Here is a 57,280-nt window from a genome sequence, read left to right as displayed (position 1 = left end):
AAGCTGCCAGCGCCTACCTGATAAGCGCTGGCAGCTTTTTGCTGAAACCTTTGCAGCCTTTACAGAGACTGCCCCAGCTTGCGCAAGAAGTGTTCGCAATGCTCCAGCTGCGCGATGTCCACATATTCATTGGCCTTGTGGGCCTCGGAAATCGCCCCCGGCCCGCAAACCACCGTAGGCACCCCAGCTTGCTGAAACAGACCTGCCTCGGTGGCATACGCCACTTTGCGCTGCGCACGGTCACCCGTCAGCGCACGCACCAGTTCGCTGATGGCTTCGCCTTCCGCAGCATCAAACGATGGCGCACCGGCCAGCGATTCAAATTCAATCCGTGCATCGGCAAATTCCTGGCGCATGCGAGGCAGCAACTCTTGCTGCACATACGCCTCGACCTGCTGCTGAATGCCCTCGGGCGCAATGCCCGGCAGGTTGCGAAACTCATACGCAAACTCGCACAGCTCGGGCAGCGTATTCACTGCAATGCCGCCTCGGATCTGGTTGGTCGTCATGGTGGTGTAGGGCACGTCGAAAAAGCGGTCATACGGCCCATTTGCCTTGAATGCATCTGCCAGATCGCGGATGCGGCAAATCAGGCGGGCCGCATATTCAATGGCATTGCTGCCACGCGGTGTCAGCGAGGAATGTGCCGCCTTGCCATGCACCCTGCAACGCCACACGTTAATGCCTTTGTGGGCCACCACGGGCTGCATGCTGGTGGGCTCGCCCACAATGCAGCCATCCAGGTGCTGGCCTTGCAGCTTGAGCTGCGCCAGCATGATGGGGGCGCCGACACAGCCCACCTCTTCGTCATACGACAGCGCAAAGTGCAAGGGCTTGCTGCGGGGCATGGCCAGGAACTCTGGCACCAGGGCGAGTCCTGCAGCAATAAAGCCTTTCATGTCGCAGGTGCCACGGCCATACAACTTGCCATCGCGCTCGGTCAAGGCAAACGGGTTCGTGTCCCACTGCTGCCCATCCACGGGCACCACATCCGTGTGGCCGGACAAGACAATGCCGCCTTGGGTGCTGCCGTCGTGGGCTGGCAACGTGGCAAACAGGTTAGATTTGGCTCCATCCGGTGATTTGAACAACTGCACCTGCACGCCCTGCGCCATCAACGCATCGCGCACGTGTTCAATCAAATTCAAGTTGGAGTTGCGACTGGTAGTGTCAAAGGCCACCAGAGTTTGCAGCCAGCTGCGGGTATTGGGTGTAGACATGAACGATGCTTTGCAATGCGCTTGGCGGCACAGTGCCAAGCTGTTCAATGAGTGTACGTGCCCGTCACCAGCCCTCGCCGCGACAGCGGCTTTGCAAGCGCAGACCGCTTCTGCCGCCGGGCAAAACCTCCACTTCCCGGGAATATCCCTACTGCTCTGGATTACTTTCCACCTGCCACGGCTTCCACACTTGTTTACAGCCTGATAAGCTGGCGTCCGTTTTCTGCCCATGGAGTGATGGCAGAAAACCTTCTGGAATGGCTCCTTGCACTGAGGCAGCACTTCCAAGCAGCATCGCTCCGATTCTTTTACAGGCCCAACATAACAAGCCAGCAGTCCGCGCACGTGGGCTCGGTTTGGAAAGTCCTTCATGACAAACATTCACATGCTGAACTGCGTGGATGGGCCGCTGCTTCGGCTGCGCACCTAAGCCTGCAGGTCAGCGATTTCTTTCGCTCACCCCTCTGAACCACTCACTTTTTCTACATCTGCTGATGCATCGCTGCGGCGGTACATTGCGTCGTACCTGCTTGCGCGTTGTCGCTGCTGGCAACGGGTGTATCCAATTACCACTGAACCCAAGGAGGGTCGCGTATGCGCGTCCTCACACCGTCTGATTTTCATCCCGCTGAAAAAGCTTTTACCTGCCAGCAAGCGTATGTTTTGCGCACCCGCCACTGGACAGGCAATAACCTGTGGAGCCCCCACCCCGTGCTGGAGGCCCAGTTGCTCGACATGGACGACAGCCAGTGGCCGCAGCTGGAAGAAATGCTGCACGCACTGCTTCAAGCCGTCGCCTTGCCTGATCGCGTCTGCCAGTGCCTGCCGCTCATTAACGGCCGTGGCACAGTGGTGCTGGAGGCCAGCGAAGCGCCCTTAGGCCGCTGCGTACTGCAACAGGCACTGGAATTGCTGGCACTGACATCGATTGAGCGTGCCCAGCAATGGACGGGGGCCTTGGGCCGTATTCGCCACGTGGTCGATGAGGAGTGCCTGGGCCCCAGCACGGCCTGCATTGCCAATGCCGCCATACAGCGCAACCTGCCCGCATATCGCATGTTTCCCAAAGGCAATCTGGTGCATCTGGGCATGGGAGCCGCACAACAGCGCATCTGGACTGCGGAGAGCGATTTGACCGGTGCCATCGCGCAAGACATCGCTGCAGACAAGGCCCTCACCAAACGCCTGCTGTCCAATGCGGGCATTCCTACCCCGCAAGGTGACATTGCCAGCTCGCCTGCACAGGCCTGGCATCTGGCACAACGCCTGGGGGTGCCCGTGGTGGTCAAGCCGCTGGACGGCAACCGTGCGCGCGGCGTGAGCCTTGATCTGATGGACCAGGCTTCCGTCGAAACCGCCTGGCAGCTGGCCAAACGCGAAGGCACTCAGGTGCTGGTGGAACGCTGCATCCGTGGCCATGAGCACCGTGTGCTGGTCGTTGGCGAGCAGGTGGTTGCAGCCACACGCGGCCAAACCCTGGCTGTAGAGGGCGATGGCCTGTCCACCATCATCGAACTGGTCGAAGTGCAGATCAATCAGCACCCACGCTGCCTGATCGATATGACGCTGGAACGCATTGAGCTGTCCAGCAACGCCAAAATTCAGGTCGAACTGCAACGCCAGCAGCTGCATGACCAATCCATTCCTGCTGCAGGCCAGGAAGTGGTCTTGCTGCGCACCGGCAACCTCACCGTGGATTGCACCGACGAAGTGCACCCTGATATTGCGCACCACGCCATCATGGCGGCCCGCACCATCGGGCTGGACATTGCAGGCATTGACATGGTGGTGCAAGACATTCGCCAGCCCCTGCTGGCGCAAGGTGGCGCTATTGTGGAAGTGAATGCAGGCCCAAGCCTGCTCATGCATCTGTACCCCGTGCACGGCAAAGCCCGGGCTGTGGGTGAAGCCATTTGCAGCCACCTGTTCCCGCAGCCAGAAGATGGCCGCATTCCCCTGACCGGCATCCTGGCCAGCAATGCGGCGGGCCTGCGCATCGGCCAGACACTGGCCGCCTGGCAGCAGGCTCAGGGCCACCATGTCGGCATGGCCAGCGGCGACACCATGTATCTGCAAGGCCAGCGCCTGCTGCAGCCTTCCAGCCAGTCACCCTCTGCGGGCGAGCGTGTGCTGATGCACCGCGCCGTCACTGCGGCGGTGGTTGCACAAGACATGCTCACCGCCATGCAAGCTGGCTGGGCCTACGCCCAGTGCGATATGGCCATCATCTGTCCTGAGGAATCGCCTCTGGAAGCCAGCATGCAGCAACGCATTTTGGCCACACAGCTGCGTACAGTGCGCCCCGGAGGCATCGCCGTCTTAAGCACCGGCAGTGCACAGCTGGAAAGCTTGGCGCTGACATGTCCGGGCAAGATCATCTGGGTTAATGCAGATGAGCAGCACCCGCTGCTGCAGTCACACCGCCGCGTGAATGGCTGCGTGGCTTTCCTGCGCAATGGCCGGGTGGTGTGTGCACAGGGCACAGAGGAAGCCTATATGCCTATGCCACAAAGCATTGGTGACTGGAGCTTGCCTGAATGGCTGGCCGTCGCGGCAGCTGGCTGGGCCATGCACTGGCCATTGGCCGTGCTGGAAGTGATTGCCCAGCAAGCCAGCGACTCCAAACATTGAAGCTGCAAAACGCTTTTCAGTTCTTGATCGCTACCAGCACAGCCTCCGCCTGCCTCAAAGTCGTTATGGCTTGAAGGTGGGCGCTGGCTTGCAAAGTTCTTTTCAGGCCTGCGCCTTCAAGCTTTCCATATCGATCACAAAGCGATATTTCACATCGCTCTTGAGCATGCGCTCATAGGCTTCGTTGATGTCCTGCATGGCAATCATCTCGACATCGGCGGTAATGCCATGTTTGCCACAAAAATTCAGCATCTCCTGTGTCTCGGCAATCCCGCCAATCACAGAGCCAGCAATGGCTTTGCGCCCCAGTACCAGAGTGACCGTGTTGATGGCCGGTTCTTGCTGACCCAGAAAACCTACCAGCACCAGCGTACCGCCGGTGGCCAGCGTGGCAGTGTAGGCGTTCAAGTCATGGGCATACGGCACCGTGTCAATGATCAGATCAAATTGCCCGCTCACTGCCTTCATTTGCGACCTGTCGGTGCTGATCACCACACGGTCTGCGCCCAGACGCTTGGCGTCCTCTTCTTTTCCAGCAGAGCGGCTGAACAAGGTCACATGCGCCCCGAGCGCCTTGGCCAGTTTCAAGGCCATATGCCCCAGGCCACCCAGGCCCACCACCGCAACGCTGCTGCCCGCGCCCACATTCCAGTGGCGCAGAGGTGACCAGGTCGTGATACCCGCACACAGCAAAGGCGCTGCTCCCTTTAAATCCATGTTCTGAGGCAGCTTCAGCACAAACTCCTGACGCACCACGATGCGCTCGGAATACCCACCTTGGGTGGCGCTGCCGTCGATACGGTCTGTGCTGTTGTAGGTGCCAGTCATGCCGTTTTCACAGTATTGCTCCCACCCCTTGGCGCATGCCCCGCAACTGTGGCAGCTGTCTACCATGCACCCGACGCCCACAGCATCACCCACTTTGAACTGGGTGACTGCACTGCCTACAGCAACCACACGCCCGACAATTTCATGGCCCGGCACGGTGGGGTAGACCGTGCCACCCCAATCATTGCGCGCGGTGTGCAAATCAGAGTGGCACACGCCGCTGTAGAGGATGTCGATCACCACATCGTTGGCACGCGGATCACGGCGCACAAAGTGGAACAAACCCAGGGCACTGGTGGGAGAGTGTGCGGCGTAACCGCGCGTGGCTTGAGACATGGTGGGACAGCTTTCAAACAAAAATTGTGAGATGTGACCTACAAGTATTCGCTGCTCTGTGTGATTGGTACGCTACACATTCTCTTTAGCATTGGGCATCAATGGTTTAACACGAATGCCCATCCGATATTTATGCAGCAACGCCTTCCTACACGCCACGCCCTTGGTCTAGTTTTTCTGTCACTCGGAGTGCTGTGGCTGACCGCATGCGCGAGCAAGCCCGTAACCGAAAATGTCCCCCCGCCACGCATTGACCAGCTGATGCAGCAGCCCGTAGGTGATGCCCCCCAGAACATGCTGGACTGGAGTGGCACCTACCAGGCCGTCCTGCCTTGCAACGCTTGCCCCGGAATTGCCATGAGTGTGCAATTGCGCGAAGACCACACCGCCGTGGTGCGCGAGCGTAAGCTGGGCAGCGACATTGAAAAAGCCCCCGACCAAACCTACAAAGGTGCCTTTTACTTTGACACCCCCCATGGCAGCCTCATCACCCTGAGCACCTCTGCACAAGAGGCACCTGCTTACAAATTCTGGGTTTCCGAAGGCTGGATTGAGCTGCGAGAGCGCAGCACCGGCAATGCCCTGCCCCAAAGCAGCATGTACCGCCTGCGCAAAACCAGCCAGCCGTCCAATTAGCGGCGGCGACAAGGTAGCAGTAAATACTCAGCTGCTACCGGATTTCAATTGGTAACAATTGCTACACTTCGAATTCTCTGCGTGCCAAGGCGCGCTCCACCGGGTTGACAACCAGCGCAGGCCTACAGGCCACCGCGCTTGCCGAGAGAAGAAGTTCATGCGATTTGCACCATTGACGGCCATGGCCGCTACCCTTGTTTTGGCCGGCTGTTTTGAGGAAGCGTCACTGCCCGAAACCCTCATGTTCCCGCCAGGGCTGGATATCACTTACCGAGGCAAACCCGCCAAGCTGTATGGCACCTCGCAATGTGCACAAGGTCAGCTGACTGGCAATTCCTGTCTGATTTTTCCACCGCACCAACCTTCTGCCACCGGCGTCATCCTCAGCGACCAGCGTGTTTACCAGGTACAGCTCACCGCCCGCCAGGACCCCAAGAACCCCGTGCTGTTTATTGTGGAAGACGAGCAGGCACGCCGCATTTTGAGCACGACAGGCCGCCACGATGAATACGGCAACATCGACATCCGGCCCGACATTTAAGCGCCACCAGCGCTAATTGCATCCAGCACTGGCAGTCAATGCATTCGTGCTCAGATCTCCGCGTACTGGTGTGGCCGGGAAATACTTTTCCATGGCATGTGCTGCGCATTACCCATGCACTGCAATGTCACCCTGGCGTGTCACGCTCGGTGAAAGAGCTAACACTTGCGGCGGTCAATGAGCAAGACTGAGCATCCTTGCATGCGCATGAGCGGCCACCCTGTCAGCTGGCCACAAAAAAGGCCGCATCAGCGGCCTTTTTTGGTGTCAAGTCGATCACCCTAAATTGGGTGCCAAGAAGCGGCGCAGCGCCTCGATGTCCATGCCACGGCGCTCGGCCATATCGGCCAGTTGGTCTTCACCAATCTGACCCACATTGAAATAGCTCGCTTCAGGGTTGCCAATGTAAAAGCCGCTCACACTGGATGCCGGGTTCATGGCCAGACTCTCGGTCAGCGTCATGCCAATTTCTTCGGCTTGCAGCACTTTGAACAGATCAATCTTGGCCGTATGGTCTGGGCATGCCGGGTAACCGGGCGCAGGGCGAATGCCCTTGTACTGTTCTTTGATCAGTTCCTCATTGCTCAGTGCTTCATCCGCAGCGTAACCCCACAGGTCTTTACGCACACGGGCATGCAGGCATTCGGCAAAGGCTTCGGCCAAGCGGTCGGCCAGGGCCTTGAACATGATGCCGCTGTAGTCGTCCAGAGCGGCTTCAAATTCTTTGTCTTTCTTGTCTGCACCAATACCTGCGGTCACAGCAAACAAGCCTGCGTAGTCCGCAATACCGCTGTCTTTGCTGGCCACAAAATCAGACAGACAGCGACTGGGTCGCATCACACCGTCTACCGCCTGTTTTTCGGTTTGCTGGCGCATGCCGTACCAGGTCATCAGCACCTCGGTGCGTGATTCATCGGTATAGAACTCGATGTCGTCACCCACGCGATTCGCAGGGAAGATGCCCATCACGCCATTGGCTTGCAGCCAGCGGCCTTCAATGATTTTCTTGAGCATGCGCTTGGCATCGGCTTGCACGCTGCGCGCCTGCTCACCCACGATCTCATCGTCAAGTATTGCCGGGTAGGGGCCCGCCAAATCCCAAGTCTGAAAGAAGGGGCCCCAGTCGATGTATTCAGCCAGCTCGGCCAGGTCAAAGTTCTTGAACACACGGCGGCCCAGCACACGGGGGGTGACAGGTGTGTGTTTGACCACCGCTGCGTTGGCACGCACTTTGTCCAGCGGCCACAGCGGTGTCTTCTTTTTATTGGCGTGCTGGGTGCGTACTTTGTCGTAGTCAGCATTGAGCTCGCTGAGGTAGCTGTCTTTGCCCTCGCCCAGCAGGCTTTGCGCAACGCTCACACTGCGCGAGGCATCAGGCACGTAGACCACGGGGCCTTCGTAGTTGGGCGCAATCTTGACAGCCGTATGCACCCGCGAGCATGTCGCGCCACCAATCAGCAACGGAATCTTCTTGATGCGGAAGTAGTCATCCTTGTGCATTTCACCGGCAACGTACTGCATCTCTTCCAGGCTGGGCGTGATCAGGCCTGACAGGCCAATGATGTCAGCGCCCTCCGCCTTGGCACGTGCCAAGATTTCGTGACAAGGCACCATGACGCCCATATTGATGACATCAAAGTTATTGCACTGCAAGACCACGGTGACAATGTTCTTGCCAATGTCGTGCACATCGCCCTTGACGGTGGCAATGACGATCTTGCCCTTGCTGGTCACGTCAAGACCGGCTGCTTCCTGCTGGCGCTTTTCTTCTTCAATGTAGGGCACCAGGTGCGCCACCGCCTGCTTCATCACGCGGGCGGATTTGACTACCTGGGGCAAGAACATCTTGCCCGCACCAAACAGATCACCCACTACGTTCATCCCGTCCATGAGTGGGCCTTCAATCACGTGCAGCGGGCGGCCACCGCCCTGCACCACCAAGGCCTGATAGGCCTCTTCGGTGTCCTGGGTGATGAAGTCGGTAATGCCATGTACCAGCGCGTGCGACAGGCGCTCGCCAAAGGTCTTGGGATGCTCGGGCGTGCCGCGCCACTCCAGCTTTTTGCTTTCGTCCTTGGCACCGCTCTTGGCGCTGTCGGCAATCTCGAGCAGGCGCTCGGCAGCATCTGGGCGGCGGTTGAGCACCACGTCTTCCACGCGCTCACGCAGGTTCGCTTCCAGGTCGTCGTACACGCCCACCATGCCGGCGTTGACAATGCCCATGTCCATGCCCGCCTGAATGGCGTGGTACAGAAACACGGTATGGATCGCTTCGCGCACGGGGTCATTGCCCCGAAACGAAAATGACACGTTGGACACGCCGCCCGAGACCTTGGCTCCGGGCAGATTCTGTTTGATCCAGCGCACGGCTTCGATGAAATCGACGCCGTAGTTGCTGTGCTCTTCAATGCCCGTGGCCACGGCAAAGATGTTGGGGTCAAAAATGATGTCTTCAGGCGCAAACCCGACTTCATCCACAAGGATGCGGTAGGCACGCTCGCAGATTTCGATCTTGCGCTCGTAAGTGTCGGCCTGCCCTTTTTCGTCAAACGCCATCACCACGGCAGCAGCGCCGTAGCGCTTGACTAATTTTGCGTGTTTCTTGAACTCGTCAACGCCCTCTTTCATCGAGATCGAATTGACAATGCCCTTGCCCTGAATGCAGCGCAGACCGGCCTCAATCACCTCCCATTTAGAGCTGTCCACCATGATGGGCACGCGCGCAATATCGGGTTCCGAGGCAATCAGATTCAGGAAGCGCACCATGGCGGCCTTGCTGTCCAGCATGGCCTCGTCCATGTTCACGTCAATAATCTGCGCGCCGTTTTCCACCTGCTGGCGGGCCACGGCCAGCGCTTCTTCGTACTGTTCGTTCAGAATCAGACGGGCAAAGGCTTTGGAGCCTGTGACGTTGGTGCGTTCACCCACGTTGACAAACAGGGTGTCCTCACCAATGAAGACGGGCTCCAGGCCCGACAGGCGCATGGGGGGAATCGTATGGGGGGCAGCGGCAGCAGTCATCGCACTCACCTGTGTGAACAATCAAAACCAAACGGAAGACAGGTGAACGCAGTTGCATGCGAGCGGCTGCGCGTACGGCAGCCGTCGGCCCAAGCCTGACAGCGGTACCAAAGTGGCACACGCGCTGCTGCAGCGCTCCTTGGGGCGAAACCACTGATTTTACGGCGTACAGCCGTGCTGGTGCACCCGGCAAGCGCTATGCCAGTGCACGGCAGCGGAGCTGGCTTGAAAGTCCAGGCCAAATAGACGTTTAGCGCTTACCTAATAAGCACCAGCAGCTATCAAAAATGAATTACGCGTGCTGCGGCAACAACTGCGCCGAGGCGGGCAGACCAAAGATACGGTCAAAACTCCAGTTGAAAACAAAGGTGTAGAGCATGAAGAAAACCAGCAGACCGGCTTCCATGACCGTGGCTTCCCACAACGAAATGCTGAACCACCAGGCCATCAACGGAATCAGCATGGCGGCAATACCACCTTCAAAACCCACGGCATGCGCAATGCGGCGCAGCAGTGAACGCCCCTTCTTGGTTTGGCGCAGCTCCCATTTCTCAAACAGCCAGTTGAACGTGATGTTCCAGGCAATGGCGATGGTGGATGCAGCCACCGCCATGCCGCCAGAAGCGCTGGCGTCCTGACCAATCGCCATGAACAGCAGGCTGGCACAAAGAATGGCAATGAGCTCGTAAAGACCAACAAAAACAACGCGGCGCTTGGCGCCCTGCAGGCCTGTAGCCTTGGGTGTATGAACTGACATAAGCCCGCCAGTTTATGTATAGAAAATGGATGATAAAAGTTAGGTTCTTTCAGTTTTTCTGATAAGTTGCGCGCCATGTCCTTTCCACCCGAGCAAGTCCCGCTGTTTCTGGCCGTACTCGATACGGGCTCGTTCTCTGCCGCTGCGCGCAAGCTGGGCCGCGTGCCTTCAGCGATAAGCATGGCCATGGGCCATCTGGAAGCCGAACTGGGCCTGCAACTGTTTGACCGCACCGGGCGCGAGCCACAACCCACTGCCGCTGCGCGGGCCCTGGAGCCGCAAGCCCGCCTGCTGGCCCAGCAACTGCAGCAGCTCAACCAGCAAGCACTAGCCTTGCATGCCGGGCTGGAAAAACGATTGACGCTGGCAATTGCCCCCGAGTTGCTGGCCACCGCGTGGGCCGAGCATTTGCAGCCTGTGGTGGAGCAGTTCCCGGCGCTGGTGGTCGAGGTGCTGGTCGCCCCGCAGGCCGACGCGCTGGAATTGCTGCATGCAGGCCGTGCGCAGCTCGCGCTGGTATTTGAGCGCCCCTCTTTCGATGCACGCGAAGACTTTCAGGAACAAGGCGCCGAAACCTTGGTAGCAGTGATGTCTACCCGCCACCCTCTGTGGACACAGTTGCAGGCACAAGGCGGTGCGCACATCGACATGGCGCAACTGGCCGCCAGCCGGCAAATTCTGGTGGCCAGCCGCGACCCCTCCCTAACTGATACACGCTTTGTGTTCTCGCACCACCTGTGGCGTGCCGACAGCCACGGCGCAGCACGCTCCCTGATTGCCGCAGGCCTGTGCTGGGGCTGGCTGCCGCACAGTTTTGTAGAGCCCCACATTCACAGCTGCGAGCTGGTGCAGATTCCGCTGTCCAACCTGAGCAACGGCACACGACTGTTTGTCGATTGGGTATGGTCCAAAGAGCGCCCTCTGGGGCTGGCGGCTGCGTTGTTTGTGCAGCAGCTGCAATTGCCACCTGCCAAGACTTGAGGCAGTTGCAAACCGAAATGACTTCTAGCGCCGGTACAGCAAGCGCTAGAAGCTATCAAAAGCACTGCCCCCACACTTGGGCCTGCGCACGGTTTTGCACTACAGTCAGCGCGTGACTTCCGCCATCCCCCCAACGTCTGCCCTGCCCATCCCGCCAGCAGCGCCCAGCCACACAGAAGGCGCGACTGGCAACGCCAGTGCAGGCGGGCCCAACTTTGCGGCCAGCGCCCAGGCAGCCACACAGGGGAATGCGTCTGCGCCGCCCAGCAACACCAGTACTGCCAGCAGCGGGCAGGCCAGCACACCAGCGCCCAGTTCAACACCAGCAGCCAATGCAGCAGCACCCGCTGCGCCCACCGCCCCAGTAGCACCTGCCAGCGGCATAGCCAGCGCGGCGCAGGTGGCACAGATTGTGGCGGCCACGCAGGCGGCACTGTCCAGCAGTGTGAACCTGTCGCCCCAGGCGCAGCAGGCCGTCAAAATGGACGCTTTCAACCAGCTTGTGGCCAACTTGGTTAACCACATCCAGTCAGGCAGTGCCACCTTGCCGGCCAACTGGCCAGCTGCTGGTGTCAGCCCACAGCTACAGGCTTTTGTGACGACCTTGCTCCAGCAAGCCACTGCCAGCCAGCCACTGCCGCAGCAATTGGTCAGCCTGCAGGCATGGCCTACGGCACTGACCAACGCTGTGCTGCAACTGGCCGGGCAAGCCGCCACTGCGGGTAACTTGTCCCCTGCCCTGGCTGCCACAACAGCCCAAGCCGCGCAGGCAGCTGCCACGGACAAAACGGACATTCGCCTGCCCCAGCTGCAGAACTGGCTGGTGCAGCAAGGCTCTGTGCAAGCGGCCGATGGCGAACGCAGCTTTACCCTGACCTTGCGCGTACCAGTGGCCTGGGCACAGGCACAAGCAGCACTGGGCACCGCCCTGCCCGCTGGTGCCAGCCCGGCAGCAGCAGGCTTGTCCACCATCCCCGGCCTGCTGTCCGGCACACCCGGTGGTTTCAGCTTGGGTGGCCTGCTGGCACTGCCTTTTGCGGGCAGCGTGCAGCAGTTGAGCAGCGGCAGCATGGGGCTGGTGATGCAGCCGCAGCTCTTGCCCGGCTCTGCGGCGGCTGTTGCGGCGCAAGCCATGCGTACCAGTGCCATTTTGCAGCTGGAATTTCAACCGCTGGCGCAGGCCGCACAGAGCGCGCAGATGGCTTCGGTTTACATGCCCGCTCACATGCTGCCGCAGGATCTGCAAGCCATGATTCAAGGGCGCAGCACTGATCCGTGGCTGCTCATGGCGCAGGCCGAGGCCGAAGGCCACAACAAAAAACAGCCCCGCAACGCCAATGAACAGGCCAACTTCTGCAACCGCGCTGGCTGTCAGTACCAAGGCCGGGCCATTTGCGCGCAGCCTTTTTGTGCAGAGATGAACTACCTGTGGTCAATCGACCGGGCGCAGCGGCGCACGCTCTAAGGCCTCTTACGCATCACTGCTGGCGTGGTATTGCTGCACGGCGTGCATCAGGTCTTGCACATGGCTGGCCACACTGCTGCCTTCGCGCAGCAGCATGTAACGCGGGCGCACGGCCCAGTTGTCTCTTAACGCAATCTGTCGCAAATGCGGCCGGGTACTGCTACGCAGAGCGGCACTTTCAGGCACCACAGCAATGCCCACGCCAGCAGCCACCATGCGGCACATCGCATCAAAACTGGCCAATTGAATGCGCAGCTTGAGGGTGTGACCCAGCTGCTGGCCCATCGTGCCCAGAAAAGTTTGCAAGGTACTGCTGCGATGCATGCCCACAAAGTGCTCATGCAGCACATCCGCAAAGCCCAGCGCCTCGACCCCTTGCCAGCGGGCCTCATCGGGCGTCACCAGCACCAGCCGATCGGTGCTGAAGTGCACGCTGGTCAGGCCATGCATGTCCACCTCGCCCGCAATGATGCCCAGATCCGCCCGGCCTTCGCGGATGTCTGCAGCAATGTCGGCATTCGGGCGCTCCTGCAAGTCCACACTGATGTGGGGGTGCGCCATCAGGTAGGCCGCCAGAATGTCGGGCAAAAAATCAGTCACTGCCGTTGTGTTGGCAAACACACGCACGTGGCCGCGCAGGCCTGCCCCGTACTCCTGCAAGTCAGCCTCAAGCTGCTGCGCCTGCTGCAGCATGGCACGGGCGTGGAAGAGAAAAGCCTCCCCCGGCGGCGTCAGTCGCACACCCCGAGCCTCTCGAATCAGCAAAGGCATACCCGCTTCTTCCTCCATGGCCTTGATGCGCGCACTGGTCGCTGCCAGTGACAAGAAACACTGCGCGGCCGCCTTAGTCAAACTGCCTGTTTTGGCCACTTGCACAAACAGCACACAGTCTTTTAATTCGAGTTTCATAGGGTGTCCGGGTTAGTACGGATAACGCCAAGCCTTTTGAAAAACTGAAGGCTTGCTTGCAAAAACTGTGATTGTAGAAAGCATTGGCCACGCCCAAGATGCATTGCAACAGCGTGTCAGCAATGGCTGGCGCCACCCTCACAAAGCACCACATTGACCATGAGCAAGACGACCCCATCTCCTCTGATTGATGCCACCCAGCTGGCACACCTGCAAACTTGGCAAGGCCGCAGCGACATATCAAGCGACCTGATCACCCCTGCGCCTTTGCGCGCTTTGTCGGCCACGCTTGACCGTGATGATGCGCCCGTGGTGCCCGGCAGCACCGTGCCACCGCTGTGGCACTGGCTGTACTTTCTGCCCCATGCCCGCCAAAGCGAGCTGGGGGCTGATGGCCACCCCCAACGCGGCGGTTTTCTGCCGCCGGTGCCTCTGCCCCGTCGCATGTGGGCTGGGGGGCGTATGCGCTGGGAGCCGGGCAACCCGCTCCAAGTGGGCCAAGACGCTGAGCGCGTTTCCACCATCCAGTCTGTGCAGCACAAAACAGGTCGCTCGGGGGAGTTGCTGTTCGTGCAGGTTGAACACCGCTTTGGCAATGCCGATGGCCTGTCGCTGGTGGAAGAACACGACATCGTCTACCGCCCAATGGCTTTGCCCGGAGAGCCAGCCCCTGCGCCGCAAACACCGCCTCTGGCTGGCCAGCAGCAATGGTCTCGCGTGATCACGCCCGATGACGTGCTGCTGTTTCGCTACTCCGCACTCACCTTCAATGGTCACCGTATTCACTATGACCGCAAATATGTGACCGAAGTCGAAGGCTACCCCGGCTTGATCGTGCATGGCCCCTTGATTGCCACGCTGCTGGTAGATCTGCTGCGCCGCAGCGACCCCAGCGCTCAACTGCAAAGTTTTGCTTTCAAGGCCGTGCGACCAACGTTTGACCTGCACAGCTTCAGCGTGCACGGCAAGCCTTCGGCAGATGGCAAGAGCGTGGAGCTTTGGGCGCAGGACCACGAAGGCTGGCTCACCATGCAAGCCACGGCCACGCTGGCTTGAAGCACCTTCAAAAGACACAAAAACAAACGCTTTCTGTGCTCACAGACAAAGCGCCAAAGGCACCAAAGGTTCGAAAAATGGCAATGATTGAAAAGACTCTGAGCAACAACCACCACGAAATTCGCGATGCGATCCGCGACCTGTGCAAGGCCTTTCCCGACGAGTATTTCCGCAAGGTGGACGAAGAACGTGCCTACCCTGAAAAGTTCGTCACCGCGCTGACCGAGGCGGGCTGGCTGGCGGCGCTGATTCCGCAGGAATACGGCGGCTCGGGTCTGGGTCTGACCGAAGCCTCGGTCATCATGGAAGAGATCAACCGCTGCGGCGGCAACTCCGGGGCATGCCACGGCCAGATGTACAACATGGGCACATTGCTGCGCCATGGATCGCAGGAGCAAAAAGACAGGTACCTGCCCAAAATTGCAACCGGCCAATGGCGCCTGCAGTCGATGGGCGTGACCGAGCCCACCACCGGCACCGACACCACCAAGATCAAGACCAGTGCGGTGAAAAAGGGTGACAAATACGTCATCAACGGCCAGAAAGTGTGGATCAGCCGTATCCAGCACAGCGATTTCATGATCTTGCTGGCGCGCACCACGCCGCTGGCAGAAGTGACCAAGAAGTCTGAGGGCATGTCGATCTTCATGGTGGATCTGCGCGAAGCCGAGAAAAAGGGCATGACCGTGCGCCCGATCCCCAACATGGTCAACCACGAGACCAACGAACTGTTCTTTGAGAATCTGGAAATCCCCGCCGAGAACCTGATCGGGGAAGAAGGCAAGGGCTTCAAGTACATCCTCGATGGCCTGAACGCCGAGCGCACGCTGATTGCTGCCGAGTGCATTGGTGATGGCTACTGGTTCATGGACCGGGTGACCCACTACGTCAAGGACCGGCAGGTATTTGGTCGCCCCATCGGCCAGAACCAGGGGGTGCAGTTCCCGATTGCCGAGACTTTTATCGAGCTGGAAGCGGCCAACCTGATGCGCTGGAAAGCGTGCGAGCTGTTTGACCAGCACGAGCCCATGGGAGCCCAGGCGAACATGGCCAAGTACCTGGCAGCCAAGGCCAGCTGGGAGGCGGCCAACGCCTGTCTGCAGTTTCACGGCGGCTTTGGCTTTGCCTGCGAGTACGACGTGGAGCGCAAATTCCGCGAAACACGCCTGTACCAGGTTGCGCCTATCTCCACCAATCTGATTTTTTCGTACGTGGCCGAGCACCTGCTGGGTCTGCCCCGTTCTTTCTGACATGGACAACCCCCTGTGCGGTTGCACCGCATTGCAGGCCCACTTCGGATATTGGATTTCACATGATTCGACCTCTTGACGGCATCACTGTCATTTCTTTGGAACACGCGGTAGCCGCTCCGTTTTGCACACGCCAACTGGCTGATCTGGGTGCGCGCGTTATCAAGGTGGAGCGTCCCGGCAGCGGTGACTTTGCGCGCGGCTATGACCAGCGCGTGAAGGGCCAGTCGTCGCACTTCACCTGGATCAACCGCAGCAAGCAAAGTCTGGCTCTGGATGTGAAACAGCCACTGGCCAAATCTGCGCTGCTGGAGCTACTGAAAACCGCAGACGTGCTGGTGCAGAACCTGGCCCCTGGCGCGGCTGCGCGCATGGGGCTGTCGTACGACGAATTAAAGGCGCACAACCCCCGCTTGATCGTGTGCGACATCAGTGGCTATGGTGCCGATGGCCCCTATCGCGACAAAAAAGCGTATGACTTGCTGATCCAGAGCGAGGCAGGCTTTTTGTCGGTGACCGGCACGCCTGATACACCCAGCAAATCAGGTATTTCGGTGGCCGATATTGCAGCCGGCATGTATGCCTATACCAATATTTTGGCGGCATTGATGTTGCGTGGAAAAACAGGCGAAGGCAGCCACATTGATGTGTCCATGCTGGAGGCGATGGGCGAGTGGATGGGCTACCCCATGTACTACGCCTATGACGGTGCGCCCCCGCCGCCGCGTACAGGCGCATCGCACGCCAGCATCTACCCGTATGGCCCCTTCCAGGCCGGTGACGGCAAAACCGTGATGCTGGGGCTGCAAAACGAGCGTGAATGGAAAGCCTTTTGCGCCACCGTGCTGCTGCAACCCGATATTGCTATCGACACGCGCTTTGACAGCAACGCCCAGCGCAATGCCAACCGCGCTGCGTTGCAAGCCGTGATCGTGGAAACCTTCGCTGCCTTGACTGCCGAGCAAGTAGTGGCCCGGCTGGAAGCAGCAGGCATTGCCAACGCCCGCGTTAACGACATGGCCGATTTGTGGCGGCACCCGCAATTGCAGGCACGTGAGCGCTGGCGCACCGTGGCGACACCCGAAGGTGATGTGCCCGCCCTGTTGCCCCCCGGCGTAAACAGCGCTTTCGACTACCGCATGGAGCCTGTCCCCGCCGTGGGCCAGCACAACGCCACCATTTTGGCCGAGCTGGGCTGGAGCGCAGAGCAGGCCGCTGCCTTGCAAAACAGCCCGTGCGCGTGACGCCGCAACACCCCAAAAAAAGCAGTCTGCGCTTGCGCACGCTGCAACAGGAACCAGCATGAAGCAAGAAAGTCACATCACCATTCACCCCCTGGCTCAGTTTGCGGCCACGCTGCAGTGGGACGATATTCCTCCCGCCGTACAGCGCAAGGCTGAGGACCTGTGGGTCGACTGGTTCGGCTCTGTGCTGGCCGGTCAAAATGCACGACCTGTACAAAGCCTGACGCGCTTTGCACTATCGCAAGGACCAGCCCAGGGGCCCTGTGAGGTGATCGGTCAAGACACCACCACTTCGCCCATGATGGCTGCACTGGCCAACGCGGCAGCAGCGCATGTCGCAGAGCAAGATGATGTGCACAACGGCTCGGTGTTCCACCCGGCAGCCGTGGTGTTTGCACCTGCGGTTGCCGTGGCGCAAAGCATGGGGGCAACTGGTGCGCAACTGATGGCGGCCTGTGTAGCAGGCTATGAAGTGGGCATCCGCGTGGGCGAATTTCTGGGCCGCAGCCACTACCGGATTTTTCACACCACAGGCACCGCAGGCACCTTGGCCGCAGCCGCAGCCGTGGGCCATCTGCTGGGCCTGAGCCCGGTGCAAATGCAGCATGCACTGGGATCGGCGGGCACCCAGGCCGCAGGCTTGTGGGAGTTTTTGCGCACAGCAGCCGACAGCAAACAGCTGCACACCGCACACGCCGCGGCTGCGGGCCTGATGGCGGCGTATCTGGCCAAAGATGGGTTCACCGGCGCACAGGACATCTTTACCGGCCCACAGGGGCTGGCCGCTGGCATGAGTACCGACGCCAACCCCGGCAAGCTCACCGATGGTTTGGGCACCCGCTGGGCCACGGCGGAGACCAGTTTCAAATGGCATGCATCCTGCCGCCATACGCACCCGGCTGCCGATGCACTTTTGCAAGTCATGCAGCACAACAAGCTGCGCCCCGAAGACATTGCACAGGTCACCTGCCATGTGCACCAGGGCGCCATTGACGTGCTGGGACCCGTGGTCAGCCCCTCCAGCGTGCACCAGAGCAAGTTTTCCATGGGTACGGTGCTGGCCCTGGCTGCACAGTTTGGCTTTGCGGGGCTGACGCAGTTTGATGCCCATTTCCAGTCGCCTGCCACCGTGGCGTTGCGCGAAAAAGTACACATGGTGCTCGATGCCGAGGTTGATGCGGCTTACCCCCAATGCTGGATTGGCAAAGTCACTGTACAAACCACCGATGGCCGTCACTTGCAAGGGCGTGTGGATGAACCCAAGGGAGATCCAGGCAACACCTTGTCGCGCGATGAAATCACCGCCAAAGCACTTCGATTGGCGGTGTATGGCAACCCGAACTACGCAACCAATGCACCACAAGCCGTGGAACAACTATGGCAAGTGGCGCATTGGAAGCGTGTGGGTCGTTTGATGGCCTGAACCATTTGTGTCCGGTGAAGACGGGGGTCTGCACCGGACGCAATATTGCAAGCGGAAACACCGCACAGAGAGTGCACGCAGCACTCCGTTTTACTCAAAACACACCAGGAGACAACGAGATGACAACGAAGACTTATCAGGTTTCACGACGCACCCTGCTCAGCGCCTGCGCGCTGGTCACTTTGGGCATGGGCAACGCCATGGCCAGCAACTGGCCAGACAAGGCCATCACGCTGGTCGTTCCCTACTCTGCTGGCGGCCCCACCGATGTGGTTGCACGTCTGCTGGCTGTGCCCATGGGACAGGTGCTGGGTCAGTCAGTGCTGGTAGAAAACACCGTGGGCGCAGGCGGCACGATTGCACCCACGCGCGTTGCCAAGGCCAAAAATGATGGATACACCATCTTGATTCACCACATGGGCATGGCCACGGCACCTGCGCTGTACAAGAAGCTGCCTTATGACCCGCTCAAGGATTTCGAGTACATCGGTCAGGTGCTGGATGTCCCCATGACGCTGCTGTCGCGCAAGGACTTTCCGGCCAACAACTTCCAGGAGCTGCAGGACTACGTCAAGAAAAACCAGGAGAAGGTTTCGCTGGCCAACGCAGGCATCGGCGCGGTCTCGCAACTGTGCGGCATGCTGCTGATGCACCAGCTGGGTGTGAACCTGACCACCATCCCCTACAAGGGTGCTGGCCCGGCCATGAATGACTTGATGGGCGGGCAGGTCGATCTGCTGTGCGACCAGACCACGCAGACCGTACCAGTCATCAAGGATGGCAAACGTGTCAAGGTTTTTGGTGTCACCACCCCTGAGCGCCTGTCTTCGCTGCCCGATATTCCTACCCTGAATGAGCAGGGCCTCAAAGGGTTTGACGTCAAGGTCTGGCACGGCATGTACGCACCCAAGGGCACGCCTAAAGAAGTGATCGACAAGATCAACAAGGCGCTCAATGTGGCCATCAAGGACGACAACGTGAAGGCACGCATCGCCGACCTGAGCTCTGACCTTGTTTCGCCCGAGAAAGCCACGCCCGAAGGCCTGCGCAAGCACCTGACCGCCGAAGTGGCACGCTGGGCCAAGGTGATCAAGGAAACCGGCGTAACGGCAGAGTAATCCCCCATGACCAGCGGCGCAGCACAGCGCCGCTGGTGGAGCTTTTTCATGATTGATCGTATGGACCACCTGGTGCTGACCACGGCACACGAAACCGCTTGCATCCGGTTTTATGTCGAGGTGCTGGGCATGCAGCTGGAGACTTTTGGCGAGCAGCGCAAAGCCTTTGTATTCGGCGCTCAAAAAATCAATTTGCACATTGCCGGCAAAGAGTTTGAACCCAAGGCGCAGCACCCGACACCCGGTGCGCTGGATGTGTGCCTGATTGCGTCACAGCCGCTTGAAATCATCCGCCAGCACCTGGCTAACCACCACATCGACATTGAATGCGGCCCCGTGATGCGCACCGGCGCACGAGGCCCCATTCGCTCCATCTATGTGCGTGACCCCGACCTGAATCTGATCGAGATTGCCGAGTACGTTTGATCTCGTAGTTTGTACACCCGCCTGCTAGGTTTTCCCATGAGTGATCTGCTGCACAACGCGCGTTCGTTTTTGTTTGTTCCGGCCCATCAGACCGATCGCCTGCACAAAGCCCTGAAAAGCGCTGCTGACATGGTGATTGCTGACTGGGAAGATGCGGTCGCGCCCAGCGACAAGGCAGCGGCACGCCAGGCACTTTTGGGCACTGTGCAAACACTGTCTGCCACGCTGCGTGCGCGTGTGCTGGTGCGCATCAATGCCGCGCAGACCGCCTGGCATGAGGGCGACATTCAGGTGCTCAAGCAACTGGTGGCGGCGGGCATTGCTGGCGTGGTTGTTCCGAAGGCAGAGACCGTCTCTGTCCTTCATGCCATCGCCCAGACAGCAGGCCCCGCCTGCGCCTTGATCCCCTTGGTAGAAACGGTGGCAGGCATGGATGCACTGGCCAGTCTGTCCGCCGCCCCGCAAGTTGCTCGCCTGGCATTTGGTCATCTGGACTTTCAAGTCGATGCAGGCATGCAGTGCGCAGACGATGAAGGCGAGCTGCTGCCCACACGCATGGCCATCGTCATGGCATCGCGCCGTGCCAATCTGGCACCTCCTATTGACGGCGTCACTGTTGACACCAAAGACAGCACGCACATGGACGCAGACTGCCAGCGCGCACTGCGCATGGGCTTTGGTGCCAAGCTGTGCATCCACCCGGCGCAAATTGCCGTGGCCCACCAGGTGTTCTCGCCCACAGAAGCCGCCGTGGCCCATGCCAGCGCCGTGGTTCAGGCCATGGAACTTGCCCAAGGCGGAGTGTGCGTGGTGAATGGAAAAATGGTGGATGCCCCGGTGCTGCATTTGGCACAGCGCACCTTGCAACGCCATGTCTGGGCTCAGCAACGCCCATGAAAAAAGCGGCCCTCAGGGCCGCTTTGCGTGTGGGTTGCTGCCCCTTGCTTATGGGTACAGACCACGCATTTCACGTGCGTGCAAAATGCGTTTGCAGGCAACAATGAAGGTGGCCGTGCGCAGGCTCACCTTGTTTTCCTGCGCCACTTGCCAGACTGCGCCAAACGCCTCTTGCATGATGCGCACCAGACGGGCATTGATTTCTTCTTCGCTCCAAAAGAAGCTGGAGAAGTCCTGCACCCACTCAAAGTAGCTCACCGTCACGCCACCAGCATTGGCAATCACATCGGGCAGCACCAGCACACCCTTGTCGTGCAGGATGTCATCGGCCTCTGGGGTTGTCGGGCCGTTGGCGCCTTCAATCACCATCTTGGCCTTGATGCGCTGGGCGTTGTCCTTGTTGATCTGGCCTTCCAGTGCCGCTGGAATCAGGATGTCGCAATCGACCGACCAGAAGTCTTCTGCTTCAATGGCTTGCGCACCGGCAAAGCCGCCCACGCCACCCTGGTCGCGAACGTGCGCCAGCAGCGCCGCCACGTCCAGACCGTTGGCGTTGCTGATGCTGCCGGTATGGTCTTGCACAGCCACCACTTTGGCGCCCGCATCGGCAAACAGTTTGCCTGCGGTGCCACCCACATTGCCAAAGCCCTGCACGGCGATGCGTGCGCCTTCAATCGGCAAGCCAATCAGCTTGGCGGCTTCAACGCCCACGGTGAATACGCCACGGCCTGTGGCTTCAACACGGCCTAACGATCCGCCCAAGTCCACGGGCTTGCCTGTAACCACACCCGTGGCGGTCGAACCCGTGTTCATGGAGTAGGTGTCCATCATCCACGCCATGGTTTGCGCATTGGTGTTCACGTCCGGGGCAGGAATGTCCTTGCTTGGGCCGATCAGCAAACCAATTTCGCTGGTGTAGCGACGGGTCAGGCGTTCCAGCTCGCCCTTGGACAGCTTGCGGGGGTCCACGCGGATACCACCCTTGGCACCGCCGTAAGGCACATTGACGGCGGCGTTCTTGATCGACATCCAGGCCGACAGCGCCATCACCTCAGACAGCGTCACGTCCTGGTGAAAACGCACGCCGCCCTTGCCGGGTCCACGGCTCAGGTTGTGCTGTACGCGGTAGCCTTCAAAGTGCGCAATGGAGCCGTCGTCCATCTCAATGGGCACGTCCACGATCAGAATGCGCTTGGGGCGCTTGAGAGTTTCGACCCAGCGGGCCAGCGAGCCCAGATAGGGGGTGACACGATCGACCTGTTGCAGGTAGGTGCCCCAGGGGCCGACGTCGTCCGGATTCAGGTAAGAAGGCAATGCGTGTGTCATCGAATGCGCGGAATGTTCATGTGCAGGCATAAGAACCTCAAAAAAGTAGTGCGATCAAATGGCTCGACTAGCGTGCCTTGATCAGCTGGTTCCAGCGTACGCAGCCAGCGTTCAACTGTCCAAGGCCGCTTGTTTGCATAGTTATAAATTTCACGCATAACCATGCAAGTTCACGTATTTCATCGCTATTTATCGTGATTTCTCAGCCATTATTCACACATCTGCAAAAAGAAAAAATCACGCCCCATGCTTGACCACAGCGCCATGGCTGCACAAGCCCATGACTTGCTCAAGGGAATCCGCCTGCCCTGTGCGGTCACACGCCCCTTCACGCTGCTCAACGGCATGAATTTGCCATGATTGCCCCCCATGTCGACCCATTCCGAAAAAGATTGCGCCCAGGGCGCTTGCTCCACGGCCCCTTCGCCTTTTGCCAACCAGCCGCCACTGGGTTTGAGCCTGCTGGCCAAAGATGACCCTGAGGACATCCTGCCCGACTGGCCCAAGGTGGCCCCGGACTTGCCTGAGGACGCCTACTCCATCGCCGATGCACTGTGGTGGTCCCGCAAGCTGGGCGAGCGTGTGGCGCACGGTGCAGATGTGGCCTACATGCTGCGCGATGCAGCAGACGCACGGGCCGTACAAAACGCCTTGGCCATTGCGCGCAAGTGGTGGCCGGCTGGCAGCGTGCCGCGTTACTGGAAATCAGGCGGCCCCAGCCGTGCGGCGGCATTGATTCACGCTCCGCTGCCAGAGCCCGGCGTGCAAGCCAGCGCCACCGCCGCTACACCACCTGCCACCGTGTTTAGCCTGCGCGGCATTGAAGGCGAGATTGCGCTGCGCTTGGGCCAGGATGTCACTGCCGAACAGGCCGCAGCGCTGACTCCCGAGACCGCGCGCGCACTGGTCGATGCCTGCGCCGTGGCCATTGAGTTTGTGGACAGCCGCTGGCGCGAAGGCACCCTTGCACCCGCGCTGACGCTGCTGGCAGACGGCCAGTGCCATGGTGGTTTAGCCATCAGCGACTGGCAAGACTTTGCCCCACTGCGCCAGCACGACTGGAGCCTGCAAACGTGCACGCTGCAAGTCAACGATGGTGCCGTGCAAAGCTTTACAGGCACCCACAGCCTGCAAGACCCCACATGGCTGCTGGCGGCATGGCTGCAGCACGTCACCCAGCACTACGGCACGGTCACCGCAGGCACGGTGGTCACCACCGGCACCTGGACGGGCTGCCCCGAAGTACAGGCCGGTGATCTGGTCACCGTCAGCTTTGACGGGCTGGGTACGTTGCGCTGGCAGTTCTGAACTTGCGGCAAGACAGAACCAAGAAATATTAAAAAAATAGCTGCTATCGCTTACGTACTATATGTTTCAGCATCTTTTATATCTGGAACATAAGCCAGTCATGCGCATGAAGCTCCTTTTATAAATAGTGCGTGGCAGCTTCGCCAGAGACTAGGCAGTCTTGAGCCCCAGCCGTTTGGCCAGCTTGTGCAGATTGCTGGGGTCTACATCCAGAGAACGGGCCGCCTGTGCCCACTGCCCCCGGTGGGCATCCAGCGCCCAGCGAATGGCCTCGCGCTGCGCGCTGTCCACCACGGCGCGCATGGAAGGGGCGGGGGCCAGCATGGGCGCGTGCAACACCGTGGCGGCCATTGGTAATGGCTGAACATCCAGCCCCAGCCAGTCGGCCTCCAGCGTCACAATGTCACTGCGCTGTGCACCATGGCTCAGTGCTTTGAGTGCTGCACGGCTGACCACGTGCTCGAGCTCGCGCACATTGCCCGGCCATGCATAGCGGTGCAGCGCATCTTCTGCCGCCACCGACAGGCGCAAGCTGCGCAAGCCCAGACGCGCACGGTTGAGTTCCAGAAAGAATCCGGCCAGCAGCAGCACATCGTTGCCACGCTCACGCAGTGGCGGAATCGGCACGGGGTAGACCGAAAGACGGTGGTACAGATCTGCACGGAAACTGCCTTCCTGCACGCGCTCTTTCAGGTTGCGGTTGGTGGCCGCAATGATGCGCACATTCACCTTGCGCGGGCGGTCTGCGCCCAGCCGCTGAATCTCTCCGTTTTGCAAGGCCCGCAGCAGCTTGGCCTGAATGGACAGGGGCAGCTCGCCCACCTCATCCAGAAACAGCGTGCCACCTTCTGCGGCCTCAAAGCGACCTGCGCGCTCGGCAATGGCCCCTGAAAAAGCACCACGCACATGGCCAAACAATTCGCTTTCAGCCAGGGCCTCAGGCAACGCCGCGCAGTTGACGTGCACCAGCGGTTTGCCGCTGCGGCGCGACATCTGGTGCAGCCGCCGTGCAAACAGCTCCTTGCCCACACCGGTTTCGCCCAGCAGCAGCACGGGCAATTCGGTGTCGGCCACCACTTGCAGCTCTTGCAGCAAGTGCAGCAAGGGCTTGCTTTGCCCGATGATTTCACCCTCGGGGCGCGAGGCTATGCCTTCCTCTACCGCCCCTGCCGATTGGCGTACACCGCGCAGCGCGGTCTCCAGGCGCGTCACGCGCACGGCCGCTTCAATCACCAGCACCAGCTGCTCCAGCTCTCGGATGGCCTTGCCCTCAAAGGTGCCCACCGTCAGCGCGTCCAGCGTCAGCACGCCCCAGCACTGGCCCTCCACCTCCAGCGCTACGCCCATGCAGTCATGCACATCCAGTGGCTGGCCCGGTTGCTCGATCACCAGACCGTCGTAGGGGTCAGGCAGCTTGCTGTCATGCGGAAAGCGCACCACCTCGCCAGCCCGCTGGAGCAAGGTGGCCAGACGGGGGTGTTCTGCAATCGGAAAACGCCGCCCGACCGCATCGCTGGACAAGCCGTCCACCGCCACAGGGCGCAGGCTGCTGGTCTCACTGTCCAGACTCAAAAGTGCCACAGCACCGCAGCCAAACTGCATGCGCAACAGCTCTACCAAACGCTGCAGACGTACGGCCATGGGCAGCTCCATGGCAAGGTCGGTCAGCAATAACGCGTGCAAGGGGTTCATGGTGAAAATCACCTTTCTAAGGTTGTTTTCACCCTAACTGCATCGGGTAGTTATGACCTTGATCTGGGTAAACACTTGTTTTTATTTTGATTTTTTCTGGCCTGTTCTGTGCGTAGTGAGAAGTGACGGCAAACCCGCCCTCACTCACTGGAGCCCACAACCATGAAACAGCCCACATTGCGCACCCTCTCTCTAGCCATCTGCGCGCTGACCCTGTCTGGTATTGCCCCCACCCTGCAAGCAGCCCCCCAAAAGGCGGGCACCTCCGCCAGCGCCCAGCAAAGCGTCAAGCGCTTTGTGCTGCACACCAATGTGGTGGACGGCAAGATGGTCTATGTGGATGACAAAGGCGTTGCCAACCCCACGCTGACCGTGGCAGTGGGCGACACCGTCGAAATCGAGCTGGCCAGCGGAGAAGGTGCCGAGCACGATTTGCGCATTGACGAGCTGGGCGTGGCATCGCCCAAATTCAGCGGCAAGGGCACACAGCGTGTACGTTTCACTGCCTCGCAGGCGGGTGAGTTTCAGTACTACTGCTCCATCCCCGGGCACCGCCAGGTCGGCATGTTTGGCACCATCCAGGTCACGGGCAAATCACAGCCAGCCAAATCTGCCAGCAGCACCTCCAGCGATGCGGCTTTAGCGCTGTACACACCCATCACCGTGCCGCAAAAGGGCGCAGACCCCACGGCGGTTGATATCTCGGCCAGCCCCACCCAGTTGCCACCTCCCATTGCGGCGCATGCCCCGCAAGTACAGAAGGTGCGCCTGGAGACCGTGGAGCTGTCCGGCAAGCTGGATGACGACACCAGTTTTACTTACTGGACCTTCAACCGCCAGGTCCCCGGCCCCATGCTGCGTGCGCGGGTGGGCGACACCATTGAGCTGACACTGGCCAATGCCAAGGACAGCAAGGCCATCCACTCCATCGACCTGCATGCCGTAACAGGCGGGCACGGAGGGGGCGAGCACACCCAGGTTGCACCCGGCCAAGAAAAAACCATCACCTTCAAGGCCATGCACGCAGGCCTGTTTGTGTACCACTGCGCCACACCGCTGGTGCCACAGCACATTGCTGCAGGCATGTACGGAATGATTCTGGTCGAGCCCGAGCAGGGCCTGCCCAAGGTAGACCGCGAGTTCTATGTGATGCAAGGCGACATGTACACACAGCGCCCCATTGGCGCCAAGGTGCACCAGGACGTGGACCTGCAAAGAATGTCCGATGAGCTGCCCACCTATTACGTGTTCAACGGTGCGGTCGGAGCCTTGAGCAAGACGCACAAGATGCAGGCCAAGGTGGGTGAGACCGTGCGCATCTATTTCGGTGTGGGCGGGCCCAACAAGATTGCCTCGTTCCACATCATTGGCGAAGTATTTGACAAGGTCTACAGCGAAGCCGCACTCAACACCATCAAGCACAGCGTGCAAACCACCGTGGTTGCCCCAGGCGGCGCCACCATTGTGGAGCTGAAGATGGACCACCCCGGCAGCTATCTGCTGGTAGACCATGCACTCTCGCGCACCGGCAAAGGCGCCGTCGGCGTACTGGAAGTCACGGGCGAAGGCGTCCCTGGCGTCTACAAGCCCAGCGCCCTGTAACGCACCCAGCGCACCACCACACGCCTTGCCAGACACCTACTCTGGCAAGGCCAGCACCCCGCACACAGCACGCCCTCGTGGCCGCTTTTTCACGACTTTCTAGGAGATTCACCATGCCTTACATGGAGCAGTCATTGGGGCAGCTCGCCCGCCGCATTCCCGGAGCCACCGGTCTGTTCGATGCCCACCAGCTGGACTTTTGCTGCGCCGGCAACCGCAGTCTGCGCACGGCCACCGAAAGCCTGGGCATTGATCCCCGCCCCCTGGTGGATGCACTGAAAAATCTGGAGCAGCGCGCCGCCGCAGAGCCCGAGCAGGACTGGAGCGATGCCAGCGACACGCAACTGGTGGAGCACCTGCTGGTGCGCTATCACGCTGTACACAGAGAGCAACTGCCCGAGCTGATTCGACTGGCACGCCGCGTGGAACATGTCCACGGCGACCGCCAAGACTGCCCCCACGGCCTGGCCGACCATCTGGAGGCCATGGCGCAAGAGCTGGACAGCCACATGCGCAAGGAAGAGATGGTGCTGTTTCCCATGATTACGCGGGGGCAGGGAGGCATGGCCAGCATGCCCATTTCGGCCATGCGCTCTGAGCACGATGACCACGGCACCGAGCTGCGCCGTCTGGCCGAGCTGACCGACAACATCACCACCCCACGCGACGCCTGCACCACATGGCGCGCGCTCTACACCGGGTTGCGCAGCTTTCGCGATGACCTGATTGCCCACATTCATACCGAGAACAACATCCTGTTCGAGCGCTTTGCGCCCGCGCAGGTGCTGTAACTGCACAGAGGGAGACCACACCATGGGTCCGTATAAAAAACACTGGTTCACGCTCATTGGCATGTGCATCGTGATGTTCGCGCTGCTGGGCTATCTGGGTGTCGACATTTACCGCGCAGCCCCGCCCATCCCTGACCATGTGGTCACCGAAAAGGGCGAAAAACTGTTCACCGAAGAAGACATTCTTGACGGCCAGACCGCCTGGCAATCGGTGGGCGGCATGCAGCTGGGCTCCATCTGGGGCCACGGTGCCTACCAGGCCCCTGACTGGACTGCCGACTGGCTGCACCGCGAACTGACCGCGTGGCTGGAGCTGGGCGCGCAAGAGCGCCACAAACAGGCCTATGCCGATCTGGGGGTGGGCGAGCAAGCCGCTCTGCGTGCACAGCTGCAGGCCGAATACCGCCACAACCGCGTCGATGACAACGACACACTGACCGTGAGCGAACGCCGTGCCCGGGCCATGGCACAAACTGCCACCTACTACGAGCAACTTTTCTCGGACGAGCCCGCCCTGCGCGGCAGCCGCGAGAGCTTTGCCATGAAGGAAAACACCCTGCCCAGCGCTGAGCGCCGCGCGCAGATGACCAAGTTCTTCTTCTGGACCGCATGGGCCGCCGCCACCGAGCGTCCCAACAGCAAAGTCACCTACACCAACAACTGGCCGCACGAACCGCTGATCAGCAACGTGCCCAGCAGCGAAAACGTGGTCTGGTCGATTGCCAGCGTGGTGATCTTGCTGGCAGGCGTGGGCTTTCTGGTGTGGGGCTGGTCATTCCTGCGCCACCAGGACACCGAAGAAGTCCCCGCACCTGTGCAAGACCCGCTGACGCGCTTTGCCCTGACTCCCTCGCAACGCGCCTTGGCCAAGTATTTGCTGCTGCTCGTCGGACTGTTTGTCTTTCAGGTGATGCTGGGCGGCTTTACCGCGCACTACACCGTGGAAGGGCAGGAGTTCTATGGCGTAGACGTATCGCAATGGTTCCCCTACTCACTCACCCGCACTTGGCACATTCAAAGTGCACTGTTCTGGATTGCTACGGGCTTTCTGGCGCTGGGGCTGTTTCTGGCCCCCGTCATCAACGGCGGCAAAGACCCGAAATTCCAGAAACTGGGCGTGGACGTGCTGTTCTGGGCGCTGGTGTTTGTCTGCGTCGGCTCTTTCGTCGGCAACTACCTGGCGATTGCCCAGGTCATGCCCGCAGAGTGGAACTTCTGGCTGGGTCACCAGGGCTATGAATACGTGGATCTGGGCCGTTTCTGGCAGATCCTCAAATGGGTGGGCATGCTGCTGTGGCTGGTGCTGATGCTGCGCGGTGTGCTGCCCGCATTGCTGGCGCGCAATGGCGAAGACAAAAACCTGCTGGCCCTGCTGACCTGTTCGTGCGGTGCCATTGGCCTGTTCTACGGCGCTGGGCTGTTTTACGGCGAGCGCACCAGCCTGACCGTGATGGAGTACTGGCGCTGGTGGGTGGTGCACCTGTGGGTAGAGGGCTTCTTTGAAGTCTTTGCCACCACTGGCCTGGCCTTTGTGTTCTCCAGCATGGGGCTGGTCTCGCGCCGCATGGCCACCACAGCCAGTCTGGCCTCGGCCTCGCTGTTCCTGCTGGGGGGCATTCCCGGCACCTTCCACCACCTGTACTTTGCAGGCACCACCACCCCGGTGATGGCCGTGGGTGCAGCCTTCAGTGCGCTGGAAGTGGTGCCGCTGATCGTGCTGGGCCATGAAGCCTGGGAGAACTGGCGCCTCAAAGACCGTGCGCCGTGGATGCAGCAACTCAAGTGGCCGCTGATGTGCTTTGTGGCCGTGGCCTTCTGGAACATGCTGGGCGCAGGCGTCTTTGGTTTCATGATCAACCCGCCCATCTCCCTGTACTACGTGCAGGGCCTGAACACCACGCCACTGCACGCCCATGCGGCCCTGTTCGGTGTGTATGGTTTCCTGGCGCTGGGCTTTAGCCTGATGGTGCTGCGCTATGTGCGCCCCCAGATGGCCTTCAGCGAAGGCCTGATGAAAACTGCCTTCTGGTGCCTCAACGGTGGTCTGGTACTGATGATTGCCACCAGCTTGCTGCCGATTGGGGTTCTGCAGTTCCACGCCAGCGTGAGCGAAGGCCTGTGGTGGGCACGCAGCGAAGCTTTCATGCAGCAGCCGCTGCTGGAAACGCTGCGCTGGGTGCGCACCTTTGGTGATGTGGTCTTCATTGTGGGCGCACTGGCCATGGCATGGCAGGTGGTCAAGGGTGTGCTGGGCCACTCGGCCCCGGCACTCACCACCCCGGCCTCCAGCAACGTCATTCCAGCCAAATAACCACCATGCAGCGTGCACTCCGCTTGGTCGGCGGGTGCACGCCACACAAGGAAGCTTTATGCAGATCGACAAACTCAAGCACCAGCACACCGACATCCTGCGCCGCGTAGCCGCCCTGCGTACGCTCACACATGCCGGTGTGGCTGACAACGCGCAAGCCATTGCCGAAGGCATTGTCGGCATGAGCGCCGTGATCAAGCTGCATCTGGCCGTGGAAGATCAGGCGCTGTATCCGTCGCTGCAGCGCGGCGACGATGCAGACCTGGCCCGGCTGGGTCGCATGTACCAGGCCGAGATGGCACCGCTGGCCCAGGCCTATGACGCCTTTGTGCGCCGCTGGAATACGGCACAGCACCTGCGCGAGGATGCCGAAGGTTTTCGGGCCGATGCGAACAACGTGCTGCGCCGCCTGCACGAACGCATGCAGCGCGAAAACCTGGAGTTTTACCCGCGCATTGAAGCGCAGGCGGAGTTGGCGTGATGCGCCCAGCCCCCTGCCCCAACACCATGACCTGAGCGTGCACCACGCGCAGGCCTAGTCCCTGTGTTTTCCTGAGTGGCACTTTACAGCCCTGCTTTGCAGGGCTTTTTTTGGTGCGTTCAGACGCAGAGGTTCAGCAGCCGCGCAAACCGCCATGCAAAAAGCGCCTTGTACCAATGCACAAGGCGCTTGAAAAAATAGCTGTCAACGCTGACTCAGAAAGCGTTCAATGCCAGCTCGTCTGGCCATCAGGCTTCAGCGGGATAGAACAGCTTGCGGCCCTTGTCGCCAGACACCGCCCTGGCAATCGCGCCAATGTGATCGGGCGTAGTGCCGCAGCAGCCACCCACAATGTTGACCAGGCCTTCGGCCGCAAACTCATGCACCAGACGGCTGGTGACATCGGGCGTTTCATCAAAGCCGGTGTCGCTCATGGGGTTGGGCAAACCTGCGTTGGGGTAGCAACTGATGAAGGTGTCTGGCGCGGCCTTGGCCAGCTCCTGAATGTAGGGGCGCATCAGCGTGGCACCCAGCGCGCAGTTCAGGCCCACCGACAGGGGGTTGCTGTGGCGCACGCTGTGCCAGAAGGCCGTCACGGTCTGGCCCGACAAGATGCGGCCCGACGCATCGGTCACGGTGCCGCTGATCATGATGGGCAGCACTTCGCCCGTGGCCTCAAACGCCTCTTGCACCGCAAACAGCGCCGCCTTGGCGTTGAGCGTGTCGAAAATGGTTTCCACCAAAATCACGTCTGCGCCGCCGTTGATCAGATCCACGGTCTGCTCAAAGTAGGCTTGGCGCAGTGTCTCAAAACTCACATTGCGCGCACCGGGGTCGTTGACGTCAGGGCTGATCGATGCGGTCTTGGGCGTAGGGCCCAGTGCACCGGCCACATAGCACTTGCGGCCATTCACGCTGTACTTGTCGCAGGCGGCACGGGCCAGCTGGGCGCTCTTGAGGTTCATCTCGCGCGCCAAATCGGCCATGTGGTAGTCCTCTTGCGCCACGGTGGTCGCGCCAAAGGTGTTGGTCTCGATCAGGTCGGCACCGGCGGCCAGGTACTTTTCGTGGATGTCCCGAATCACGTCCGGGCGGGTGATGGACAGCAGCTCGTTGTTGCCCTTCACGTCGTGGGCAAAGTCGGCAAAACGGTTGCCTGCGCCATCTGCGCCTTGGTAGCCTTCGCCCCGGTACTGGGCTTCACCCAGCTTGAAGCGTTGAATCATGGTGCCCATGGCACCATCCAGAATGGCAATACGTTGCTGCAGCAGGGCAGGCAGCTCTTGGGCGCGGGTGTAGTGGGGCAGGCTCATAGCCCCCGATTGTAGGTTTGCCATCTCTGCCCTGCCGGGCTTGGGCGCATTCCATGCGCGAAGGCCTCAGTGCGCAGCAGCGGGGGCAGCGCCACTGTCGTAGTAGCGCTTGGCCATGCGAAAGGTCAGATTCCAGCGCTCTGCCCCCAGCAGGTGATGCCTGCCATCCTTGAGCGGATTGACGCCGTGGTAGGCCATGCGCGTGGCACCACCCCAGACCAGTACGTCCCCGTGCATCAAAGGCACGCGGCGCACGGGCGACTGGCGTGTCAGCCCGCCCCATAGAAAGGTGCACGGCAACCCCAGCGAGACAGAGACGATGGGGGCATGCCAGTCCATCTCATCTTCGTCGCGGTGCAGAGTCAGTCTGGCTCCGGGCTGGTAGCGGTTCATCAGGCAGGCATCCGGTGCGTAGCCGCCATAGCCTGCCGCTTGTGCAGCTGCCACCGCCTGCTCGAACATGAAGGCAGGCATGGCTGGCCAGGGCAGGCCCGTGCGTGGATCGGTGCTGCTGTAGCTGTAACGCTGAGCGTCTGACACCCAGCCCCAGTGGCCGCAATTGGTCATGGCCACCGACAAGGCCGCGCCGCCGGGGCGCACCATGGTGCGAAACGCAGCCTGTGCAGCCACACTGCGCACGGCGGCCACCCATGCATCCTCTTGCGCAGCGGCCCAGCCACGCAGCAGCACAGCGCCATCGTCCAGGGTGTGCGGTGGCAAGGCAGGGGTGTCAAACAGCGGCAGGCTCATGCCCTGGCAAAGTCCAGTGCAGCTTGCAGCATGCGCTGCAGCGTGGGTTGAATGCGCTCAGCGCGCTCGGGCAGGTAGTCAAACGGCAGCGCCTCTTGCATGTAGCTGCACTGCGTCATCTCCAGCTGCACGGCGTGGATGTTGCGCGCAGGCTGGCCGTAGTGGCGCGTGATGTAGCCGCCCTTGAAGCGGCCATTGAGCACCGCCGTATGCCCCGGGGCCGTTTGCGCAATCTGCAGCAGTTGCTGCGCCAGTGCAGCATCGCAGCTGGTGCCATCCACCGTGCCCAGATTCAGGTCGGGCAGCTTGCCCTCAAAAAAGCGCGGCAGCACGGAACGGATGGAATGCGCATCCCACAGCACAGCACGGCCATGCGTGGCCTGCAGACGGTCCAGCTCGGCACGCAGTTGGCCGTGGTAGGGCTGCCAGTAGGCATCGCGGCGGCGTACCACTTCAGCGGCCTCTACGCTTTGCCGCGCATCGGCGTACAGCGGTGTATCGGCAAAGGTATCGACCGGACACAGCCCCGTCACGCTTTGGCCGGGGTACAGGCTTTCACCATTGGGCGGGCGGTTCAGATCGACCACATAGCGCGAATGCGTGGCCACAAGAATGGAAGCGCCCATGGCTTTGGCAAAGTCGTACAGCAGCGGCATGTGCCAGTCGGTATCGGGCACCTGCCGGGCTTCTGCGGTCAGGCTGTCAGCGATCGGCGGCGGCACATGCGTGCCCGCATGCGGCATGGAGATCAGTAAAGGCGCTGTGCCTTGGTGAAAAACAAAGGGCGAAGGAGCTTGGGTCATACGCAGATAGCTATCAAAAATACCATTTCCAAAGCAAGAGGCGCGCCATGGCACGCCTTGACGTAGCTAGCTTTACAGCACTTTGCCGGGGTTGAGGATGCCCAGCGGGTCCCACGCAGCCTTGATGGCGCGCATGGCGGCCAGCTCTTGCGGGGTTCGGCTCAAGGCCAGATACGGCTTTTTGTGCAGTCCAATACCGTGCTCTGCAGACACCGAGCCATGAAATTCGCCCACCACCTGGTAGAGCATCTCTTCCACGGCCTCGCACTCGCCATTCACGGTAGCGCCATCGGTGGAGACATGCAGATTGCCGTCGCCCACGTGGCCAAAAAACAGTGTGAAGTGACCGGGCCAGCGCGCATCGAACGCGGCCTGTATGGCCTGCGCAAAGCGGCCAATGTCTGCCTGCGGCAGGCTCACATCAAAGTTGATGGGCGGGTGCATGTTGTTATTGAGTTCTGCCGGGGCCTCGCGCAGTTTCCACAGCGCCTTGGCCTGAGTGTGTGACTGGGCAATCACGGCATCCAGCACATCCCCGCCTTCCATGGCAGCGCCCAAGGCTTCTTCTACGGCATCTTGCAGGCTGGCCTCGTCTTTGCCGTCGACATCGATCAGCGCCAGAAAAGGGTGGTTTTCAGCAAATGGAGCTTGCAGTTGCTGCCATTGCACAGAGGCCTGCACAAAACTGTCCCACATCAATTCAAACGCAGCCACGCTGTTGCCAAAGCGCTGCTGCATGTGCTGCAGCACGGCCAGTGCGGCATCAAAATTGGGCATGGCCACCAAGGCTGTGGCCTTGGCTTGCGGCTGGGGGCGCAGACGCAGCAGCACGCGGGTGATGACGCCCAGCGTACCTTCAGAGCCAATGAAAAACTGTTTGAGGTCGTAGCCCGTGTTGTTCTTGATCATGGGGCGCAGCATGGGCAGCACGCTGCCGTCTGCCAGCACCACCTCCAGCCCCAGCACTTGCTCGCGCATCATGCCGTGCTGCAGCACACCATTGCCACCTGCATTGGTGGCCACGTTGCCGCCAATCTGGCAGCTGCCGCGCGCGCCCAGATCCACGCCAAACACCAGACCCGCTTGCACTGCCGCCTCTTGCACGGCCTGCAATGTGGCTCCGGCCTGCACCGTCATCACCGCAGAGCGGGCGCTGATGTCTTCGATAGCGCTCATGCGCTCCATGGAGATGGTCACACTTGCCTGCACGGGCACCGCACCACCGGCCAGCCCCGTCAAGCCGCCTTGAGGCACCACAGGGATGCGGTGCGCATGGCACAGCCGCAGGGCAGCGCTGACATCTTCTGTGCTGCGCGGGCGCACCAAGGCCAGCGGGGCCACAGGGGGCGTGCCGCTCCAGTCCGTGTGGTAGCGCGCTTGCACCGCATCACCTACCAGCACCGTATCTGCACCCAGCGTTTGCAGCAAAGCTTCCAAGAATTGTTGTTGAGACATCGCTAAACCTTTCACTGCCTGCATTGTGCGGGCGATCACACCTGCCGCCACTGTGCCTACCCACATCCCAAATCCTGGCGAATTGCGCAGATTTTGATTTGCATAAAGTAATGCACCAAATGCATAGTTTTCCATGCAGCACGGATGGCTTTTTTATGACGCCTGCCTAGAATGACCGCCTGCTGCCGAAAAATGTGGCAAGTCAGACCAGAGAGAAAAGCAAAAAACGGTGCTGAGAGTCTCCGCGTGGAGCCTGTCATCACCGCTTTTAACTATCCCGGAGACATCGATGAACGCAGCCGCGCCCAAGGCTCTGCAAGTGCAGGCCCCAGACTATGTAAAAAACCCCCAGCTGATTGCCTGGGTCAGTGAAATGGTGGCCTTGTGCAAGCCCGCCAAGGTGCATTGGTGCGATGGCTCGCAAGCCGAGTACGACGCGCTGTGCCAGCAACTGGTGGATGCAGGTACCTTCAAAAAGCTCAACCCCGCCAAGCGCGCCAACAGCTTTCTGGCCTGCTCTGACCCATCGGACGTGGCCCGCGTAGAAGACCGCACTTTCATCTGCTGCGAAAAAGAAGAAAACGCCGGCCCCACCAACAACTGGAAAGCGCCCGCAGAAATGCGCGCGCTCTTGAACCCCCTGTTTGACGGCTGCATGGCCGGGCGCACCATGTATGTGGTGCCGTTTTCCATGGGTCCGCTGGGCTCCCCCATTGCACACATTGGTATTGAACTGTCTGACAGCGCCTATGTGGCCGTCAACATGAAGATCATGACCCGCATGGGCAAGGCCGTGTACGACGTGATTGGCACCGATGGCGAGTTTGTACCCTGCGTGCACACCGTGGGCGCGCCACTCAAGGACGGCGAGAAAGACACCACCAGCTGGCCGTGCAACCCCACGACCAAGTACATCGTGCATTACCCAGAAACGCGTGAAATCTGGTCGTATGGCTCGGGCTACGGCGGCAACGCGCTGCTGGGCAAAAAGTGTTTTGCGCTGCGCATTGCCTCCACCATGGGCCGCGATCAGGGCTGGCTGGCAGAGCACATGCTGATCTTGGGCGTAAGCAACCCTCAAGGCAAGAAGTACCACGTGGCAGCCGCCTTCCCCTCGGCCTGCGGCAAGACCAACTTCTCCATGCTGGTGCCTCCGGCTGGCTTTGACGGCTGGAAGGTCACCACCATTGGTGACGATATCGCCTGGATCAAGCCTCAGGCCGACGGCAGCCTGCGCGCCATCAACCCCGAGGCCGGTTACTTTGGCGTGGCCCCCGGCACCAACATGCTGACCAACCCCAACTGCATGAAGAGCCTCAACGAGAACGTGATCTTCACCAACGTTGCGCTGACCGACGACGGCGACGTGTGGTGGGAAGGCATGGAAAAGGACACAGGCTTTGTGCCCGAGCACCTGATCGACTGGCAAGGCCGAGACTGGACACCCGCCATCGCCAAGGAAACGGGCGCCAAGGCTGCCCACCCCAACGCCCGCTTTACCGTAGCCGCCATCAACAACCCGGCGCTGGACGAAGCCTGGGACGACCCAGCAGGCGTGAAGATTGATGCATTCATCTTCGGTGGCCGCCGCTCTACCACCGTGCCTTTGGTGACTGAAGCGCGTGACTGGACCGAAGGCGTGTACATGGCTGCCACCATGGGTTCAGAAACCACTGCCGCCGCCTTTGGCGCACAAGGCGTGGTGCGCCGCGATCCATTTGCGATGCTGCCATTTGCCGGATACAACATGAGCCACTACTTCCAGCACTGGCTGGATCTGGGCCAGAAAATGCAAGCCACGGGCGCCACACTGCCCAAGATTTTCACCACCAACTGGTTCCGCAAAGATGCCGACGGCAAGTTTGTCTGGCCCGGCTATGGTGAAAACATGCGCGTTCTGAAGTGGATGATTGACCGCATCGAAGGCCAGGTACAAGGCCAGGAAACCGCCTTTGGCGTGGCTCCGCAATACGGTGAAATCAACTGGACAGGCATGAACTTCAGCGCCGAGCAGTTTGCCACCGTCACCGGCATCGACAAAGACGCCTGGGCGCAAGAGATGCAGCTGCACGCAGCGCACTTTGAGCAATTGGCCAGCGGCATGCCTCAGGCCCTGCTGGACACCAAGGCACAGCTGGAAGCACGATTGGCTGCTTAAAACAATAGCTGCCAACGCTTGTATTTAAAGCACTTCAGATACAAAACATACACAAATGCAAAAGGAGCTTGCGCTGCAAGCTCCTTTTTTTACATATTACGCTTTGGATCAACAAAAAAGCCGCTGCACAGACAGCGGCTTTTTGCGTGCGGACACTGCGGTGTCCGTCACTGTTTTAATGTTTGGCAGCCGTTGCAGACATGGCACGCGACAGGTCGGCCATCACACGTGCATCTTGCAGCGCCATGTTCCATGTCAGCTCATCGGCACGCACCGCACGGCGCGCAGCCTGCCACGCCTTCCATTGCTTGGCGGCAATAGAGGCCAGCCATGGGAACAATGCACGGGGAGTGGTGCGGACAGGATAGGGGGCGGTCGAGGTGGTCATGATAGGGGCCTTGGCTGTGCATCACCGCAGTGTTGCTTGTGGCAGTCTTAGTGATGCGAGGCCTCAATACTAGGGTTATCCCTAAAACCTTTCAAATTTATATTTTGAATTCCAATCATTCACGGCAGTGATGATTAAATGCCGCAGCATGAGCCCTCAAGACTTTCGTGCGCTGGATTTGAATTTGCTTCGCGTTTTTGACGCCGTCATGGCTGAAGGCAGTTTGACGCGTGCCGCGGACAAGTTAGCGCTCACTCAGCCAGCAGTAAGCAATGCCATGCGCCGCTTGCGCGATGCGCTGGGCGACGAACTGCTGGTTCGCCAGGGCCATGGCGTACAACCCACGCCGCGAGCGCTGACGCTGTGGCCCATCGTGCGCGATGCTTTGGGCAACCTGCAGCAAAGCCTGGCACCGGCACACTTTGACCCCGCTACCGCCAGCATCACCTTGGTACTGGCCATGGCCGATGCCACCGCCGGTACGCTGGTGCCCAATCTGGTGCCAATTTTGGAGCGTGAGGCTCCGCACATATCGATCCGCATCGTGCCGCTGACCACGCGCGACCCCCGTGGCTTGCTGGATGCAGAAAGCGCTGACATGGCCGTGGGGCACTTTCCCGCCGTGCTGGCCGACCTGACGGCCCGTGCCCAGTCCGGCGCACTGGTGCCGCATGAGCACCGCAGGCTGTATGACGGGGAGTACGTGGCAGTCATGCGCAAAAGCCATCCGCTGGCCTTGATGCCACTGACGCTGGAACACTACTGCGCAGCACGGCACCTGCTGGTGAGCTTTTCAGGCCGGGCCTATGGTTTCATTGATGAAGCCTTGGCTGCGCTGGGCCGTGAGCGGCACATTGTGCTGACCGTCAACCAGTACGCCACCGCGGCACGCGTAGTCACCCAGTCCGATCTGGTGACCGTACTGCCCCGGCACTTTGTGCCCATCACCGGCATCCAGCACCAGTTGCAGGTGCACCCCCTGCCACTGGAGGTGCAGGCCGTGCACGTCGACGCCCTGTGGCACAAGCGGGGGCCCAACCGGCCAGCCTATGAATGGCTGCTGCAAGCCTTAAATCGTGCGACGCTCAAGGCCTTTAGTCAGTGAAAAGTGCATGGTCTGCAGATAGCTGGACGAGCGCCACTCCTGCATGTGGTGCAGCAGCACCCACTGTGCCCACCACAATGCAGCATAGGTCCAGCACTGGGCCACTTCCCCCATGACCGCCAAGGTGGCATCGGGCAATTTATGCATCCAGGCGCTGCCATGGCCCTGCGCCAGCACCGACAGGAGCATGGCCAGCGCAGCCACCAGCAGACAACCCCAGGGGATCGCCCGCTCGCGCAGCCAGCGCAAAACAACGCGGCTGATCAACCGGTGGCGCACCACCCAGTACACGCACGCCAGCAGCATGCCCAGACAGAGACCCATCATTGCGGGCTTCCACCACAGCAGTCCCCAGCTGCCGATCACCTCGCCTGCACCGGCAGAGGCAGAGGTGACAGATAGCGCGTCCCATGCCAGCTCATGGCCCAGCACGCTCAGCCAGCACAGTGCTGCCACCCACCAAATCTTGCTCGCGGCCATGCCTCGCTGCTGGCGCGCAGCCATCAAGGCCACCAGCATGCCCAGCACCAGCGTGGCAGCCTGCACGTTCTGCAAGAGCCCATATTCCTGGCCCCACGACAGTGGTAATCCCACTGACAGCACAACGCTCACGCACAGGCCCGCCAGCAGCAGCCAGCTACTGGATCGTATATTTACAAGGGTTCTCATGTTTGACCAGCTTGCTTGCAAAAAGTAAGCAACATCTCGATAAAGAACGCGATTCTAGAAAGGCTGCACCAAACGCGTGCATGCACGAGAATTCGTTTTGTGCATTTCCTCTGGCGCTATGAAATTACAACTGCTCTCCGACCTCCACCTTGAAGCTCACCCCCACTTTCAGCCCACTGCGGCCCCGGATGCCGAGGTCCTGGTGCTGGCGGGCGACATAGGCTCCTACCAAGAGGGCGGTTTGCTGCAGGATGAGTACTTTGGCCTGGAGCGTTTCTCGCCGCTGCCGCAATTTGCGTCATGGCCTTGCCCCGTGATTTTTGTCCCAGGCAACCACGAGTACGACATGCAGGACTGGGATGTGGCCCATGCGCGACTGCGCCGTGTCTGCGATGCCCTGGGCATCATCTGGCTTGAGCGAGAAAGTCTGGTTTTGAACCAGGTGCGCTTTGTAGGCACCACCTTGTGGACCGACTATGACGCCATCGCCCTGCTGGATCCACAGGTGCAGGCTGGTGACGTGGGGCGCCTGCTCAAGCAGCGTGAAAAATCCTTCCGGGCCGCCAACTTCTATTTACGCAAAACTGGCGGCACACGCCACGGCCAGCCCTTTCTGGCCGAGCCCATGCGTGAGCAAGCCTTGGTGTGCCAGGACTGGCTGCGCCACGCTTTGCAGCAACCCTTTGCAGGCAAAACCGTGGCCATCACCCACTTTGCCCCCAGCCTGCAAAGCCACGACCCACGCTACGGCCTGGTACCCGGCACGGCAGGTTTTTGCAATGCGCTGGATGACCTGCTTGCCCATGCCGACCTGTGGCTGCACGGCCACCTGCATGCTCCCAGCGATTACCAGGTGCAGGGCTTGCACGCCGACGGCAGCGAATGGCGCTGCCGCGTCGTCGCCAACCCACTGGGCTATGCCCGCAAAGGTGAGCAGGGGCATTTCCTTGCCAGCGCCTGCATCACCTTATGATTTCAGTGTTTTCAGGTTGCAGCGCTCCAAAAACATGACTTAAGTCAAGACAACACGCGCCCCATTGTTTACCCTTGTCCTCATCAATTTGGAAAGATGTCTCATGAAAATCCTGCTTGCTGTTGACGGTAGCCCCTTCACCAAAAAAATGCTGGCCTATCTGGCCGCCCACGATGAGCTGGTTGCTGCAGGCCGTCACGACTACACCGTCCTGACCGTCCAATCCGCCCTGCCTCCCCGTGCACGTGCCGCACTGAGCAAAGACATGGTCGATGAGTACTACGCTGAAGAAGCCACCAAAGTGCTGGACCCCGTCACCAAATTCCTGGGCCAAAGCGGTATCACGCCCGCACGCCGCGCCGAAATCGGCCCCGCCGGTGAAGTGATTGCAAAGGTTGCAGAAGACGAAAAGTTTGATCTGATCATCATGGGCACCCACGGCCACGGCTCGCTGGGCAAGCTGGTGATGGGTTCGGTATCGACGAAGGTACTGGCGAACTGCTCAGTGCCCGTCATGCTGGTGCGCTAATCGACTGCGCATGCAACAAAAAAGCCGGAGTTACCTCCGGCTTTTTTTTGGCTGATCTGCCTGCACACTCCGGCACTCAAACCTGCGCTGATGCAGGCATGGCCTGAGGCAATCGCAGCTCAAAACACGCCCCTTGCAGGCCATCGCAGCGGTCTTTGCAGCGCACACTGCCACCATGGTGCAAGGCAATGCTGCGCACCAGGGCCAGCCCCAGCCCCACGCCGCCGGAGCGTTCACTGGCGCCGGGCAGGCGGTAGAACTTCTCAAAAATACGCTCACGCTGCCCAAGTGGCACACCAGGGCCGTGGTCTTCAACACGCACCACCGCAGTGTCACCCTCTTGGCTGAGAGTCAAAGTGACCTCTCCTTGGCTGTAGCGGCGTGCGTTTTCAAGCAGGTTGCGCACGGCGCGGCGCAGCAATTTGGCGATCGCCTGCACCTCCAGCGCGTCCACCCCCTGCAAAATCAGCTCGGCCTCCACACGGGCACACTCTTCAGCAGCCAGCCCAATCAGGTCTATGGACTCGGTGCTGCCGATATCTACATCTGGCGAATCCAGCCGGCTGGCCAGCAAAATTTCATCCACCAACTGGTCCAGCTCATTAATGTTGCGCTGAATCTCTGCCTTGGCCGCAGAGACGGAGGCATCTCCCCCCATCAGCTCCAATCCCATGCGAATACGCGCCAGCGGTGAGCGCAACTCGTGCGATGCGTTCGCCAGCAAGGCCTTGTGCGACTGCACCAGTTCCTGAACACGGCTGGCGGCAGCATTGAACTGGCGCGCCAGATCTGCCACCTCATCTTGTCCTTCGGTGGCAACACGCACTGACAGATCGCCCTCACCAAAGCGTTGCACACCGCGCTGCAGGTTTTCAAGGCGCTTGAGCAAACGGCGAATGATGGGAAACACCCCCACGATGACGACCACGCCAATCATGCCCAGCAGCCACAAGAAACCAAATGGCGGGCGCAGCCAGAACGCCGCATGCCCGCCTGGTGGAGGGCGGTTGTTGTGCGGCGTACGAGCGCCCATGGACAACTTCCAGCTTTCGCCCTTGGCCGTGTCAATTTCAAATACCAGTCCATCGTTGGGGCTGTACACACGGGAGGCACGCCCTTGCACGATGACATTGCCTTGTGCATCGGTCATGACCAGCTCGCGCTGCGAAGGGGCGGTCTGGTTTTGCGCGTTTTGCTCGGCCGCCATCTGCCACGCCCAGCCCACCAGCAGGGTCAGCACGGCGACCCCGCCCACCACGGCCAGCCAGATGCGCAGGTACAAGCGCTGGGAAAATGCCTTGAACATGCGCCTCAATCCTGCTGCTTGGCAAACACATAGCCCACGCCACGCACCGTCAAAATGCGCTTGGGGGCTTTGGGGTCCACTTCAATGGCGGCACGAATGCGGCCCATGTGCACGTCAATCGATCGGTCAAATGCCTCCAGTTCACGGCCTCGCACGGCCTCCATGATCTGGTCACGCGTCAGCACACGACCGGCTCGCTCGGCCAGCGCAACCAGCAAATCAAACTGGTAGCTGGTCAGCTCTGCGCTTTCGCCAGCCACACTGACGGTGCGGGCATCACGGTCAATCTCCAGAGAGCCAAAGCGCATCACATTGGCAGCAGCCTGAACCGAAGCCGGTGTGAAATCATCGCCGCGCCGACGCAAGATGGCGCGAATGCGGGCCAGCAATTCACGGGGTTCAAAAGGTTTGGGCAAGTAATCATCGGCCCCCAGCTCCAGACCAATCACGCGGTCCATGGGGTCGCCCTTGGCGGTGAGCATGAGCACCGGAACTTTGGCCACTGGCCCCGGCATTGCACGCACACGGCGGCACACTTCCAGGCCATCCATGTCCGGCAGCATCAAGTCAAGGATCAACAAATCAGGCAATGCGCCCGCACCACCCTGCAGTCTGGCCAGCCCACTGGTGGCATCGGCGCAATGCACGACCGACAAACTGTTTTGCCCCAGATAGTCGCTGACCATATCGGCCAGGCGCACATCGTCTTCAATCATCAACAGGGTATGTGTGCTCATAGCCTGCAGTGTAGGCGCGCTGTTTATCTGCTGCGTAAAGCCAAGGTAAATCGCGCGCAACCGGGCGCGCAGCAGCTATCGAGAAGCTGCCCACGCTGGTCTGTCAGCGGTCTGAGCCTATTTTTACCTTCGATGCCAACGCCACCAAAATCAACACGGGAAGGCCCAGACAAGCTGTTGCGATAAAAAATGACTCGTAACCGTAGGCATCCACAAACTGCCCTGAAAAGCCCGCCAGCCATTTGGGTGCCAGCAGCATCATGGAGCTGAACAACGCGTACTGCGTGGCCGAGTACTGCACGTTCGTCAGGCTTGACAGGTAGGCGATGAAGGCTGCCGAAGCAATCCCCCCGGCCAGATTGTCGGCACTGACCACCAGCGTCAGCCCTGTTAAATCATGTCCCCGCGTGGCCAGCCAGGCAAACAGCAAGTTACTGGCCGCCGACAAAATGGCACCGAGCATCAGCACGCGCATTACGCCCCAGCGCATGGCCATCACGCCGCCAATGAAGGCCCCCAGCAGCGTCATGATGACGCCAAAGACCTTGGTCACCGCCGCCACCTCGTCCTTGCTGAAGCCCATGTCTACATAGAAAGGGTTAGCCATGATGCCCATCACCACATCGCTGATGCGATAGACCGCAATCAGCGCCAACACCAGCGCGGCCTGCCAGCGGTAGCGCTGCACAAAGTCGGCAAACGGGGCCACCAATGCCACTTTCAGCCATTCACCGATATTTTTGGACGGCACCAGCGGCTTGGGGTTGGGCTCTCTGGAACACAGCACGGTCACCACCCCCACCAGCATGCTCGCTGCCATCACCAGATATGCAAGCTGCCATGCGCTGTGCACATAGCCTGTGACATCGCCCTGCGCTCTGGCCGCCAGCCACAGCGCGCCGGCACCCGCCCAGATCATGGCCAGACGGTAACCTGTCTGGTAGGTGGCCGCCAGCGCGGCCTGCCGCTCAGCATCTGCCGACTCAATGCGAAAAGCATCCAGCGCAATGTCCTGCGTCGCAGAACCAAAGGCCACCGCCAGGGCACACCACACGATGGGGTCCAGCGCACGCAGCGGGTCGCTGAACGCCATGCCCACCAGACCCGCCATGATCATGGCCTGCGACAGCAGCAACCAGCTGCGCCTACGCCCCAGCACCCGGGTGAGCAGGGGCAAAGGCATGCGATCCACCAAGGGCGACCACAACCATTTGAAGGCGTAAGCCAGTGCCACCCAGCTCAGGTAACCAATCGTGGTGCGGTTGATCCCCGCCTCGCGCAACCAAAATGAAAGCGTTCCCAGCACCAGCAGCAGGGGCAATCCGGCTGAGAACCCCAACGCCAGCATGCGCAGACTGGCTGGCTCGGCATACACCTTTACCGTGGCGGCCCAGGAACGGCGGGGTTTGGAAGGCTCGGGGAATTCGGGAGATGAGGCGTCAGACATGGTGCTGTGCAAAAAGCGTTGTCCCATTATCACCAGCCCAGCTACCATATTGGCTCACCATGTCCAACGCCCACCAGCCTGTTACCGTTGATTGCAGCATTCGCCACTATTGCGGCGAGCATGCTGCGCATGTGCACCAGGGGCACACCCAGTTGCTCTATGCACTGACGGGGCGCATGGAGCTGGAAGTCGAGGGCCGCGCCTCCTTTGTCGATACCGCCTGCGGCCTGCTGATTCCCGCAGGCTGTCGGCACGGCTATCTGGCCCCCCCTGGGGCCCAAATGCTGGTGCTGGATGTTGCAGCCAGCACCTACCCTGCGCTCGACAAGGTACGACGCTTTCAGGTGCCTGCTGCGGCGCGCTGCATGCCCCACCAGCTGCACCCTGAAGCACGTCTGCAATTGCTGCTGCAATCGCCCCTGCTGCTCTCGCGCCGCAGCGTGGACGTGCAGGCTATTGAACGCCAGGTACGCACTGAGCTGCATGCACCATGGCCCACGGCGCGCCTGGCAGCACTGACACACCTCAGTGCTCAGCGTTTTCATGCGCGCTGGCACGAGCTGACCGGTGCCACACCCCAGCAATGGCTGCGCAGCTTACGGCTGGATGAGGCGCAGCGCCAGTTGGCGCGTGGGCGCAACCTGCAATCGTGCGCCACTGCCTGCGGCTATGCCAGCGCCAGCGCTTTGGCCTATGCGCTGCGACGCGATCGCAGCACGGGTGCACGCCAGTTGCGCAAACCTTAGAGCCTGTCACACGCTCCAGCCCATCAAAGGCTGACCGTGAAGAGACAAAGCGCAAAGCCGCACGACAAGGCACAGCAACGGCTGCAGTACGGGCGGGGCGCGCAAGCTTTGATGCCTTGCGCGCAGAATGCGCGTTTCTCGACATTTGCTGGCCAGCTGGCTGGCAACATGCTCAGCATGCCGCAATCTTTTTCTTCCATGCACGGTGTCGTGCTTGTGCTTTTGGCTGCAGTGCTCTGGGGCACCACGGGCACTGCCCACAGTTTTGCACCCGCAGGCATGCCGCCTTTCTGGGTGGGCGCGCTGCGCCTGGTCATGGCTGGCACGTTCTTTCTGCTGCTCAACCGTTTATTGCACACCCGTACCGCAGCAAAGTCTGCACCACTGAACTGGGCACGCGTACTGCTGTGCGCCCTGTGCATGGTGACCTACAACATGGCTTTTTTTGCAGGGCTGCAATACACAGGCATCGGTCTGGGTACTGCCGTGGCCATTGGCTCCAGCCCCGTCTGGGCAGGCTTGCTGCAAGCCCTTATCTTGCGGCGCTGGCCCCATGGTTTGTGGTGGCTGGGCACAGCCATTGGCGTAGTCGGAGGCTTTGTCATGACGCTGGGCAAAGCGGGTGCCATGCACACCTCGTTTATCGGGCTGGCTCTGTGTCTGCTGGCCGGGTTTGCCTATGGGGCTTATGCCATCGTCAGCCAGCCGCTGATTTTGCAATCCGGCGTCACGCGGGTGAACGCATGGGTGTTCTTCAGCGCAGCACTCATTGCATTACCCATTGCAGCCGCTCTGGGTGGCTCCCCCCATTTCAACGCCCAAGGCTGGGCGGTGGTGGTGTATCTGGGGGTAGTCGCTACTGGCGTGGCATACCTGCTGTTCTCTATTGGGTTGCGCAGCGTTTCCGCAGCCACCAGTGTGGCGCTGAGTAAGTTTGAGCCCATCACCGCCTTTGCGCTGTCTATTTGGGTAGTGGGCGAATCTCCCAGCTGGCTGGCATTGGCAGGGCTGGCGCTGGTGTTGCTGGGGTTATGGCTGGTGGTGCACAGCGAAATGCGTCAAAGCCGACAAACTTAGGTACACGCCAGCTTCTACACTGTGGCGCATTGAAGACGGAGTCATTTATGCGCCCTTTCCTGCCCCAGCCCTCCACAGCCGATTCTGACAACGCGCCCTTGTGCCACTGTGGCTCGCGCCACACCGGCGCAGCGCACAGCTTGTGGCAAGCACGCCGGGCATTTTTAATGCTCGGCGGCGTGGCCGCGGCGTCGGCGGCCGCGCCGGCCTGGGCACAGGTGCAAGTGGGCGAAGCATCGCGCTTGCGCCATTTGATTCCTGCGCAGGAACTGGAGGCCGCAGCAGAGCAGCAATATGCCGAGCTGATTGAGCAAGCCAAGGCCAAAGGTGTTCTGGTCGCCGCCAGCAACGCACAAAGCCAGCGTTTGCAGCGCATTGCCAACGCCCTGATTCCACACACCTATGCATGGAACGAGCGCGCGCAGCAATGGCGCTGGGCAGTCGCGCTGATTCGCAGCGATGACGTGAACGCTTTTTGCATGCCCGGCGGCAAGATCGCTTTTTTCACCGGCATCATCGACAAGCTCAAACTGACGGATGACGAAATTGCCATGATCATGGGCCACGAAATGGCCCATGCGCTGCGCGAACACTCGCGCGAGCAACTTGCTAAAAATTCGGCCACCAGCATTGGCATCTCACTGGGTGCGCAGTTGCTGGGGCTGGGCGACATGGGCAACTACGCCGCCCGTCTGGGCGGCCAGTTGCTGAGCCTGCGCTTTAGCCGCAACGACGAAAGTGACGCCGATCTGGTCGGTCTGGAGATTGCGGCACGCGCTGGCTACAACCCCAATGCTTCGGTCACGCTGTGGCAGAAAATGGGCAACGCTACGGGCAGTAGTGCCAATGGTCTGGCCTTCCTCTCCACCCACCCCAGCGGCCCGGAACGCATTCGCGAATTGCAGCGCAACGTCCCCCGCGTACAAGCGCTGTACCAGGCAGCGCGCACGCAGCGCTAAGGGATGCGGGCAGCCCCCGGACCTTGAAGCTTTGCAGTGGGACACTGGCAGATGTAAAGCCGCAGTCGAGCCGTGCTGTGCGGCCAGGCAAATCAAACCCGCGAGCTACCAAAAGCCAGTGTTCGTGCACCTTTATACAGACTTGCCTTCGCTGGCAGTCCACAGCCGGTCACCGTCACCGCACCTTCGCCTGCGCTGCTCAGTCAGCCAGCACATGGCAAGGGTGGCATTGTTCACAGCACTGAAAAGCGCTTTTCAGCAATTTGAATGCACCGACCCACTCAGCCTAAGAAGCCTTGCTGACGCCCTGCATGCTGAAAAAACCTTCTCAGGTGTTGCCCACGTAAGGATTGGTCTTGCGCTCACGGCCAAAGCTGCTTTCCGGGCCGTGGCCGGGCACGAACACCGTCTGGTCTCCCATGGGCCACAGACGCTGAACGATGGAGTCGATCAACTGTTGGTGGTTGCCTTGGGGGAAATCGGTGCGCCCGATGCTGCCTGCAAACAGCACGTCGCCCACAAAGCAGCGATCAATTTGCGGCGCGTGGAACACCACATGCCCGGGCGTATGGCCGGGGGTATGCCGCACATGCAAAGTTTCCTGACCCACACGCACGGTGTCACCATCGTGCAGCCAGCGCGTCGGCTCAAACGATTGTGCAGGTGGGAAACCAAACATCTCACCCTGCTGGGGCAGGCCGTCGATCCAGAAACGATCGCCCTCATGCGGCCCGATGATGTCCAGCGGCTGGCGGGCCGCCAGCTCTGCCACGCCCCCTGCATGGTCAATGTGCCCATGCGTCAGCCAGATGGCCTTGAGGTTCAGGCCCAGCCGCTCAATCTCCCACTCTATGGTTTCCAGCTCTCCGCCTGGGTCAATGACCGCTGCATCTTTGGACTGGTCGCACCACACCAAAGAACAGTTTTGCTGGAATGCGGTAACAGGCAGGGTGTGATAGTGGAGCATGGGGCAAGTGGATATCCGGTTTGGCAGCCATTGTGGGGCATGCGGGCACATCAAAAAGCCTTGTGCATCAACATGGCACAAGGCTTGGCATCCCAGCTACGGCAACTTAGCTGCCCAGCTTGAGTACACCGCGCATGATGAACGAGTGACCGGGGAAGGAGCAAAGGTAGGTGTACTCCGTACCCGCCTTGAGCTTGGAGACATCAAAGTCAAACGTGGTGCTCTCGCCCCCGCCAATCACCTTGGAAAAAGCGATCACACGGGGATCCCCCGGTTTGACGTATTCCGCTGCTGCCCCAGCCTTCATGCCATCGGCGGCGGCAGCATTGGCGTCAGCAGTGGTGGTCAGCACAATGTTATGGCCCATGGACGACTTGGGCATCTTGCCGGTGTGCTTGAGGGTCATGGTGTATTTGGTGCAGGCCTTGGGCACCTCTACGCTTTTGATGTTAAACAGCATCTGGTCATTACCCTCGATGGTGATGGCGCAGTCTGCGGCCATGGCAGGGGTTGCGATTGCACCAGCAGCCAGCACGGCCACAGTCATCAAAGTCTTCTTCACGGTCAACATCCTTTGGAGTCGTTCAAGGTGAGGCAGCAGCAAAAAACTGCATCGATTCCAAATTTTGCAAGATGTGCCTTCAAAAAGACCGATTACCAAACCTACATGCAACAAATCACGCCTTTTAGCTGTTATTTTTTGACTCGCATCAAAGGTGATAACACCTCAGGTCAATGCTCTGCTTTTATTTAAATAGCTATCATCGCTTACCTGCAAATGATTTCAGATATAAATGACTTTGAAATCATTACAAACAAAGCGCTGATAGCTATCAAAAAACACAGCTATTGCTACCAGCTGTATCCAATGCGACTAACCCAGCGGATTGCGGGCACGCACAGCGTGCTGGCACGTGAGCAGACCAGCTAGCATGCGCCTGTATTAGCCCCACCCACACATCGCTCTGCCGCACTTTGCATAATTTATTCTCTTCTTCGATTTGCGCTGTTGTGAATACATCCCCTCTTGCGGTCCCTGCTCTTCCGCCCACCTTCACCGAACGAGACTTTCGCAATGCCCTGGGTCAGTTCACCACTGGCGTGACGGTGGTCACCACTGTGGACGCACAGGGCCATCCGGTGGGCATGACGGTCAGCTCGTTCAACTCTGTCTCTCTGGACCCCGCACTGGTGCTGTGGAGCGTGGCCCGCAGCGCTGGCAGCTACCAGGCGTTTGCACAGTGCAGCCATTACGCCATCCATGTGCTGGCCAGCCACCACAAGGATCTGGCTTTGCAGTTCGCCCAGCGGGGCATTGACCGGTTTGCAGGCGTGGCATGGCAGCCCAATGCGCATGGCGTGCCCTTGCTAGAAGACGCGCTGGCCACCTTTGAATGCCGTGCACGCAGCCAGTACCCGGAAGGCGATCACCTCATCATGGTGGGAGAAGTGCAGGACTGCCGCCATGCGGCCAACGCCAGCCCGCTGCTGTACCACAGCGGCAAAATGCGCTGATCGCACTGCACTGCCTGCATAAAAAAAACCGCAGACCCAAACCAGGGTGCTGCGGTTTTTTTGTGGCTGCAGTGAGCGGCTGGCGCTTAACGCGGCACGTCTGGCAGCTCGATTTTCACTTCCAGCACTTCCAGGTTTTCCTGGCGTTCCAGCTGTACTTTGATGTCTTCGGGGTTGATGGACACGTATTTGGAGATCACCGCCATCAGCTCGCGCTGCAAGGCCGGCAGGTAGTCGGGCTGAAAACCTGAGCCGCCGACGCGTTCGCGTGCCAAGATGATTTGCAGACGTTCCTTGGCTACCGACGCGGTTTTTTTCTTCTCACCCAAGAGCATGGAAATAATGGACATAGCTACTTACCTCCCGCCAAAGATGCGTTTAAAAAACCCGGGCTTGTGGGCCTCGGTAAAGCGCATGGGCTTGTCCTCTCCCAGAAAGCGAGAAATCACGTCCTTATAGGCTTCAGACACATCGGATTCATCCATGTGAATGGCTGGCACGCCCTGGTTAGAGGCCTGCAGCACCGTTTCTGACTCCGGGATCACGCCAATCAGCGGGATACGCAGAATGTCTTCGATGTCCTGGATCGACAGCATCTGGCCGTCCTCCACACGGTTGGGGTTGTAGCGTGTGATCAGCAAATGCTCTTTCACGCTGTGCCCATTCATCGCCTTGTCGGTCTTGGAGCCGAGCATGCCCAAAATGCGGTCCGAGTCACGTACGGAAGACACTTCGGGGTTGGTGGTCACCAGCGCCTCATCGGCAAAATGCATGGCCAGCAGCGCGCCGCTTTCAATGCCTGCAGGAGAGTCGCACACGATGAACTCAAAGCCCATGGCCGACAAATCATCCAGCACCTTCTTCACCCCTTCTTGGGTGAGTGCATCTTTGTCGCGGGTTTGCGAAGCAGCCAGTACAAACAGGTTGTCGCACTGCTTGTCTTTGATCAGCGCCTGGTTGAGGTTGGCCTCACCCTGAATCACGTTGATCAGGTCATACACCACGCGCCGCTCGCAGCCCATGATCAGATCCAGATTGCGCAGACCGACGTCAAAGTCAATCACGGCGGTCTTGTGGCCGCGCAAAGCAAGGCCAGAAGCAAAACTTGCGCTTGTGGTGGTTTTGCCAACGCCACCTTTACCAGAGGTCACTACGACAATTTTGGCCATGTTTGCGGGATTCCTTAAAGAAGCATCTTGTAAAAATACGGTTCAGAGGGGACAGCGGCTGAGGCCTCATGCTAAACGCATGGGCTCAATCACCAATTTTTCACCCTCTAGACGGGCTTGTGCAGGCTTGCCCGCAATGTTTTTGGGCAAGTCGTCTTCCAGCGCCCGGTAATTGCCTGCAATCGACAGCAGTTGCGGCTCCATGCAGGTGCTGAAAATACGGGCCTCGGTATTGCCTCGAGCCCCCGCCACTGCACGCCCACGCAAAGGGGCATAGATGTGCACATTGCCGTCAGCAATCACTTCGGCACCATAGCTCACCACCGCCATCACGACCAGATCGCAGCCTCGTGCATAGACCTGCTGGCCCGAGCGCAGGGGCTTGTCCACAATCATGGCATTGGGCGCGGGGGCTGGCACTTCGCGCAGCACTTCTACCTCACGGATCACCTCCACCTCACGCACCACTTCCTTGGTGCGCACCGGGTGCGCGTCTGGAGCGGGCATGAGGCCTGCGGCATGGGCTGCCGCCATTTGCTCGACCGAGCCATTGCACACCGCCACCGGCACCGTGCGGTGGCGCTTGAGCAGCTTGATCAGTTTGGGGAAATCAATGGCATCTGTGCTGTCACGCACATGCTGCAAGTCGATCAACACAGGGTCGTTGTCGAAGAAATCGGGATCGTCTGCCAAGCGCTGCGCCAGATCCGTTGCCAGCACCGAGACTTGGGTGTCCCGCAATGCCACGGCCATCACGGCAAGCTGTGCACTTTTAAGATCAAAGCTGGATCGGGCTACGCCCTGCGAGTCAACGGCCATGGTGAGGAGTGCGGTTAGAAGAAGGGGCGCGAACTCAAAACGTACGAAGTGTACCCCGCAAGCTTATACAGCCAATACGGCACCATCGGTGCCATACCACAAGGTGCATGCCCACCTTTTTCAGACAGGGGCTGCATGGGCCTGTTTTTTCTGCTGTGCATAGTCCACAAACCACCCCAGGCTGCCGGGGTTGGCCATGGTGTCCTGGTTCACCACTTTGGCCAGCGGCTGGCCCAGCAGCAGCTTCTTGATCGGCAACTCCTGCTTTTTACCAGTGAGCGTGCGTGGAATCTCTGCCACCTGAACGATTTCATCGGGCACGAACCGCGGTGACAAGGCCTGCCGGATGGCGGCCGCCAGTCTGGCGCGCAAGGCATCATCCAGCAGCAAGCCCTCTCGCAGCACCACAAACATGGGCATAAAGCTCTCGCGCCCCAGGTATTCCAGGTCCACCACCATGCTGTCCAGCACCTCGGGCAAAGCTTCTACCGCACTGTAGATTTCGCTGGTCCCCATGCGCAGGCCATGGCGGTTGATGGTGGCATCACTGCGGCCATAGATGGTGCAGCCGCCATCGCGGCTGACCTTGAGCCAGTCACCGTGGCGCCATACGCCGCCCATCTCTGGCGCGCCATCTCCACCGCCGGGCTGGCGGCCATGGCCTGCCGGGTACATGTCAAAGTAGCTGCTCAGATAACGCTGGTTGCCCTGGTCACCCCAAAAATACAAAGGCATTGACGGAATAGGCTGGGTACACACCAGCTCGCCCACGGCCTCGCTCACGGGTTCTCCCGCCTCGTTCCATGCCTGCACTGCCGCGCCCAGCATGCGGCATTGCATTTCTCCCACGTGCAGGGGCAGTTCGCGGTTGCCGCCAATGAAGGCACCGCAGAAGTCGGTACCTCCAGACAGGTTGTTCCACCAAATATCAGGGGTGCCCATGCGCGCAAACTGCTCCGTCCCCCACGCCTGAACATCGGGCGATAAAGGCGAGCCCGTGCTCCCCAGGCCCGTGATGCGGCTGAGGTCACCACAGGCAGCCAGATCCAGCCCGGCTTTCATGCAGTTGGCATAAAAGGCAGCGCCCGCACCAAAGCTGGTCACCCGATGGCGCGCGGCAAAGCGCCACAGCACACCCCAGTCCGGCTGGTCTTTGCTGCCCCCGGGGCTGCCGTCAAAAATCACGCAGGTGGTGCCGCCCAGCAAGCCTGCTACCTGAGAGTTCCACATCACCCAGCCGGTCGAGCTGTACCAGTGAAAGCGCTCGCCCCAGCTGGCCGGGTCGTAGCTGCAGCCCACATCGTTGTGCAGGGCTTTCATGGCCAGCGCCACCAGCACAATGCCGCCGTGGCCGTGCACGATGGGTTTGGGCAAACCAGTTGTGCCGCTGGAATACACAATCCACAGGGGGTGATCAAACGGCAGCCATTGCGGGGTGAACGCAGCCACCGCGGCATCGTCGCGGGCCACGGCATCGCTCCAGCTGGCGCAATCGGCCACAGGCTGCGTCGCAAAAGGTGTGTGCAACACCAGCATGTGCTCTACGGTGGGCAGCTGTGCCCGCAGCTCACTGGCAATCTGGCCGCGGTCCATGGCTTTGCCTGCGTAGTACACGCCATCTACCGCAATCAGCACCTTGGGTGCAATCTGCTTGAAACGATCGAGCACCGCAGCGGTGCCCATGTCGGGCGAGCACACGCTCCACACACCGCCCACGCTGGCCACGGCCAGGAAAGCCACAATCGTTTGCGCAATGTTGGGCAAATACGCAGCCACACGATCACCGGGCTGCACACCTTGCGCCTGCAGGTGCAAGGCCAGCGAAGCCACCTGACGGCGCAGCTCGGGCCACGACAGCTCGCTGACCTGTGCCAGCTCATTTTCAATCACCACAGCAGGCATGCCTGCCGCATGCGCGGCATCCACATGGCGCAGCACCTGCTGCGCGTAGTTCACCTGCGCCCCCGGAAACCACTGCGCCCCCGGCATCACATTGCGGCCCAAGGCGGCACTGTGCGGCGTGGGTGACTGCATCTCAAAGTAATCCCACACGCTTTGCCAGAAAGCATTCAGATCGGTCACCGACCATTGCCACAGCGCGTCATAGCTGTCAAAACGCAGGCCACGCTGCTGCTCCAGCCACGTCTGGTAGCGGCGAATCATGGGAATGCGGCGGATTTCAGTCGGTGTAGATGTAGGCATGCCTACAGCCTAGCCGGGTGTCTGGTAGTGCACCATGCCAGCGCCACGGATTGACAAACGGCAAGCTTTCTACCGCTGATCCGGTTTCTCAAGAAGTCGCACCCATGCCATGCCATTGATGCAGTGCAAGCCACCAGCCAGTCAAATCGACGCACAATGCGCCGTCAGCACTGACAAAGACAGCCCTCCGACCGGGCCACAATAGGCCCACTTCCACAGTGATTGCACACATGTCCATGAACACCGATGTCCTCATCGTGGGCGCAGGTCCTGCCGGCCTTTCGCTCGCCATCTCCCTGGCCCATGCGGGCTTGCAAGCCACGGTTCTGGAACTGCAAGACGAAGCTCAACTGGCCAACCCCGCCCCCGATGGGCGCGAAATCGCCCTGACCCACCCCAGCGTGCAGACCTTGCAGCGCCTGGGCACCTGGGCGCGCCTGCACGACCACGAGATTGGCTCCATCCGCGAAGCCATCGTGCACGACGGCCCCGTGGGCCAGCGCACGACGCTGGACATCGTCTCTGAAGGCAGCGGCACCGATTATCTGGGCCGCATCGTGCCCAACCACGCCCTGCGCCGCACGGCCTGGGACGTGGCCAGCAGCACCGCCGGGATCAAGCTGATTACTGGCGCACGCGTCACCAAGGTCAACACCTGCAGCACCCACGCCGAAGTGCACTACACCACAGAGGACAAGGGTGCACGCGTCGATGCCGCACCATTGATTGCTCCGCTGGTTGTGGCCGCAGACAGCCGCTACTCTGCAGTGCGCCGCATGCTGGGCGTGGGCGCGCAGATGACGGACTTTGGCCGCAGCGTCATCGTCTGCCGTCTGAGCCACACCCAGCCGCACGAAGACAAGGCCCATGAGTGCTTTGGCTACGACCGCACCCTGGCCATCTTGCCGGTGCAGCCCGACCCTGAGACCGGCGAGCTGCTGTGCTCTGCCGTGGTCACCACCGACTCTGCCGATGCGCAGCAGCTCATGCAGCTGTCGCCCGAGGACTTTGCGGCCCACGTGCAGCAGCACTTTCAGCACCGCCTGGGCAACATGCAGCTGGTGGGCGAGCGCCACATTTACCCCTTGGTGGCCACTTACGCACACCATTTCAGCGGCGAACGCTTTGCCCTGCTGGGTGATGCTGCCGTAGGCATGCACCCGGTCACAGCGCACGGCTTTAATCTGGGACTGTCTGGCGTAGAGCGACTGACGGCAGTCATCGTCGCAGCACACGCTGCCGGGCAAGACTGGGGCAAGGCCAGCGTGCTGGCACCTTATGCCCAAGGCCACCACCGCCACGCATGGCCCATCTTTCAGGGCACCAATACGGTGGTCAAACTGTTTACCGATGCCCGCCCTGTGCCCCGCCTGGTGCGCCAGGCGCTCATTCAGGTCTCACGCCGCATGCCGCCCGTCAAGGCTGCCATCGTGGCGCAGCTCACCGGGCGCAGCCCCTGGGCACTGATCAGCCGCCAGTTGCCGCGCCCGCCGTTTTTTCCGCGCAACAGCCGCTGAAAAAACCACCGTCAAAGATATGAGTGGCTTACGCCCATGCACGCTTGTTTTCAAATGCATTTCACATTGAAGTCAAGCACACACAGGCGTCAGTAGCTCCTAAAAATAGAGTTTCGTAAAAATCACGCTGGCACGTTGTCTGCTATCCCTTAGCTGACAGGCAGGCACGTGTGCGCTGCATGGTCATGTCGCGCACGGAGGAAAGCCTCTAACATCGCGCCAGCAATTTTTACGGAGCAATAAAAATGGGAATGTTTTCCTGGACTGAAAAGTCCTCCGCCGTGCTGCAAAACGGCGGTGTTATCGGGCCAGACGAACGTCTGCCCTGGGGCCAGACCAGCCTGATGGGCATTCAGCACGTGATCGCCATGTTTGGCTCGACCGTGCTGGCGCCCATCCTCATGGGCTTTGACCCCAACGTGGCCGTGCTGATGAGCGGTATCGGCACCTTGATCTTCTTTCTGATCACAGGCGGCAAAGTGCCCAGCTATCTGGGCTCCTCGTTCGCCTTCATCGGTGTGGTCATTGCCGCTACCGGCTTTGCCGGCCAGGGTGCCAACGGCAACATTGGTGTAGCGCTGGGCGGCATCATCATGTGCGGCCTGGTCTACACGCTGATCGGGGTGCTGGTGCACATCATTGGCACAGGCTGGATTGAGCGCTTCATGCCACCTGTTGTCACTGGCGCCGTGGTGGCCGTGATTGGCCTGAACCTGGCAGCTATTCCCGTCAAGAACATGGCGGCCAGCAACTTCGATGCGTGGATGCAGGCTGTGACCTTTGTATCCGTAGCACTGGTGGCCGTGTTCACCAAGGGCATGCTGCAGCGCCTGCTGATCTTGATTGGCCTGATTGTGGCCAGCATCATCTACGCCGTGCTGACCAACGGCATGGGTCTGGGCAAACCCATCGATGTCAGCGGCATTGCCAACGCCGCCTGGGTGGGCCTGCCCACCTTCCACAGCCCGGTGTTTGAAGCCAACGCCATGCTGCTGATCGTGCCTGTGGTCATCATTTTGGTGGCAGAAAACCTGGGCCACATCAAGGCCGTCACAGCCATGACCGGCAAGGACATGGACAAGTACATGGGCCGCGCATTCATCGGTGACGGTGTGGCCACCATGGTCTCTGGCTCGGCTGGCGGCACCGGTGTGACCACTTATGCAGAAAACATCGGCGTGATGGCTGCTACCCGCATCTACTCCACCGCCGTGTTTATGGTGGCTGCAATGCTGGCGGTGCTGCTGGGCTTTTCACCCAAGTTTGGCGCGCTGATTCAGGCCATTCCGCTGCCTGTGATGGGTGGTGTGTCCATCGTCGTCTTTGGCCTGATCGCCATTGCGGGTGCCAAGATCTGGGTGGACAACAAGGTGGACTTCTCCGACACCAAGAACCTGATCGTGGCCGCTATTACCCTGATTCTGGGCACCGGCGAGTTCACCCTGAAGTTTGGCGACTTCGCTCTGGGCGGCATTGGCTGCGCCACATTTGGCGCCATCATCATGTACGCCCTGCTCAGCCGCGCCAAGACCCACTGATCACCGCGCTGTACAGCAGCATCTGGTGTGCAACCGGCCCTTGAACGGGCCGGTTTTTTTATGTGCTGAAGACACGTTGTGCCTCTTTGCCGCAATCTAGGTGTTTACCCTTAATCAATTGGTGTGAGCAAGCACTTCTCTGCGCTGTCATTAATTCCAAAGGGTTAGAGACGCTCAATCACTGCCACGCTATTCTGTAGCAAAGGGTTAACACTGATACCATCGCCCTCGGAGATTGGGACTTGCAGAGATGCATGCAGAACCACAACAGGCGCACTATTGCGTGCCCGCATTGGGGTGGATACACACCCCCCTGCGCATCTCTCGCATCCTAGAAAAGCCGCCCCAGCAGGTGGCTTGTATTTGCAAAGTTGGAGAAACCTCGATGAGCCTGGCAGACCGCGTCCGCTACCCACAATTTCACAATCGCATCATGTCGGCCGAAGCCGCCGCCGCCCTGATTCCGCATGGCGTCAACGTTGGCATGAGCGGCTTCACCGGTGCGGGCTACCCCAAAGCGCTGCCCCAAGCCATTGCAGCACGTGCCAAAGCTGAGCACGCCGCTGGCAAGCCTTACAAAATCAATGTGTGGACCGGGGCCTCTACCGCCGCCGAATGCGATGGCGTGATGGCCGATGCGCACGCACTGGGCCAGCGCCTGCCCTTCAACACCGACCCGACAGCGCGCAAGGCCATCAATGCTGGTGAAATTGATTTCATCGACATGCACCTGTCGCACGTGGCGCAGCATGCATGGTTTGGTTTTCTGGGCCCCATGAGCGTGGCCGTGGTGGAAGTGCTGGGCGTAACCGCCGATGGCCTGCTGATTCCCTCCACCGCAGTGGGCAACAACAAGACCTGGCTGGAAATTGCCGACAAGGTCATTTT

At 60.3% G+C, this 57,280-nt stretch carries 50 protein-coding genes and 1 riboswitch (1 of these 51 running past the window's edge); of the genes, 28 read left to right on the top strand and 22 right to left on the bottom strand.

Annotation, left to right across the window (positions count from 1 at the left end; translation table 11 throughout):
• Positions 1-59: 59 nt before the first annotated feature.
• On the bottom strand, positions 60-1,220 hold the full coding sequence (gene argE, locus IB213_RS14865; RefSeq protein WP_192407500.1) for an acetylornithine deacetylase: 1,161 nt from the start codon (positions 1,218-1,220) through the stop codon (positions 60-62).
• A 594-nt stretch (positions 1,221-1,814) separates the two neighbouring features.
• Between argE and IB213_RS14860 the strand changes: the two genes are divergently transcribed.
• Positions 1,815-3,851, top strand: coding sequence for an acetate--CoA ligase family protein (locus IB213_RS14860; RefSeq protein WP_192407499.1), 2,037 nt, complete (start codon positions 1,815-1,817; stop codon positions 3,849-3,851).
• Between the two features lie 102 nt (positions 3,852-3,953).
• Here IB213_RS14860 and IB213_RS14855 read toward each other — a convergent pair whose 3' ends face one another.
• The gene (locus IB213_RS14855; RefSeq protein ID WP_192407498.1) at positions 3,954-5,015 is read right to left on the bottom strand and encodes an NAD(P)-dependent alcohol dehydrogenase; all 1,062 of its coding nucleotides are present in this window, start codon (positions 5,013-5,015) and stop codon (positions 3,954-3,956) included.
• 132 nt (positions 5,016-5,147) lie between these two features.
• Here IB213_RS14855 and IB213_RS14850 point away from each other — a divergent pair, with 132 nt between their 5' ends.
• Together IB213_RS14850 and IB213_RS14845 are read left to right on the top strand one after the other, a co-directional pair.
• Complete coding sequence (locus tag IB213_RS14850) at positions 5,148-5,651, top strand: copper resistance protein NlpE N-terminal domain-containing protein (protein WP_192407497.1); 504 nt, start codon at positions 5,148-5,150, stop codon at positions 5,649-5,651.
• 157 nt (positions 5,652-5,808) lie between these two features.
• The gene (locus tag IB213_RS14845) at positions 5,809-6,192 is read left to right on the top strand and encodes a hypothetical protein (RefSeq protein WP_191722038.1); all 384 of its coding nucleotides are present in this window, start codon (positions 5,809-5,811) and stop codon (positions 6,190-6,192) included.
• A gap of 276 nt (positions 6,193-6,468) precedes the next feature.
• On the opposite strand, the gene metH is transcribed toward IB213_RS14845, so the two are convergent.
• Both metH and IB213_RS14835 read right to left on the bottom strand, forming a co-directional pair.
• Positions 6,469-9,213 (bottom strand): methionine synthase, encoded by a 2,745-nt coding sequence (metH, locus tag IB213_RS14840; protein ID WP_192407495.1) that lies wholly within the window; start codon positions 9,211-9,213, stop codon positions 6,469-6,471.
• Positions 9,214-9,250: 37 nt separating this feature from the next.
• A riboswitch (S-adenosyl-L-homocysteine riboswitch) is annotated at positions 9,251-9,360 on the bottom strand.
• Between the two features lie 145 nt (positions 9,361-9,505).
• Positions 9,506-9,970, bottom strand: a complete 465-nt coding sequence (locus IB213_RS14835) for a PACE efflux transporter (protein WP_191722036.1) — start codon at positions 9,968-9,970, stop codon at positions 9,506-9,508.
• Between the two features lie 75 nt (positions 9,971-10,045).
• Here IB213_RS14835 and IB213_RS14830 point away from each other — a divergent pair, with 75 nt between their 5' ends.
• Both IB213_RS14830 and IB213_RS14825 read left to right on the top strand, forming a co-directional pair.
• Positions 10,046-10,951: a LysR family transcriptional regulator gene (locus IB213_RS14830; RefSeq protein WP_192407488.1), complete on the top strand. Its 906-nt coding sequence runs from the start codon at positions 10,046-10,048 to the stop codon at positions 10,949-10,951.
• A gap of 112 nt (positions 10,952-11,063) precedes the next feature.
• Entirely contained in the window at positions 11,064-12,416 is a 1,353-nt protein-coding gene (locus tag IB213_RS14825) for a hypothetical protein (RefSeq protein WP_192407486.1), read from the top strand.
• 6 nt (positions 12,417-12,422) lie between these two features.
• Here IB213_RS14825 and IB213_RS14820 read toward each other — a convergent pair whose 3' ends face one another.
• Positions 12,423-13,325: a LysR family transcriptional regulator gene (locus IB213_RS14820; protein WP_192407484.1), complete on the bottom strand. Its 903-nt coding sequence runs from the start codon at positions 13,323-13,325 to the stop codon at positions 12,423-12,425.
• Between the two features lie 159 nt (positions 13,326-13,484).
• On the opposite strand from IB213_RS14820, the gene IB213_RS14815 reads away from it, so the two are divergent.
• The 7 genes from IB213_RS14815 (at position 13,485) to IB213_RS14785 (ending at position 20,739) form a co-directional block, all read left to right on the top strand.
• Positions 13,485-14,381, top strand: a complete 897-nt coding sequence (locus tag IB213_RS14815; RefSeq protein WP_191722032.1) for a MaoC family dehydratase N-terminal domain-containing protein — start codon at positions 13,485-13,487, stop codon at positions 14,379-14,381.
• A gap of 83 nt (positions 14,382-14,464) precedes the next feature.
• On the top strand, positions 14,465-15,631 hold the full coding sequence (locus tag IB213_RS14810; RefSeq protein ID WP_191722294.1) for an acyl-CoA dehydrogenase family protein: 1,167 nt from the start codon (positions 14,465-14,467) through the stop codon (positions 15,629-15,631).
• A gap of 62 nt (positions 15,632-15,693) precedes the next feature.
• The gene (locus IB213_RS14805; RefSeq protein WP_191722031.1) at positions 15,694-16,875 is read left to right on the top strand and encodes a CaiB/BaiF CoA-transferase family protein; all 1,182 of its coding nucleotides are present in this window, start codon (positions 15,694-15,696) and stop codon (positions 16,873-16,875) included.
• A 58-nt stretch (positions 16,876-16,933) separates the two neighbouring features.
• The gene (locus IB213_RS14800; RefSeq protein ID WP_192407482.1) at positions 16,934-18,298 is read left to right on the top strand and encodes an MmgE/PrpD family protein; all 1,365 of its coding nucleotides are present in this window, start codon (positions 16,934-16,936) and stop codon (positions 18,296-18,298) included.
• A gap of 119 nt (positions 18,299-18,417) precedes the next feature.
• Complete coding sequence (locus tag IB213_RS14795) at positions 18,418-19,416, top strand: tripartite tricarboxylate transporter substrate binding protein BugD (RefSeq protein ID WP_191722029.1); 999 nt, start codon at positions 18,418-18,420, stop codon at positions 19,414-19,416.
• 48 nt (positions 19,417-19,464) lie between these two features.
• On the top strand, positions 19,465-19,842 hold the full coding sequence (locus tag IB213_RS14790) for a VOC family protein (protein WP_192407480.1): 378 nt from the start codon (positions 19,465-19,467) through the stop codon (positions 19,840-19,842).
• Between the two features lie 36 nt (positions 19,843-19,878).
• Positions 19,879-20,739, top strand: a complete 861-nt coding sequence (locus tag IB213_RS14785) for a CoA ester lyase (protein WP_192407478.1) — start codon at positions 19,879-19,881, stop codon at positions 20,737-20,739.
• Positions 20,740-20,787: 48 nt separating this feature from the next.
• Here IB213_RS14785 and IB213_RS14780 read toward each other — a convergent pair whose 3' ends face one another.
• Entirely contained in the window at positions 20,788-22,095 is a 1,308-nt protein-coding gene (locus tag IB213_RS14780; RefSeq protein ID WP_192407476.1) for a Glu/Leu/Phe/Val dehydrogenase, read from the bottom strand.
• Positions 22,096-22,434: 339 nt separating this feature from the next.
• Between IB213_RS14780 and IB213_RS14775 the strand changes: the two genes are divergently transcribed.
• Complete coding sequence (locus IB213_RS14775) at positions 22,435-23,373, top strand: fumarylacetoacetate hydrolase family protein (RefSeq protein ID WP_191722026.1); 939 nt, start codon at positions 22,435-22,437, stop codon at positions 23,371-23,373.
• Positions 23,374-23,523: 150 nt separating this feature from the next.
• Here IB213_RS14775 and norR read toward each other — a convergent pair whose 3' ends face one another.
• Positions 23,524-25,065, bottom strand: coding sequence for a nitric oxide reductase transcriptional regulator NorR (gene norR, locus IB213_RS14770; RefSeq protein ID WP_191722025.1), 1,542 nt, complete (start codon positions 25,063-25,065; stop codon positions 23,524-23,526).
• A 162-nt stretch (positions 25,066-25,227) separates the two neighbouring features.
• On the opposite strand from norR, the gene nirK reads away from it, so the two are divergent.
• From nirK to IB213_RS14750, 4 genes are all read left to right on the top strand, one after another.
• Complete coding sequence (gene nirK / locus IB213_RS14765) at positions 25,228-26,667, top strand: copper-containing nitrite reductase (protein WP_192407474.1); 1,440 nt, start codon at positions 25,228-25,230, stop codon at positions 26,665-26,667.
• A gap of 113 nt (positions 26,668-26,780) precedes the next feature.
• A complete protein-coding gene (gene ytfE / locus IB213_RS14760; protein ID WP_192407472.1) occupies positions 26,781-27,458 on the top strand; it encodes an iron-sulfur cluster repair protein YtfE in 678 nt (225 codons plus the stop codon).
• A 22-nt stretch (positions 27,459-27,480) separates the two neighbouring features.
• Positions 27,481-29,769: a nitric-oxide reductase large subunit gene (locus tag IB213_RS14755; protein ID WP_192407470.1), complete on the top strand. Its 2,289-nt coding sequence runs from the start codon at positions 27,481-27,483 to the stop codon at positions 29,767-29,769.
• Positions 29,770-29,827: 58 nt separating this feature from the next.
• Positions 29,828-30,250 carry a hemerythrin domain-containing protein gene (locus tag IB213_RS14750; RefSeq protein ID WP_191722021.1) on the top strand — a complete coding sequence of 141 codons (423 nt, stop codon included), beginning with the start codon at positions 29,828-29,830 and terminating at the stop codon, positions 30,248-30,250.
• 248 nt (positions 30,251-30,498) lie between these two features.
• Here the strand turns inward: IB213_RS14750 and IB213_RS14745 are convergent, their stop codons facing one another.
• The 4 genes from IB213_RS14745 to IB213_RS14730 all read right to left on the bottom strand — a co-directional run bounded on the left by IB213_RS14745 (position 30,499) and on the right by IB213_RS14730 (position 34,571).
• Entirely contained in the window at positions 30,499-31,563 is a 1,065-nt protein-coding gene (locus tag IB213_RS14745; RefSeq protein WP_192407635.1) for a homocysteine S-methyltransferase family protein, read from the bottom strand.
• A 66-nt stretch (positions 31,564-31,629) separates the two neighbouring features.
• Positions 31,630-32,313 carry a DNA oxidative demethylase AlkB gene (gene alkB / locus IB213_RS14740; RefSeq protein WP_192407468.1) on the bottom strand — a complete coding sequence of 228 codons (684 nt, stop codon included), beginning with the start codon at positions 32,311-32,313 and terminating at the stop codon, positions 31,630-31,632.
• Positions 32,310-33,116 (bottom strand): N-formylglutamate deformylase, encoded by an 807-nt coding sequence (hutG, locus tag IB213_RS14735; protein WP_191722018.1) that lies wholly within the window; start codon positions 33,114-33,116, stop codon positions 32,310-32,312. The genes alkB and hutG overlap by 4 nt, the downstream gene beginning before the upstream one ends.
• A gap of 72 nt (positions 33,117-33,188) precedes the next feature.
• Positions 33,189-34,571, bottom strand: a complete 1,383-nt coding sequence (locus IB213_RS14730) for an FAD-binding oxidoreductase (RefSeq protein WP_192407466.1) — start codon at positions 34,569-34,571, stop codon at positions 33,189-33,191.
• 289 nt (positions 34,572-34,860) lie between these two features.
• On the opposite strand from IB213_RS14730, the gene IB213_RS14725 reads away from it, so the two are divergent.
• On the top strand, positions 34,861-36,729 hold the full coding sequence (locus IB213_RS14725) for a phosphoenolpyruvate carboxykinase (GTP) (protein WP_192407464.1): 1,869 nt from the start codon (positions 34,861-34,863) through the stop codon (positions 36,727-36,729).
• A 175-nt stretch (positions 36,730-36,904) separates the two neighbouring features.
• On the opposite strand, the gene IB213_RS14720 is transcribed toward IB213_RS14725, so the two are convergent.
• Positions 36,905-37,117, bottom strand: a complete 213-nt coding sequence (locus IB213_RS14720) for a hypothetical protein (RefSeq protein ID WP_191722015.1) — start codon at positions 37,115-37,117, stop codon at positions 36,905-36,907.
• 148 nt (positions 37,118-37,265) lie between these two features.
• Between IB213_RS14720 and IB213_RS14715 the strand changes: the two genes are divergently transcribed.
• Positions 37,266-38,222: a LysR family transcriptional regulator gene (locus IB213_RS14715; RefSeq protein ID WP_191722014.1), complete on the top strand. Its 957-nt coding sequence runs from the start codon at positions 37,266-37,268 to the stop codon at positions 38,220-38,222.
• Here the strand turns inward: IB213_RS14715 and IB213_RS14710 are convergent.
• Positions 38,187-38,891 carry a hypothetical protein gene (locus IB213_RS14710; RefSeq protein ID WP_192407462.1) on the bottom strand — a complete coding sequence of 235 codons (705 nt, stop codon included), beginning with the start codon at positions 38,889-38,891 and terminating at the stop codon, positions 38,187-38,189. The two genes, IB213_RS14715 and IB213_RS14710, sit on opposite strands and share 36 nt — an antisense overlap.
• A gap of 118 nt (positions 38,892-39,009) precedes the next feature.
• Between IB213_RS14710 and IB213_RS14705 the strand changes: the two genes are divergently transcribed.
• Complete coding sequence (locus IB213_RS14705; RefSeq protein WP_191722012.1) at positions 39,010-39,864, top strand: metallophosphoesterase; 855 nt, start codon at positions 39,010-39,012, stop codon at positions 39,862-39,864.
• Between the two features lie 103 nt (positions 39,865-39,967).
• Positions 39,968-40,393 (top strand): universal stress protein, encoded by a 426-nt coding sequence (locus IB213_RS14700; protein WP_191722011.1) that lies wholly within the window; start codon positions 39,968-39,970, stop codon positions 40,391-40,393.
• Positions 40,394-40,469: 76 nt separating this feature from the next.
• On the opposite strand, the gene IB213_RS14695 is transcribed toward IB213_RS14700, so the two are convergent.
• The 3 genes from IB213_RS14695 to IB213_RS14685 all read right to left on the bottom strand — a co-directional run bounded on the left by IB213_RS14695 (position 40,470) and on the right by IB213_RS14685 (position 43,883).
• Positions 40,470-41,699: an ATP-binding protein gene (locus tag IB213_RS14695; protein ID WP_192407460.1), complete on the bottom strand. Its 1,230-nt coding sequence runs from the start codon at positions 41,697-41,699 to the stop codon at positions 40,470-40,472.
• A gap of 5 nt (positions 41,700-41,704) precedes the next feature.
• Positions 41,705-42,436, bottom strand: coding sequence for a response regulator (locus tag IB213_RS14690; RefSeq protein WP_191722009.1), 732 nt, complete (start codon positions 42,434-42,436; stop codon positions 41,705-41,707).
• 103 nt (positions 42,437-42,539) lie between these two features.
• A complete protein-coding gene (locus IB213_RS14685) occupies positions 42,540-43,883 on the bottom strand; it encodes an MFS transporter (RefSeq protein WP_192407458.1) in 1,344 nt (447 codons plus the stop codon).
• 59 nt (positions 43,884-43,942) lie between these two features.
• Between IB213_RS14685 and IB213_RS14680 the strand changes: the two genes are divergently transcribed.
• The 3 genes from IB213_RS14680 to IB213_RS14670 all read left to right on the top strand — a co-directional run bounded on the left by IB213_RS14680 (position 43,943) and on the right by IB213_RS14670 (position 46,665).
• A complete protein-coding gene (locus tag IB213_RS14680; RefSeq protein ID WP_191722007.1) occupies positions 43,943-44,629 on the top strand; it encodes an AraC family transcriptional regulator in 687 nt (228 codons plus the stop codon).
• A gap of 36 nt (positions 44,630-44,665) precedes the next feature.
• Entirely contained in the window at positions 44,666-45,706 is a 1,041-nt protein-coding gene (locus IB213_RS14675) for a DMT family transporter (protein WP_370551220.1), read from the top strand.
• Between the two features lie 167 nt (positions 45,707-45,873).
• Complete coding sequence (locus IB213_RS14670) at positions 45,874-46,665, top strand: M48 family metallopeptidase (RefSeq protein ID WP_225561153.1); 792 nt, start codon at positions 45,874-45,876, stop codon at positions 46,663-46,665.
• 328 nt (positions 46,666-46,993) lie between these two features.
• On the opposite strand, the gene IB213_RS14665 is transcribed toward IB213_RS14670, so the two are convergent.
• The gene (locus IB213_RS14665; RefSeq protein WP_191722005.1) at positions 46,994-47,632 is read right to left on the bottom strand and encodes an MBL fold metallo-hydrolase; all 639 of its coding nucleotides are present in this window, start codon (positions 47,630-47,632) and stop codon (positions 46,994-46,996) included.
• Positions 47,633-47,738: 106 nt separating this feature from the next.
• Entirely contained in the window at positions 47,739-48,203 is a 465-nt protein-coding gene (gene azu / locus IB213_RS14660) for an azurin (protein WP_192407454.1), read from the bottom strand.
• A 440-nt stretch (positions 48,204-48,643) separates the two neighbouring features.
• On the opposite strand from azu, the gene IB213_RS14655 reads away from it, so the two are divergent.
• Positions 48,644-49,147 (top strand): flavin reductase family protein, encoded by a 504-nt coding sequence (locus tag IB213_RS14655; protein WP_191722003.1) that lies wholly within the window; start codon positions 48,644-48,646, stop codon positions 49,145-49,147.
• Positions 49,148-49,233: 86 nt separating this feature from the next.
• Here IB213_RS14655 and minE read toward each other — a convergent pair whose 3' ends face one another.
• From minE to IB213_RS14635, 4 genes are all read right to left on the bottom strand, one after another.
• A complete protein-coding gene (minE, locus tag IB213_RS14650; protein ID WP_191722002.1) occupies positions 49,234-49,497 on the bottom strand; it encodes a cell division topological specificity factor MinE in 264 nt (87 codons plus the stop codon).
• 6 nt (positions 49,498-49,503) lie between these two features.
• The gene (minD, locus tag IB213_RS14645) at positions 49,504-50,316 is read right to left on the bottom strand and encodes a septum site-determining protein MinD (protein WP_191722001.1); all 813 of its coding nucleotides are present in this window, start codon (positions 50,314-50,316) and stop codon (positions 49,504-49,506) included.
• Positions 50,317-50,382: 66 nt separating this feature from the next.
• The gene (minC, locus tag IB213_RS14640; RefSeq protein WP_191722000.1) at positions 50,383-51,135 is read right to left on the bottom strand and encodes a septum site-determining protein MinC; all 753 of its coding nucleotides are present in this window, start codon (positions 51,133-51,135) and stop codon (positions 50,383-50,385) included.
• 120 nt (positions 51,136-51,255) lie between these two features.
• Positions 51,256-53,337 (bottom strand): acetoacetate--CoA ligase, encoded by a 2,082-nt coding sequence (locus IB213_RS14635; RefSeq protein ID WP_192407451.1) that lies wholly within the window; start codon positions 53,335-53,337, stop codon positions 51,256-51,258.
• 230 nt (positions 53,338-53,567) lie between these two features.
• Between IB213_RS14635 and ubiM the strand changes: the two genes are divergently transcribed.
• The 3 genes from ubiM to IB213_RS14620 form a co-directional block, all read left to right on the top strand.
• Positions 53,568-54,854, top strand: a complete 1,287-nt coding sequence (gene ubiM, locus IB213_RS14630; protein WP_225213975.1) for a 5-demethoxyubiquinol-8 5-hydroxylase UbiM — start codon at positions 53,568-53,570, stop codon at positions 54,852-54,854.
• Between the two features lie 245 nt (positions 54,855-55,099).
• Entirely contained in the window at positions 55,100-56,392 is a 1,293-nt protein-coding gene (locus IB213_RS14625) for a solute carrier family 23 protein (protein ID WP_191721998.1), read from the top strand.
• 385 nt (positions 56,393-56,777) lie between these two features.
• Positions 56,778-57,280: the 5' end (the start) of an acetyl-CoA hydrolase/transferase family protein gene (locus IB213_RS14620; protein ID WP_191721997.1), read on the top strand. 1,012 nt of this gene lie beyond the right edge of the window; the window shows 503 of its 1,515 coding nt (coding positions 1-503); its start codon is at positions 56,778-56,780; its stop codon lies off the right edge, out of view.

Source organism: Comamonas sp. CMM02, from assembly GCF_014851485.1.
GTDB classification, from domain to species: Bacteria; Pseudomonadota; Gammaproteobacteria; order Burkholderiales; family Burkholderiaceae_C; genus Comamonas; species Comamonas avium.
This window is presented reverse-complemented; position numbering and strand designations above follow the sequence as displayed.

Excerpts from the sequence above, each read along its gene's own strand:
- IB213_RS14680 (WP_191722007.1), top strand. The coding sequence starts at position 43,943 with ATGTCCAACGCCCACCAGCCTGTTACCGTTGATTGCAGCATTCGCCAC.
- IB213_RS14635 (WP_192407451.1), bottom strand. The coding sequence starts at position 53,337 with ATGCCTACATCTACACCGACTGAAATCCGCCGCATTCCCATGATTCGC.
- IB213_RS14625 (WP_191721998.1), top strand. The coding sequence starts at position 55,100 with ATGGGAATGTTTTCCTGGACTGAAAAGTCCTCCGCCGTGCTGCAAAAC.
- IB213_RS14725 (WP_192407464.1), top strand. The coding sequence starts at position 34,861 with ATGAACGCAGCCGCGCCCAAGGCTCTGCAAGTGCAGGCCCCAGACTAT.
- ytfE (WP_192407472.1), top strand. The coding sequence starts at position 26,781 with ATGCCTTACATGGAGCAGTCATTGGGGCAGCTCGCCCGCCGCATTCCC.
- IB213_RS14835 (WP_191722036.1), bottom strand. The coding sequence starts at position 9,970 with ATGTCAGTTCATACACCCAAGGCTACAGGCCTGCAGGGCGCCAAGCGC.
- IB213_RS14785 (WP_192407478.1), top strand. The coding sequence starts at position 19,879 with ATGAGTGATCTGCTGCACAACGCGCGTTCGTTTTTGTTTGTTCCGGCC.
- metH (WP_192407495.1), bottom strand. The coding sequence starts at position 9,213 with ATGACTGCTGCCGCTGCCCCCCATACGATTCCCCCCATGCGCCTGTCG.
- IB213_RS14705 (WP_191722012.1), top strand. The coding sequence starts at position 39,010 with ATGAAATTACAACTGCTCTCCGACCTCCACCTTGAAGCTCACCCCCAC.
- IB213_RS14810 (WP_191722294.1), top strand. The coding sequence starts at position 14,465 with ATGATTGAAAAGACTCTGAGCAACAACCACCACGAAATTCGCGATGCG.
- nirK (WP_192407474.1), top strand. The coding sequence starts at position 25,228 with ATGAAACAGCCCACATTGCGCACCCTCTCTCTAGCCATCTGCGCGCTG.
- azu (WP_192407454.1), bottom strand. The coding sequence starts at position 48,203 with ATGTTGACCGTGAAGAAGACTTTGATGACTGTGGCCGTGCTGGCTGCT.
- IB213_RS14710 (WP_192407462.1), bottom strand. The coding sequence starts at position 38,891 with ATGAGAACCCTTGTAAATATACGATCCAGTAGCTGGCTGCTGCTGGCG.
- IB213_RS14775 (WP_191722026.1), top strand. The coding sequence starts at position 22,435 with ATGTCGACCCATTCCGAAAAAGATTGCGCCCAGGGCGCTTGCTCCACG.
- norR (WP_191722025.1), bottom strand. The coding sequence starts at position 25,065 with ATGAACCCCTTGCACGCGTTATTGCTGACCGACCTTGCCATGGAGCTG.
- IB213_RS14780 (WP_192407476.1), bottom strand. The coding sequence starts at position 22,095 with ATGCCTGCACATGAACATTCCGCGCATTCGATGACACACGCATTGCCT.
- IB213_RS14720 (WP_191722015.1), bottom strand. The coding sequence starts at position 37,117 with ATGACCACCTCGACCGCCCCCTATCCTGTCCGCACCACTCCCCGTGCA.
- minD (WP_191722001.1), bottom strand. The coding sequence starts at position 50,316 with ATGGCCAAAATTGTCGTAGTGACCTCTGGTAAAGGTGGCGTTGGCAAA.
- IB213_RS14860 (WP_192407499.1), top strand. The coding sequence starts at position 1,815 with ATGCGCGTCCTCACACCGTCTGATTTTCATCCCGCTGAAAAAGCTTTT.
- IB213_RS14715 (WP_191722014.1), top strand. The coding sequence starts at position 37,266 with ATGAGCCCTCAAGACTTTCGTGCGCTGGATTTGAATTTGCTTCGCGTT.
- argE (WP_192407500.1), bottom strand. The coding sequence starts at position 1,220 with ATGTCTACACCCAATACCCGCAGCTGGCTGCAAACTCTGGTGGCCTTT.
- IB213_RS14805 (WP_191722031.1), top strand. The coding sequence starts at position 15,694 with ATGATTCGACCTCTTGACGGCATCACTGTCATTTCTTTGGAACACGCG.
- IB213_RS14665 (WP_191722005.1), bottom strand. The coding sequence starts at position 47,632 with ATGCTCCACTATCACACCCTGCCTGTTACCGCATTCCAGCAAAACTGT.
- IB213_RS14830 (WP_192407488.1), top strand. The coding sequence starts at position 10,046 with ATGTCCTTTCCACCCGAGCAAGTCCCGCTGTTTCTGGCCGTACTCGAT.
- IB213_RS14800 (WP_192407482.1), top strand. The coding sequence starts at position 16,934 with ATGAAGCAAGAAAGTCACATCACCATTCACCCCCTGGCTCAGTTTGCG.
- minC (WP_191722000.1), bottom strand. The coding sequence starts at position 51,135 with ATGGCCGTTGACTCGCAGGGCGTAGCCCGATCCAGCTTTGATCTTAAA.
- IB213_RS14745 (WP_192407635.1), bottom strand. The coding sequence starts at position 31,563 with ATGAGCCTGCCCCACTACACCCGCGCCCAAGAGCTGCCTGCCCTGCTG.
- IB213_RS14685 (WP_192407458.1), bottom strand. The coding sequence starts at position 43,883 with ATGTCTGACGCCTCATCTCCCGAATTCCCCGAGCCTTCCAAACCCCGC.
- IB213_RS14815 (WP_191722032.1), top strand. The coding sequence starts at position 13,485 with ATGAGCAAGACGACCCCATCTCCTCTGATTGATGCCACCCAGCTGGCA.
- IB213_RS14700 (WP_191722011.1), top strand. The coding sequence starts at position 39,968 with ATGAAAATCCTGCTTGCTGTTGACGGTAGCCCCTTCACCAAAAAAATG.
- ubiM (WP_225213975.1), top strand. The coding sequence starts at position 53,568 with ATGTCCATGAACACCGATGTCCTCATCGTGGGCGCAGGTCCTGCCGGC.
- IB213_RS14695 (WP_192407460.1), bottom strand. The coding sequence starts at position 41,699 with ATGTTCAAGGCATTTTCCCAGCGCTTGTACCTGCGCATCTGGCTGGCC.
- IB213_RS14850 (WP_192407497.1), top strand. The coding sequence starts at position 5,148 with ATGCAGCAACGCCTTCCTACACGCCACGCCCTTGGTCTAGTTTTTCTG.
- IB213_RS14855 (WP_192407498.1), bottom strand. The coding sequence starts at position 5,015 with ATGTCTCAAGCCACGCGCGGTTACGCCGCACACTCTCCCACCAGTGCC.
- IB213_RS14730 (WP_192407466.1), bottom strand. The coding sequence starts at position 34,571 with ATGTCTCAACAACAATTCTTGGAAGCTTTGCTGCAAACGCTGGGTGCA.
- minE (WP_191722002.1), bottom strand. The coding sequence starts at position 49,497 with ATGTCCATTATTTCCATGCTCTTGGGTGAGAAGAAAAAAACCGCGTCG.
- IB213_RS14845 (WP_191722038.1), top strand. The coding sequence starts at position 5,809 with ATGCGATTTGCACCATTGACGGCCATGGCCGCTACCCTTGTTTTGGCC.
- IB213_RS14755 (WP_192407470.1), top strand. The coding sequence starts at position 27,481 with ATGGGTCCGTATAAAAAACACTGGTTCACGCTCATTGGCATGTGCATC.
- IB213_RS14750 (WP_191722021.1), top strand. The coding sequence starts at position 29,828 with ATGCAGATCGACAAACTCAAGCACCAGCACACCGACATCCTGCGCCGC.
- IB213_RS14820 (WP_192407484.1), bottom strand. The coding sequence starts at position 13,325 with ATGAAACTCGAATTAAAAGACTGTGTGCTGTTTGTGCAAGTGGCCAAA.
- hutG (WP_191722018.1), bottom strand. The coding sequence starts at position 33,116 with ATGACCCAAGCTCCTTCGCCCTTTGTTTTTCACCAAGGCACAGCGCCT.
- IB213_RS14670 (WP_225561153.1), top strand. The coding sequence starts at position 45,874 with ATGCTCGGCGGCGTGGCCGCGGCGTCGGCGGCCGCGCCGGCCTGGGCA.
- IB213_RS14795 (WP_191722029.1), top strand. The coding sequence starts at position 18,418 with ATGACAACGAAGACTTATCAGGTTTCACGACGCACCCTGCTCAGCGCC.
- IB213_RS14790 (WP_192407480.1), top strand. The coding sequence starts at position 19,465 with ATGATTGATCGTATGGACCACCTGGTGCTGACCACGGCACACGAAACC.
- alkB (WP_192407468.1), bottom strand. The coding sequence starts at position 32,313 with ATGAGCCTGCCGCTGTTTGACACCCCTGCCTTGCCACCGCACACCCTG.
- IB213_RS14690 (WP_191722009.1), bottom strand. The coding sequence starts at position 42,436 with ATGAGCACACATACCCTGTTGATGATTGAAGACGATGTGCGCCTGGCC.